The 56,775-nt window shown below is 72.5% G+C and carries 48 protein-coding genes; 21 read left to right on the plus strand and 27 right to left on the minus strand.

From position 1 onward, the window contains the following. Positions 1-204 precede the first annotated feature (204 nt). Together ACFYM2_RS22745 and ACFYM2_RS22750 are read right to left on the minus strand one after the other, a co-directional pair. Positions 205-1,026, minus strand: a complete 822-nt coding sequence (locus tag ACFYM2_RS22745; RefSeq protein WP_359001701.1) for a sugar phosphate isomerase/epimerase — start codon at positions 1,024-1,026, stop codon at positions 205-207. A gap of 102 nt (positions 1,027-1,128) precedes the next feature. Continuing rightward, positions 1,129-2,061 carry a Ppx/GppA phosphatase family protein gene (locus tag ACFYM2_RS22750; protein ID WP_350231955.1) on the minus strand — a complete coding sequence of 311 codons (933 nt, stop codon included), beginning with the start codon at positions 2,059-2,061 and terminating at the stop codon, positions 1,129-1,131. A 52-nt stretch (positions 2,062-2,113) separates the two neighbouring features. Here ACFYM2_RS22750 and ACFYM2_RS22755 point away from each other — a divergent pair, with 52 nt between their 5' ends. Next, positions 2,114-2,950: a hypothetical protein gene (locus tag ACFYM2_RS22755; RefSeq protein WP_388461237.1), complete on the plus strand. Its 837-nt coding sequence runs from the start codon at positions 2,114-2,116 to the stop codon at positions 2,948-2,950. 22 nt (positions 2,951-2,972) lie between these two features. On the opposite strand, the gene ACFYM2_RS22760 is transcribed toward ACFYM2_RS22755, so the two are convergent. Continuing rightward, complete coding sequence (locus tag ACFYM2_RS22760) at positions 2,973-4,652, minus strand: hypothetical protein (protein ID WP_388838631.1); 1,680 nt, start codon at positions 4,650-4,652, stop codon at positions 2,973-2,975. 299 nt (positions 4,653-4,951) lie between these two features. On the opposite strand from ACFYM2_RS22760, the gene radA reads away from it, so the two are divergent. Together radA and disA are read left to right on the plus strand one after the other, a co-directional pair. Beyond that, positions 4,952-6,349: a DNA repair protein RadA gene (gene radA, locus ACFYM2_RS22765; RefSeq protein ID WP_350231953.1), complete on the plus strand. Its 1,398-nt coding sequence runs from the start codon at positions 4,952-4,954 to the stop codon at positions 6,347-6,349. Positions 6,350-6,450: 101 nt separating this feature from the next. Further along, a complete protein-coding gene (gene disA / locus ACFYM2_RS22770; protein ID WP_350231952.1) occupies positions 6,451-7,575 on the plus strand; it encodes a DNA integrity scanning diadenylate cyclase DisA in 1,125 nt (374 codons plus the stop codon). Between the two features lie 700 nt (positions 7,576-8,275). Here disA and ACFYM2_RS22775 read toward each other — a convergent pair. Then, on the minus strand, positions 8,276-9,109 hold the full coding sequence (locus ACFYM2_RS22775; RefSeq protein ID WP_359001689.1) for a hypothetical protein: 834 nt from the start codon (positions 9,107-9,109) through the stop codon (positions 8,276-8,278). 231 nt (positions 9,110-9,340) lie between these two features. Here ACFYM2_RS22775 and ACFYM2_RS22780 point away from each other — a divergent pair, with 231 nt between their 5' ends. The 7 genes from ACFYM2_RS22780 to ACFYM2_RS22810 all read left to right on the plus strand — a co-directional run bounded on the left by ACFYM2_RS22780 (position 9,341) and on the right by ACFYM2_RS22810 (position 15,999). Next, entirely contained in the window at positions 9,341-9,967 is a 627-nt protein-coding gene (locus ACFYM2_RS22780; protein ID WP_359001686.1) for a phosphatase PAP2 family protein, read from the plus strand. 52 nt (positions 9,968-10,019) lie between these two features. After that, entirely contained in the window at positions 10,020-10,943 is a 924-nt protein-coding gene (locus ACFYM2_RS22785; RefSeq protein WP_388838635.1) for an A/G-specific adenine glycosylase, read from the plus strand. A gap of 305 nt (positions 10,944-11,248) precedes the next feature. Then, positions 11,249-11,806, plus strand: coding sequence for a SigE family RNA polymerase sigma factor (locus tag ACFYM2_RS22790; RefSeq protein ID WP_350231948.1), 558 nt, complete (start codon positions 11,249-11,251; stop codon positions 11,804-11,806). Then, complete coding sequence (locus ACFYM2_RS22795) at positions 11,794-12,456, plus strand: hypothetical protein (RefSeq protein ID WP_359001680.1); 663 nt, start codon at positions 11,794-11,796, stop codon at positions 12,454-12,456. Before ACFYM2_RS22790 ends, ACFYM2_RS22795 begins: the two co-directional genes overlap by 13 nt. A gap of 114 nt (positions 12,457-12,570) precedes the next feature. Next, positions 12,571-13,275, plus strand: a complete 705-nt coding sequence (cseB, locus tag ACFYM2_RS22800; RefSeq protein WP_359001677.1) for a two-component system response regulator CseB — start codon at positions 12,571-12,573, stop codon at positions 13,273-13,275. A gap of 114 nt (positions 13,276-13,389) precedes the next feature. Next, positions 13,390-14,715 carry a two-component system sensor histidine kinase CseC gene (cseC, locus tag ACFYM2_RS22805; protein ID WP_359001674.1) on the plus strand — a complete coding sequence of 442 codons (1,326 nt, stop codon included), beginning with the start codon at positions 13,390-13,392 and terminating at the stop codon, positions 14,713-14,715. A 102-nt stretch (positions 14,716-14,817) separates the two neighbouring features. Beyond that, complete coding sequence (locus ACFYM2_RS22810) at positions 14,818-15,999, plus strand: low temperature requirement protein A (protein ID WP_388838638.1); 1,182 nt, start codon at positions 14,818-14,820, stop codon at positions 15,997-15,999. Positions 16,000-16,097: 98 nt separating this feature from the next. On the opposite strand, the gene ACFYM2_RS22815 is transcribed toward ACFYM2_RS22810, so the two are convergent. Next, positions 16,098-17,690, minus strand: a complete 1,593-nt coding sequence (locus tag ACFYM2_RS22815; RefSeq protein WP_388838640.1) for an MDR family MFS transporter — start codon at positions 17,688-17,690, stop codon at positions 16,098-16,100. A gap of 173 nt (positions 17,691-17,863) precedes the next feature. Here ACFYM2_RS22815 and ACFYM2_RS22820 point away from each other — a divergent pair, with 173 nt between their 5' ends. Then, the gene (locus ACFYM2_RS22820; RefSeq protein WP_359001665.1) at positions 17,864-18,436 is read left to right on the plus strand and encodes a helix-turn-helix domain-containing protein; all 573 of its coding nucleotides are present in this window, start codon (positions 17,864-17,866) and stop codon (positions 18,434-18,436) included. Positions 18,437-18,443: 7 nt separating this feature from the next. Here the strand turns inward: ACFYM2_RS22820 and ACFYM2_RS22825 are convergent, their stop codons facing one another. Continuing rightward, complete coding sequence (locus tag ACFYM2_RS22825; protein ID WP_388838643.1) at positions 18,444-19,091, minus strand: M23 family metallopeptidase; 648 nt, start codon at positions 19,089-19,091, stop codon at positions 18,444-18,446. Positions 19,092-19,416: 325 nt separating this feature from the next. Between ACFYM2_RS22825 and ACFYM2_RS22830 the strand changes: the two genes are divergently transcribed. The 3 genes from ACFYM2_RS22830 to ACFYM2_RS22840 all read left to right on the plus strand — a co-directional run bounded on the left by ACFYM2_RS22830 (position 19,417) and on the right by ACFYM2_RS22840 (position 26,363). Then, entirely contained in the window at positions 19,417-22,695 is a 3,279-nt protein-coding gene (locus ACFYM2_RS22830) for an NACHT domain-containing protein (RefSeq protein WP_388838646.1), read from the plus strand. 99 nt (positions 22,696-22,794) lie between these two features. After that, positions 22,795-23,142, plus strand: a complete 348-nt coding sequence (locus tag ACFYM2_RS22835; protein ID WP_388838649.1) for a trypco2 family protein — start codon at positions 22,795-22,797, stop codon at positions 23,140-23,142. Further along, positions 23,139-26,363 carry an NACHT domain-containing protein gene (locus tag ACFYM2_RS22840; protein WP_388838652.1) on the plus strand — a complete coding sequence of 1,075 codons (3,225 nt, stop codon included), beginning with the start codon at positions 23,139-23,141 and terminating at the stop codon, positions 26,361-26,363. Before ACFYM2_RS22835 ends, ACFYM2_RS22840 begins: the two co-directional genes overlap by 4 nt. Positions 26,364-26,454: 91 nt before the next feature. Here ACFYM2_RS22840 and ACFYM2_RS22845 read toward each other — a convergent pair whose 3' ends face one another. After that, positions 26,455-28,980 carry an ATP-dependent Clp protease ATP-binding subunit gene (locus ACFYM2_RS22845; RefSeq protein WP_120722094.1) on the minus strand — a complete coding sequence of 842 codons (2,526 nt, stop codon included), beginning with the start codon at positions 28,978-28,980 and terminating at the stop codon, positions 26,455-26,457. Positions 28,981-29,410: 430 nt separating this feature from the next. Here ACFYM2_RS22845 and ACFYM2_RS22850 point away from each other — a divergent pair, with 430 nt between their 5' ends. Continuing rightward, entirely contained in the window at positions 29,411-30,046 is a 636-nt protein-coding gene (locus tag ACFYM2_RS22850; RefSeq protein WP_359001650.1) for an SCO3374 family protein, read from the plus strand. On the opposite strand, the gene ACFYM2_RS22855 is transcribed toward ACFYM2_RS22850, so the two are convergent. From ACFYM2_RS22855 to ACFYM2_RS22900, 10 genes are all read right to left on the minus strand, one after another. Further along, positions 30,025-30,366 carry an Lsr2 family protein gene (locus ACFYM2_RS22855; RefSeq protein WP_350231934.1) on the minus strand — a complete coding sequence of 114 codons (342 nt, stop codon included), beginning with the start codon at positions 30,364-30,366 and terminating at the stop codon, positions 30,025-30,027. The genes ACFYM2_RS22850 and ACFYM2_RS22855 overlap by 22 nt on opposite strands. A gap of 153 nt (positions 30,367-30,519) precedes the next feature. Next, on the minus strand, positions 30,520-31,050 hold the full coding sequence (locus ACFYM2_RS22860) for an amino-acid N-acetyltransferase (RefSeq protein ID WP_350231933.1): 531 nt from the start codon (positions 31,048-31,050) through the stop codon (positions 30,520-30,522). Between the two features lie 9 nt (positions 31,051-31,059). Beyond that, entirely contained in the window at positions 31,060-31,500 is a 441-nt protein-coding gene (locus ACFYM2_RS22865) for a BlaI/MecI/CopY family transcriptional regulator (RefSeq protein WP_388461255.1), read from the minus strand. 127 nt (positions 31,501-31,627) lie between these two features. Next, the gene (locus ACFYM2_RS22870; protein ID WP_267058684.1) at positions 31,628-31,801 is read right to left on the minus strand and encodes a hypothetical protein; all 174 of its coding nucleotides are present in this window, start codon (positions 31,799-31,801) and stop codon (positions 31,628-31,630) included. Between the two features lie 13 nt (positions 31,802-31,814). Next, positions 31,815-32,402: a hypothetical protein gene (locus tag ACFYM2_RS22875; RefSeq protein ID WP_359001722.1), complete on the minus strand. Its 588-nt coding sequence runs from the start codon at positions 32,400-32,402 to the stop codon at positions 31,815-31,817. Between the two features lie 363 nt (positions 32,403-32,765). After that, positions 32,766-33,572, minus strand: a complete 807-nt coding sequence (locus tag ACFYM2_RS22880) for a type III pantothenate kinase (RefSeq protein WP_350231931.1) — start codon at positions 33,570-33,572, stop codon at positions 32,766-32,768. Next, positions 33,572-34,594 carry a carboxylating nicotinate-nucleotide diphosphorylase gene (gene nadC, locus ACFYM2_RS22885; RefSeq protein WP_388461257.1) on the minus strand — a complete coding sequence of 341 codons (1,023 nt, stop codon included), beginning with the start codon at positions 34,592-34,594 and terminating at the stop codon, positions 33,572-33,574. The genes ACFYM2_RS22880 and nadC overlap by 1 nt, the downstream gene beginning before the upstream one ends. Beyond that, a complete protein-coding gene (locus tag ACFYM2_RS22890) occupies positions 34,591-36,336 on the minus strand; it encodes an L-aspartate oxidase (RefSeq protein WP_388838655.1) in 1,746 nt (581 codons plus the stop codon). The genes nadC and ACFYM2_RS22890 overlap by 4 nt, the downstream gene beginning before the upstream one ends. Then, positions 36,333-37,364 carry a pantoate--beta-alanine ligase gene (gene panC, locus ACFYM2_RS22895; RefSeq protein ID WP_388838658.1) on the minus strand — a complete coding sequence of 344 codons (1,032 nt, stop codon included), beginning with the start codon at positions 37,362-37,364 and terminating at the stop codon, positions 36,333-36,335. The genes ACFYM2_RS22890 and panC overlap by 4 nt, the downstream gene beginning before the upstream one ends. Further along, positions 37,361-38,284 carry a Rossmann-like and DUF2520 domain-containing protein gene (locus ACFYM2_RS22900; RefSeq protein WP_388838661.1) on the minus strand — a complete coding sequence of 308 codons (924 nt, stop codon included), beginning with the start codon at positions 38,282-38,284 and terminating at the stop codon, positions 37,361-37,363. Before ACFYM2_RS22900 ends, panC begins: the two co-directional genes overlap by 4 nt. A 131-nt stretch (positions 38,285-38,415) precedes the next feature. On the opposite strand from ACFYM2_RS22900, the gene ACFYM2_RS22905 reads away from it, so the two are divergent. After that, on the plus strand, positions 38,416-39,618 hold the full coding sequence (locus ACFYM2_RS22905; protein WP_388838664.1) for a threonine aldolase family protein: 1,203 nt from the start codon (positions 38,416-38,418) through the stop codon (positions 39,616-39,618). A gap of 91 nt (positions 39,619-39,709) precedes the next feature. On the opposite strand, the gene ACFYM2_RS22910 is transcribed toward ACFYM2_RS22905, so the two are convergent. Continuing rightward, the gene (locus ACFYM2_RS22910; protein ID WP_359001630.1) at positions 39,710-39,943 is read right to left on the minus strand and encodes a hypothetical protein; all 234 of its coding nucleotides are present in this window, start codon (positions 39,941-39,943) and stop codon (positions 39,710-39,712) included. A 145-nt stretch (positions 39,944-40,088) separates the two neighbouring features. Between ACFYM2_RS22910 and ACFYM2_RS22915 the strand changes: the two genes are divergently transcribed. Next, entirely contained in the window at positions 40,089-41,198 is a 1,110-nt protein-coding gene (locus tag ACFYM2_RS22915; RefSeq protein ID WP_388838880.1) for a DUF5937 family protein, read from the plus strand. Positions 41,199-41,230: 32 nt separating this feature from the next. Here the strand turns inward: ACFYM2_RS22915 and ACFYM2_RS22920 are convergent, their stop codons facing one another. The 3 genes from ACFYM2_RS22920 to ACFYM2_RS22930 form a co-directional block, all read right to left on the minus strand. Next, positions 41,231-42,205, minus strand: coding sequence for a zinc-binding alcohol dehydrogenase family protein (locus ACFYM2_RS22920; RefSeq protein WP_388838667.1), 975 nt, complete (start codon positions 42,203-42,205; stop codon positions 41,231-41,233). Positions 42,206-42,334: 129 nt separating this feature from the next. Continuing rightward, positions 42,335-43,006, minus strand: coding sequence for a response regulator transcription factor (locus tag ACFYM2_RS22925; protein WP_350231923.1), 672 nt, complete (start codon positions 43,004-43,006; stop codon positions 42,335-42,337). Positions 43,007-43,149: 143 nt separating this feature from the next. Beyond that, positions 43,150-44,358: a histidine kinase gene (locus ACFYM2_RS22930; protein WP_388838670.1), complete on the minus strand. Its 1,209-nt coding sequence runs from the start codon at positions 44,356-44,358 to the stop codon at positions 43,150-43,152. Between the two features lie 95 nt (positions 44,359-44,453). Here ACFYM2_RS22930 and ACFYM2_RS22935 point away from each other — a divergent pair, with 95 nt between their 5' ends. Continuing rightward, complete coding sequence (locus ACFYM2_RS22935; protein WP_388838673.1) at positions 44,454-45,449, plus strand: SAM-dependent methyltransferase; 996 nt, start codon at positions 44,454-44,456, stop codon at positions 45,447-45,449. A gap of 35 nt (positions 45,450-45,484) precedes the next feature. Next, positions 45,485-46,627: an NADH-quinone oxidoreductase subunit D gene (locus ACFYM2_RS22940; protein WP_359001615.1), complete on the plus strand. Its 1,143-nt coding sequence runs from the start codon at positions 45,485-45,487 to the stop codon at positions 46,625-46,627. 103 nt (positions 46,628-46,730) lie between these two features. Here ACFYM2_RS22940 and ACFYM2_RS22945 read toward each other — a convergent pair whose 3' ends face one another. The 5 genes from ACFYM2_RS22945 to ACFYM2_RS22965 form a co-directional block, all read right to left on the minus strand. Continuing rightward, entirely contained in the window at positions 46,731-47,786 is a 1,056-nt protein-coding gene (locus tag ACFYM2_RS22945) for a PhlD (protein WP_388461269.1), read from the minus strand. Between the two features lie 691 nt (positions 47,787-48,477). Continuing rightward, the gene (locus ACFYM2_RS22950; RefSeq protein WP_388838676.1) at positions 48,478-49,596 is read right to left on the minus strand and encodes a hypothetical protein; all 1,119 of its coding nucleotides are present in this window, start codon (positions 49,594-49,596) and stop codon (positions 48,478-48,480) included. 86 nt (positions 49,597-49,682) lie between these two features. After that, a complete protein-coding gene (locus ACFYM2_RS22955) occupies positions 49,683-50,678 on the minus strand; it encodes an ABC transporter substrate-binding protein (protein ID WP_365234767.1) in 996 nt (331 codons plus the stop codon). 123 nt (positions 50,679-50,801) lie between these two features. Next, the gene (locus ACFYM2_RS22960) at positions 50,802-51,470 is read right to left on the minus strand and encodes an ABC transporter permease (RefSeq protein WP_350231916.1); all 669 of its coding nucleotides are present in this window, start codon (positions 51,468-51,470) and stop codon (positions 50,802-50,804) included. Beyond that, positions 51,470-52,150, minus strand: coding sequence for an ABC transporter permease (locus ACFYM2_RS22965; protein ID WP_350231915.1), 681 nt, complete (start codon positions 52,148-52,150; stop codon positions 51,470-51,472). The genes ACFYM2_RS22960 and ACFYM2_RS22965 overlap by 1 nt, the downstream gene beginning before the upstream one ends. Positions 52,151-52,367: 217 nt before the next feature. Between ACFYM2_RS22965 and ACFYM2_RS22970 the strand changes: the two genes are divergently transcribed. Further along, positions 52,368-53,522 carry a betaine/proline/choline family ABC transporter ATP-binding protein gene (locus ACFYM2_RS22970; protein WP_359001601.1) on the plus strand — a complete coding sequence of 385 codons (1,155 nt, stop codon included), beginning with the start codon at positions 52,368-52,370 and terminating at the stop codon, positions 53,520-53,522. On the opposite strand, the gene ACFYM2_RS22975 is transcribed toward ACFYM2_RS22970, so the two are convergent. Next, positions 53,509-54,621: an alpha/beta hydrolase gene (locus ACFYM2_RS22975; RefSeq protein WP_388838679.1), complete on the minus strand. Its 1,113-nt coding sequence runs from the start codon at positions 54,619-54,621 to the stop codon at positions 53,509-53,511. The two genes, ACFYM2_RS22970 and ACFYM2_RS22975, sit on opposite strands and share 14 nt — an antisense overlap. 149 nt (positions 54,622-54,770) lie before the next feature. On the opposite strand from ACFYM2_RS22975, the gene ACFYM2_RS22980 reads away from it, so the two are divergent. Beyond that, positions 54,771-56,612, plus strand: a complete 1,842-nt coding sequence (locus ACFYM2_RS22980; RefSeq protein ID WP_359001595.1) for a phosphatidylglycerol lysyltransferase domain-containing protein — start codon at positions 54,771-54,773, stop codon at positions 56,610-56,612. Positions 56,613-56,775 lie beyond the last annotated feature (163 nt).

Here is a 56,775-nt window from a genome sequence, read left to right on the forward strand (position 1 = left end):
GGCAGCGGATTGGTTGTCCCCTGTCTGCGGGCCGGCTGGTGGCTGGGCGCGCAGTTCCCCGCGCCCCTTGACCACTTGGCCCGGGGCCGGGTGGCGCTGTGAAGGCAGCGGATTGGTTGTCCCCTGTCTGCGGGCCGGCTGGTGGCTGGGCGCGCAGTTCCCCGCGCCCCTTGACCACTTGGCCCGGGGCCGGGTGGCGTGGGTTCAGGCTCTGTGGGCCGGGGCTGAGGCCAGGTGTAGGCGGGTGAAGGCCAGGGCCTCCGACAGGTCGGCCTCTCGTTCGGCGGCGGACATGGCGCGGCGCGTGTTGACCTCGATGACGACGTGTCCGTCGAAGCCGGTCAGGGCCAGCCGCTCCAGCAGTTCCGCGCAGGGCTGGGTGCCGCGGCCCGGCACCAGGTGCTCGTCCTTGGCCGAGCCGCGCCCGTCCGCGAGGTGGACGTGGGCGAGCCGGTCGCCCATGCGGTCGACCATGGCCATCGCGTCCGTACGGGAGGTCGCGGCGTGCGACAGGTCGATGGTGAAGTGCCGGTAGTCGTCCTTCGTCACGTCCCAGTCGGGTGCGTACGCGAGCATTTCGCGGTCCCGGTAGCGCCACGGGTACATGTTCTCAACGGCGAATCTGACGTCCGTCTCGTCATGCATACGCCAGATCCCGTTGACGAAGTCGCGGGAGTACTGACGCTGCCAGCGGAAGGGCGGGTGGACCACCACCGCCGACGCGCCCAGCTTCTCCGCCGCCGCCCTCGCCCGCTGGAGCTTCACCCACGGGTCGGTGGACCAGACCCGCTGGGTGATCAGCAGACACGGCGCGTGGACGGCCAGGATCGGCACCTGGTGATAGTCGGAGAGCCGCCGCAGGGCTTCGATGTCCTGGCTGACGGGGTCGGTCCAGACCATGACCTCGACGCCGTCGTAGCCCAGGCGTGCGGCGATCTCGAAGGCCGTCGCTGTCGACTCCGGATAGACCGACGCCGTGGACAGGGCGACCTTCGCATCCGGGATGCGCACCACTGGTTCTGCCACGCAGACAGCGTACGGGCCCCCGCCGCCGGGAGGGGAGGCGGTCCTGCGAGACCGACGAACGTCACACTCGCCACTGACTCCGGGTCCGGCCCGCCCCCGTGCTCACCCCGCCGGCAGGTGGTCCAGGTGCCGCAGGATCACGCCCTCGCGCAGCGCCCAGGGGCAGACCTCCAGTTCGTCGACCGCGAACAGGTCCATCGCGCCCTCCGCCACCAGCGCGCCCGCGAGCAGCTGCGGCGCCCGGCCCACCGAGACTCCGGGGAGCCTGGCGCGCTGCTCGCTGGTCATGGCGGCGAGCTTGGGCACCCACTCCTCAAGGGACGCGCGGCTCAGGGTGCGCTGCACATAGGCGCCCTCGCTGGAGCGCGCGGCCCCCGCGATCCGCGCGAGCTGCTTGAACGTCTTGGACGTCGCGACGACGTGGTCGGGGCGGCCCGAGCGCGCGAACTCCCCCACCGTTCCGGCGATTTGCGCCCGTACGTGCCGGCGAAGGGCCCGCACGTCGGCGGGGTCGGGCGGGTCGCCGGGCAGCCAGCCGCCGGTCAGTCGCCCCGCGCCGAGCGGCAGCGAGACCGCCGCGTCGGGCTCCTCGTCGATGCCGTACGCCACTTCGAGCGAGCCCCCGCCGATGTCGAGCAGCAGCAGCTTCCCGGCCGACCAGCCGTACCAGCGGCGCGCCGCGAGGAAGGTGAGCCGCGCCTCCTCCTCGCCGGACAGCACGCCCAGATCGACGCCGGTCTCCTCGCGGACGCGGGCGGTGACGAGGTCGGCGTTGCTGGCCTCGCGCACGGCGGAGGTCGCGAAGGGGAGCAGTTCCTGGACGCCCTTGTCCTCGGCGGCGAGCAGGGCCTCGCCGATCGTGGCGACGAGCCGGTCGATGCCCTCGGGTCCGATGGCGCCGCCCTCGTCGAGGAGTTCGGCCAGGCGCAGCTCGGCCTTGTGCGAGTGCGCGGGCAGCGGCGCGGCACCGGCGTGCGCGTCCACCACCAGCAGATGAACCGTGTTCGACCCCACATCGAGGACTCCGAGTCTCATGGACCGAACGCTACTGCGCCTGCGCGGACGCCCTCGGACATACGCTTGAGGGGTGCCAGAGACGAAAAAGGCGAAGCCGGGCAAAGCCAAAGCCCCGAAGAACCCCGCGAAGCTGTCGCGGGGCGAGCAGACGAGGGCCCAGGACGAGCAGGGACTGGACTTCCCGCGCGCCTGGGTCGAGTTCCCCGACCCCGCCGACGACGAGCAGGTCTTCCGCTGCGACCTGACGTGGCTCACCTCACGGTGGACCTGCGTCTTCGGCAGCGGCTGCCAGGGCATCGAGGCGGGCCGGGCCGACGACGGATGCTGCACGCTCGGCGCCCACTTCTCCGACGAGGACGACGAGAAGCGCGTGGCCGGGCATGTGGCGCGGCTCACTCCCGAGCTGTGGCAGTTCCACGACGTCGGCACCGAGACGGGCTGGATCCAGACCGACGAGGACGGCGACCGCCAGACCCGCCGCTGGCAGGGCTCGTGCATCTTCCAGAACCGGCCGGGGTTCGCGGGCGGCATGGGCTGCTCGCTGCACATCCTCGCCCTCAAGGAGGGCAAGGAGCCCCTTGAGACCAAGCCGGACGTCTGCTGGCAGCTGCCGGTGCGCAGGACGTACGACTGGATCGAGCGGCCCGACGACACCAAGGTGCTCCAGGTCTCCATCGGCGAGTACGACCGTCGCGGCTGGGGTCCCGGCGGTCACGACCTGCACTGGTGGTGCACGTCGGCGACGTCGGCCCATGGCGCGGGCGAGCCGGTGTACGTCACGTACCGGCCGGAGCTGACCGAGCTGATGGGCCCTGCGGCGTACGCCGTCCTGGTCGAGCAGTGCGAGGCGCGGCTCGCCTCGCAGCTTCCGCTGGTCGCGCCGCACCCGGCTGATCCCAAGCGGTAACTCCCGTTCGGGACGGGCCCGTTCAGCTGCTGGGGGTGGCTGACGGCGGGGTCTGGGTGGGGGTGGCCGAGGCTGTCGGGGTGGGGCTCTGGCTCGGTGGTGTCGCGGTCGGCGTGGGGGTCGGGCTGCCCGGTGTGCCGGTGGGGTGGGTGGGGGGCGCGCTGGATCCGGGCGGGCCGGGGTGGCCGGTGCTGCCCGGGTCGCCGGGGCCGCCCGGGTCGGGCGAGGACGGTGTCACGACGGGCGTGCCGTCGCCGCTGATGCGGATCGTCGCGCCCGTGGGGGCCACCTCGACCCGCGCCGACCAGGCGTGGTGCGGTTCGCTGCCGCGATCGACGCGGATGTAGACGGTGACGGTTGCGCCCGGGGCCAGCCTGCCCGCGCTCTGGCTGAACACCAGCCAGCCGGCCCGGGCGCGCAGCGACCAGTCGACCGGCGCGCCGCCCGTGGAGGTCAGGGTCAGGACGGTGGTGTCGCCCGCCGAACTCGCCGCGACCGCGAGCCTGGCCGGGCCCTCGGGGGCGGTGGTGGGGCTGATGACCTCGACCGAGACGTCGGGGGTGCGGCTGCCGGCGGTGAAGCGGGTGTCGGGCGCGTTGCGCGCGTTGCCCGCGTTCTCGTAGCGGTCGGCGGGGCGGCCGGTGAGCCCGGCGGGGTTGTCGGCCTCGCTGGCGGTGACCTTCGCGCCGCCCTCCGGTTCGCCGGTCGAGGGGGCGCCCCGGTAGGCGGCCCAGAGCGCGAAGACGGGGGCCGCGACGACGGTCGCTACGACGGTGGTGGTCACCGCCCGTGCCCGCAGCCGGTCGCGCCGGGCGGCCCGGTCCTTGGGGTCCATCGGGAACCCGGCGCGGTCGAAGCGCGGGGCGCCGCCGCGCGCCCGTGGCACGTGCAGCATCGCCGCCTGTGCGGCGGCCCTCGGCGCCTCGGCCAGCGGCAGCGCGGCCGGCGTGACCGTCGAGCCGGGCCAGGGCCCGTCGGCGCCCGCGCGTTCGGCGGCGCGGCGGCAGCGGGGGCAGTCGTCGACGTGGCGCACCAGTTCGCGGCGGAGCGCGGCCGACAGCAACACCTCGTGGTCTCCGGTGAGTTGGGCGACGGCGGGGCAGCCGCCCATCTCGACGACGGCGAGGGCGGCCCGGGTCCGCTCGACCTCGCAGGCGCCCGCCGCGAGCAGTTCGCGCGCGGCCGGGTAGTTCATGCCGAGCACCGAGGCGACCTCGCGGGCGCCGAGCTGGTGGCGGACCGCGAGTTCGAGCGCTTCGCGCTGCTCGGGGGTGGTGCCGGCCGCCTCGGGCCAGGCGAGCAGGGCCAGTTCACCGCGGCGGCGCTCCCGCTCCTGCTCGGGGACCTCCACGGCCGGCGTCTCATCGGCGGTGCGGCCGGTGTGGGCGCCCTGCCGGTTGCGCCTGCGCTCGGCGAGCTTGCGCAGACAGGCCCAGCGGGCGAGCGCGTACAGCCACGCCCGGCGTTCGGCCTCGCCCGCCGGGCAGCGCGCGTACTGGCGCTCGGAGACGGCCAGCAGGTCACCGAGGGCGGCGGTCGCCTCGTCGTGGTCGCACAGGACGGAGAGGCAGTACGTGAACAGACCGTCGAGGTAGGCCTCGTACCGCGCGGGCGGGCGCTGGGCCAACGTACGGGGCGCACGGCGCTGCGCCCGGTGTGCGCCGGTGTTGTGCGCTGGTTGATCCAGTCTGCTGCTCGTCACGCGTGCGACCGTAGGGGCAGCATGAGGGGTTCTTCGTACCGGTTGAGTACTTTTAATCCTTACGGGTGAACGTATCCCTCAAAAGGGGACAGGAATCGGGAATTCCGCAGCATTTGATGGCAGATCCCTCACGCAGGGCGCACACGGGCGCAGGCGGGCGGGGTGACGCTCCCCCGGCCCGTGCGACGGCCCCGTGCGACGGCCCTGGGCGGCCGCCCCGGCGGCGTCGGTGGCGCTGGCGGCGCTGGCGGCTTGGCTGCGTTGGCTGCCTTGTCAGTGGGGCCCTATACGGTGACGCCATGGCTGCCCGTACGAAATCCGCGAAGGACCGGCCGTCCTACCGCTGCACCGAATGCGGCTGGACCACCGCCAAGTGGCTCGGCCGTTGCCCCGAGTGCCAGGCGTGGGGGACGGTCGAGGAGTACGGCGCGCCCGCGGTGCGCACCACGGCGGCCGGCCGGGTCTCCACGGCCGCGCTCCCCATCGGCCAGGTGGACGGCCGCCAGGCGACCGCCCGCAGCACCGGTGTGGACGAGCTCGACCGGGTGCTCGGCGGCGGTCTCGTGCCCGGCGCGGTCGTGCTGCTCGCGGGCGAGCCCGGCGTCGGCAAGTCCACGCTGCTCCTTGACGTGGCGGCCAAGGCGGCGAGCGAGGACCACCGCACGCTCTACATCACGGGCGAGGAGTCGGCGAGCCAGGTCAGGATGCGCGCCGACCGCATCAAGGCCATCGACGACCACCTCTATCTGGCCGCCGAGACCGACCTGTCCGCCGTGCTCGGCCACCTCGACGCGGTCAAGCCCTCCCTGCTCGTGCTCGACTCCGTGCAGACCGTCGCCTCACCCGAGATCGACGGCGCGCCCGGCGGCATGGCGCAGGTCCGCGAGGTCGCGGGCGCGCTGATCCGCGCCTCCAAGGAGCGCGGCATGTCCACGCTCCTGGTCGGCCATGTCACCAAGGACGGCGCGATCGCGGGCCCCCGCCTCCTTGAGCACCTGGTGGACGTGGTGCTGTCCTTCGAGGGCGACCGGCACGCGCGCCTGCGTCTGGTCCGGGGCGTCAAGAACCGCTACGGCGCGACGGACGAGGTCGGCTGCTTCGAGCTGCACGACGAGGGCATCATCGGACTCGCCGACCCCAGCGGTCTGTTCCTGACCCGGCGCGACGTGGCGGTGCCGGGCACCTGTCTGACCGTCACCCTGGAGGGCCGGCGCCCGCTGGTCGCCGAGGTGCAGGCGCTCACGGTCGACTCGCAGATCCCCTCACCGCGCCGCACCACCTCGGGTCTTGAGACCTCCCGCGTCTCGATGATGCTGGCCGTGCTCGAACAGCGCGGCCGCATCACCGCGCTCGGCAAGCGCGACATCTACAGCGCGACGGTGGGCGGGGTGAAGCTCTCCGAGCCCGCCGCCGACCTCGCGATCGCGCTGGCGCTGGCGTCGGCCGCGAGCGACACCCCGCTGCCGAAGAATCTGGTCGCGATCGGCGAGGTGGGCCTCGCGGGCGAGGTCAGAAGGGTCACCGGCGTCCAGCGCAGACTGGCCGAGGCGCACCGGCTCGGCTTCACGCACGCCCTGGTGCCGAGCGACCCGGGCAGGGTCCCCGCCGGTATGAAGGTCACGGAAGTCGCCGACATGGGGGACGCGCTGCGGGTGCTCCCCCGTGGGCGTCGTGCACAGGCCCCACGGGAGGAGTAGCCGCGCCGGTAGACTTTGCCCTGGTCTCGCCCGTCCGTACGAGCAGTACGCCAGCAGTACGCGAGCAGTACGCGCCGTATGAGCAACACCGGAGGAGTGCAGTGGCAGCCAACGACCGGGCATCATCACCCGGAAAGTCCGGCGCGGGCTCCGGTAACGAAGGACTGATGCGCGCCGCGCTCAGTGCCGTCGCGCCCGGCACCGCGCTCCGCGACGGCCTGGAGCGCATCCTGCGCGGCAACACCGGCGGTCTCATCGTGCTCGGCCTCGACAAGACCGTCGACTCGATGTGCACGGGCGGCTTCGTCCTGGACGTCGAGTTCGCGGCGACGCGGCTGCGCGAGCTGTGCAAGCTCGACGGCGCGCTGGTCCTCGACAAGGACATCACCAAGATCCACCGGGCCGGCGTGCAGCTCGTGCCGGACGCGGACATCCCCACCGATGAGACCGGCACCCGGCACCGCACGGCGGACCGGGTCTCCAAGCAGTGCAATTACCCCGTGGTGTCGGTCAGCCAGTCCATGCGGCTGATCGCGCTGTACGTGAACGGGGAGCGCCGGGTCCTGGAGGAGTCGGCGGCGATCCTGTCCCGCGCGAACCAGGCGCTGGCGACCCTGGAGCGGTACAAGCTCCGCCTTGACGAGGTGGCCGGCACGCTCTCCGCGCTGGAGATCGAGGACCTGGTGACGGTCCGGGACGTGACGGCGGTGGCCCAGCGTCTGGAGATGGTGCGGCGCATCGCGACCGAGATCGCGGAGTACGTGGTGGAGCTCGGCACGGACGGGCGGCTGCTCTCGCTCCAGCTGGACGAGCTGATCGCCGGGGTCGAGCCCGAGCGGGAGCTGGTCGTACGGGACTACGTGCCCGAGCCCACGCCCAAGCGGTCGCGGACGGTGGACGAGGCGCTGCGCGAGCTCAACGACCTCACGCACGCGGAACTGCTCGAACTGCCCATAGTGGCACGGGCGTTGGGCTACAGCGGCTCGCCCGAGACGCTGGACTCGGCGGTGTCCCCGCGGGGGTACCGGCTGCTGGCGAAGGTGCCGCGGCTGCCGGGGGCGATCATCGAGCGGCTGGTCGAGCACTTCGGGGGGTTGCAGAAGCTGCTTGCCGCGTCCGTGGACGATCTTCAGACCGTCGACGGGGTCGGGGAGGCGCGGGCCCGGAGCGTCCGGGAAGGCCTGTCCCGCCTGGCCGAGTCCTCCATCCTGGAGCGCTACGTATAGCTCCGCCGGGGTAGCCAATTAACTCCACCCGGGCCAACCCCCAGCCCCGCCAGGGGCGCGGGGAACTGCGCGCCCAGCCACGCACGGCCCGCAGGCGCCCTGGGGCTCCGCCCCAGACCCCGATCGCGCTGAACGCGCTCGTCCTCAATCGCCGGACGGGCTGAGGTTGCCGGTGCGGGCCAGCACAAGCCCCGCCAAGGGGCGCGGGGAACTGCGCGACCAGCCACCCACGGCCCGCAGCCGAGGTCCCTGGGGCTCCGCCCCAGACCCCGTTCGGCCTGAACGGCCTCGTCCTCAATCGCCGGACGGGCTGAGGTTGCCCGTACGGGCCAGCGCCGAACAGTCAGGGGCACCGGGAACTGCGCGACCAGCCCAGCACGACCCGCAGCCGGGGTTCCCGGGGTTCATCCCGGATGGGCTGGGGTTGCCGGTGCGGGCCAGCGCCGAACAGTCAGGGGCGCGGGGAACTGCGCGACCAGCCACCCACGGCCCGCGCGTGAAAGCTGACCCCATTCGCGCCTGAAGGGCCCCGGGGCTAGGGGGTGTCTGGTGGATCAGGGTCGGTCAGGGCGCGGCGTCTGGTGCGGTGCATCGCAAGGCGCCGGAGCGTCTCGATAGCGGAGCTATCGGGGCGATTCGGCAACGCCGCGAGGTGCCGTGCCAGACGCCGCGCCCCCGGCCATGGTCCACCAGACACCCCCTAGTCCTTGGACAGGGCGAAGGAGGCTCGGGCTACGGGGAGGCCGGGGACGTGGGCCTCGACCAGGTACGTGCCGGGCCCCACCACCCCCCCGGAGGGCGTCGCACAGCCCGGCACGGACGTGGACCGGTCCCACTCCACCGTATGCGTGATGGCCGCGGCACCCGGAACCTGGAAGAACGCCCCGGAGTCACCCGCCGCACAGTCCTGCGTGGACCACACCCGGTCGTTGCCGGCGGACGTCACCGTCACCACCGCCTCCTTGGGCCCGAGATCCGCCTTGCACGCCGACGACGCGTTGTTCTTGAGCACGACCTCGATGCGCGGCTTCTCCCCCGGCTCGTAGGACGTCTTGGTGCTGCGCAGGGTCAAGGTCAGCGCCCCCGGCGCACAGGTCGGCACACTCGACCCGGCCGGCACCCGGACCCCCGCACCGCCGCCGCCACCGGAACCGCCCGAACTCCCGCCGCCCGTACCGGAGTCGGACCCCGCCGCGCCGCCCGAACCCGTACCCGCACCGCCGTCGGCGGAGTTGCCGCCACCGGAACCGCCCGAGCCGCCCGAGCCCCCGGAACCGCCCGAACCGCCCGACTGGTCGCGGCCACCCGGCGCGGTGCTGATGGCGGGGCCCGAACCGGAGGGGCCCGGGGTGATCGAATGCGTGGGATCGGGACCCTTGTTGGTGCCGCTCCCCTTGTTCCCGCTGCCGCCCCCGGAGGTGACGGCCCACAGCACAAGGACGGCGAGCAACGCGATCAAGGACAGCGCGACTGCCCTCCGTCGCCAGTAGATGGAGGAGGGAAGCGGCCCGACCGGATTGCGCAGTGATCCCACGCACCGAACCTTACGAGAGATCGGCGCCAACTCCGGCCCCACCCGCCGCCACTGTGGGCAAGTTTTGCGGATCATCATCCCGGAGGAGGGTTTCCGCAACCCGGGGGTGGCGGGCTCGCGCTTCCCGGGCGGCGGCAGCGGCCGTCCGCGCGGCACCTTCCGGCCGCCCACCGGTCATCGAGTGGTCGGCTCGCGGTCGCCCCTCCGTCATCATTCATACTGTCCGTCACCATGGATAGTGAGCTCTACCGCAACATCACCGACTTCGCCCACGACATGCCGTCCTGGGTCCAAAGCTTCGTCGAGGTCTGGACGGAGCTCGGCCTGCTGCTGTTCGGCGTGCTGTTCGTCTGCGCCTGGTGGCGGGCGCGGCGCCGGGACACCACGTCGTTCGCCCTGGCCCTGCTGGCGCCGCTCGCGACGGCGGCCGCCTACCTGTGCAGCGAGGTGATGAAGTCACTGATCGACGAGGAGCGGCCCTGCCGGGCCGTGGCGGGCGCGGCGACCTCACTGATCGCCTGCCCCGCCCACGGCGACTGGTCCTTCCCCTCCAACCACGCCACCATCGCCGGCGCCGCCGCCGTCGCCCTGGCGCTCGCCTGGTCGCGGATCTGGCTGCTCACCGTGCCGATGGCGCTCGCGATGGCGTTCTCACGGGTCTTCGTCGGGGTGCACTACCCGCACGACGTGGCGGCCGGTCTCGTGCTCGGCTCCCTCATCGCGCTGCTCGTCGTGAAGGCGGGCACGCGCCCGGCGCGGTCGCTGGCCGAGTCGATGCGTACGAGTGACATCGCGGCGGCCGCCTGGTTCACGGGCCCCGGCGCACGCCCGCATGCCCGGCAGCACGCACGCCGCTGAGGAACGCCGCGCGCCCCCTTTACCGGCCGGTCGTGCCAGGATCGGATCTGCGATGAACATTCTGCCGACGACGCCCCCCGTGTCCACGAACGAGACGACCGAACCCGCCGTCCTCCACGAATCCGTCATCGGATGGTTCGGCGAGCACGCCCGCGACCTGCCCTGGCGACGCCCCGAAGCGGGCGCCTGGGGCGTGATGGTCAGCGAGTTCATGCTCCAGCAGACCCCCGTCAGCCGGGTCCTGCCGGTGTACGAGCAGTGGCTGGCGCGCTGGCCGCGCCCGGCCGACCTGGCCGCCGAGGCTCCCGGCGAGGCGGTGCGCGCCTGGGGCCGGCTCGGCTACCCGCGCCGCGCGCTGCGCCTGCACGGCGCCGCCCTCGCCATAACGGAACGCCACGGCGGCGACGTACCGGCCGACCACGGCCAGCTCCTCGCGCTGCCCGGCATCGGCGAGTACACGGCGGCCGCGGTCGCCTCCTTCGCGTACGGCCAGCGCCACCCCGTCCTTGACACCAATGTGCGCCGGGTCTTCGCGCGCGCGGTGACCGGCGCGCAGTACCCGCCGACCGCGACCACCGCGGCCGAGCGCCGCCTGGCCCGGGCGCTGCTGCCCGAGGACGACGTCACCGCGGCGCGCTGGGCGGCCGCGTCCATGGAGCTGGGCGCGCTGGTGTGCACGGCCAAGAACGAGACGTGCGGGCGCTGTCCGATCGCCGATCGGTGCGCCTGGCGGCTGGCCGGCAAACCCGCGCACCAGGGCCCTGCGCGGCGCGGCCAGACGTACGCGGGCACCGACCGCCAGGTGCGCGGCCGCCTCCTCGCGGTCCTGCGGGACGCCACCGCCCCTGTGCCGCAGGCGGCGCTGGACGCGGTGTGGCCCGAGCCGGTCCAGCGGGCCCGCGCGCTGGACGGCCTGGTCTCCGACGGTCTCGTGGAGCCCCTTGAGGGCGGCTTCTACCGCTTGCCGCAGTCCTGAACTTCCGCCCGCCGGCCGCCTTCGCCCTCTGACACCGTTGTCCGACACCGTTGTCGACGCCCGCGTCGGAGGGCGTCCGGCCGCCGTTGACAGCGTTGTCTCAATGGTCCCCCAACGTCCGGAAAACTCGCGTTACCCCTGGAAAACGGCGGTAAACCTCCGCTGTTACACAACCGATGGCTCTCCGTGCGTCGGCCGACGGCTGCTCCGCACAGGCCCGTGACAAGTGCTCCGTAGCTTCATTCCCGTAAGCGACCAGCAGGACGAGCGGGACCAGCTCACGGGGACGACGGAGGCGGTTGGGTATGGCGCAGGGCGAGGTGCTTGAGTTCGAGGAGTACGTACGCACCCGGCAGGACGCGCTGCTGCGCAGTGCCCGGCGGCTGGTTCCCGACCCGGTGGACGCGCAGGACCTCCTCCAGACCGCGCTGGCCCGCACCTACGGCCGCTGGGACGGCATCGCGGACAAGACCCTGGCCGACGCCTATCTGCGGCGCGTCATGATCAACACGCGGACCGAGTGGTGGCGGGCCCGCAAGCTCGAAGAGGTCCCGACCGAGCAGCTGCCCGACGCCCGCGTCGAGGACGGTTCCGAGCAGCGCGCCGACCGCGCCCTGCTCATGGACGTCCTGAAGGTCCTCGCTCCCAAGCAGCGCAGCGTCGTCGTGCTGCGACACTGGGAGCAGATGAGCACCGAGGAGACGGCCGCGGCGCTCGGCATGTCGGCCGGTACGGTCAAGAGCACGCTGCACCGGGCCCTGGCCCGGCTCCGCCAGGAGCTGGAGAGCCGCGAGCTCGACTTCCGCGCCCTTGAGCACGGCGGCGCGGGCGAGGTAAAGGGGCGGGAGCGGTGCGCGGCCTGAACAGGCACAGGGGGAGCGCTCTTTCGGCGGGGACCACGGCACTGGCCGGGATCTCCGCCCTCGGGCTGTTCATGAGCGGCTGCTCCACGGGCGGCACCGGCACCCGCGACGAGGGCGAGGCCGCCCAGCCCGACAAGGCCGCCCATGCCACGCCGTCACCGACCGCGTCCTCGCCCGCCCCGTTCAACAAGGTCGACCCGGTGCGGCTCCTGAAGGCCGACCCGAAGGTCAGCGCCCGGGTGAAGGCCCAGCTCAAGCCCTGCACCAAGGACGAGTACCCCATCGACGTGACCTACGGGCACCTGACGGGACCGACCGGGCAGGACGTCATCGTCAACGTCATGAACTGCGCCGACGCGGTGGGCCTCGGCGCCTATGTGTACCGGGCGTCCGGCGCCGCCTACGACAACGTCTTCACCGCCGAGGAGACCCCCGTGTACGCCGAGATCGACCGGGGCGACCTGGTGGTGACCCGGCAGATGTACGCGCCGGGCGACAAGCCGGCGTTCGCGTCGAGCGAGGTCGTCACCACGTATCACTGGTCGGGCGGCGCGAGCGGTAAGTTCGCCCAGCAGAGCCAGGTGGAGAACGACTACAGCAAGGCGGTCGACGGGAACGGGACCAGCGCGCCCGTGCCCGCCTCCCCCTGACCGGGCGGGCGCCGGCCGGTGAGCGGCGCGGCCGGCATACCGCAGACTGGGTAGGGCGCCCGGGCTTGGCCCGGGTGCCGCACGAGACCGCCGGAGATCGGGGAGAGCAGCGCGATGGCCGAGACCCATGTCCTGTTCGTCGAGGACGACGACGTCATCCGTGAGGCCACCCAGCTCGCCCTTGAGCGGGACGGCTTCACCGTGACCGCCATGCCCGACGGGCTCCTCGGCCTTGAGGCCTTCCGCGCCGACCGGCCGGACATCGCGCTGCTCGACGTGATGCTGCCCGGACTTGACGGCGTCAGCCTGTGCCGCCGGATCCGTGACGAGTCGACCGTGCCGGTCATCATGCTCTCCGCGCGCGCCGACTCCATCGACGTGGTGCTCGGCCTGGAGGCCGGCGCGGACGACTACGTCACCAAACCCTTCGACGGCGCGGTCCTGGTCGCCCGGATCCGGGCCGTGCTGCGCCGCTTCGGGCACGCGGGCGGGCCCGGCGCCGCCGCCGAGACCTCGGACACCGAGCCCGACGGCGGGGTGCTCGCGTTCGGCGACATCGAGATCGACACCGAGGGCATGGAGGTCCGCAAGCGCGGCGAGACCGTCGCCCTGACGCCGACCGAGATGCGGCTGCTGCTGGAGTTCTCCTCGGCGCCCGGCACGGTCCTGTCCCGCGACAAGCTCCTTGAGCGGGTGTGGGACTACGGCTGGGGCGGCGACACCCGGGTCGTGGACGTGCACGTACAGCGGCTGCGGACCAAGATCGGGCAGGACCGGATCGAGACCGTCCGTGGCTTCGGCTACAAGTTGAAGGCATGAGGGACAGATGAGGCGCCCCGCCCCGCGCACCGGCGTTCGCGCGCAGTGTCCCCCGGGGGACGACCCCCGGATCCCCGGCCGCCGCCACGCCGAAGCCGAACAGGACCACGTCGTATGAGGCGCCCCGCCCTGCGCACCGGCGTCCGCTGGAAGATCAGCATCGCCATCACCGCGGTCGGCGCGCTCACCGTGATGGCGCTGAGCCTCGTCGTGCACAACGCCGCCCGTGTCTCGATGCTCGACAACGCCCGCGACGTGCAGATGGAACGGCTCAACTTCGCGCAGAACTACTACGAGACCAGCAACAAGCGGGTCCGCTTCGGCACCAAGCTGAACGATCCCGGGCTCCCGCCCGCCCTGAAGACCAAGGCCCTCCAGGGGCGCAAGGTCTCCTCGGTGCAGGAGCGCGGCAGCGGCCCGCCCGACATCTGGGCGGCCGTGCCGGTGGGCAACGGCGACGTCCTGTCGCTGCACTCCACGTTCACCGACCGCAGCTCCAATGTGATGGCCGACCTCGACCGCGCCCTCGTCATCGGTTCGGTCGCGGTCGTCTTCGGCGGCTGCGCGCTCGGCATCCTGATCGGCGGCCAGATCTCCCGCCGCCTGCGCAAGGCGGCCGACGCCGCGGGCAAGGTCGCCGAGGGCAACACCGAGGTGCGGGTGCGGGACGCCATCGGCGGTTTCGTACGCGACGAGACCGACGAACTCGCCCGCGCCGTGGACGCGCTGACCGACGCCCTCCAGGAGCGCATCGAGGCCGAGCGCCGGGTCACCGCGGACATCGCGCACGAGCTGCGCACCCCCGTCACCGGTCTGCTGACCGCCGCCGAGCTGTTGCCGCCGGGGCGCCCCACCGAGCTGGTGCGCAACCGGGCGCAGGCCATGCGCACCCTGGTCGAGGACGTCCTTGAGGTCGCCCGGCTCGACAGCGCTTCCGAGCGGGCGGAGTTGCAGGACATCGCGCTGGGTGAGTTCGTCAGCAGGCGCGTCGCGGCGTTCGATCCCGAGGTGCGGGTCACTGTCGTGCACGAGTCGTGGGTCAGCACCGACCCGCGCCGCCTCGAACGCATCCTGGGCAACCTCCTGGGCAACGCGGCCAAGCACGGCGGGGGTCCGGTCGAGGTCACCGTCGAGGGCAGGGTCGTACGCGTCCGCGATCACGGGCCCGGGTTTCCCGAGGCGCTGCTGCGGGACGGGCCGAGCCGGTTCCGCACCGGGTCGAGCGACCGGTCGGGCAACGGGCACGGCCTGGGTCTGACGATCGCGGCGGGCCAGGCGAAGGTGCTCGGCGCCCGGCTGACCTTCCGCAACGTGGCCCCCGACGGTGCCGCCGGGGGCGCGGGCGGGGCGATCGCGGTGCTCTGGCTCCCCGAACACGCGCCGACCAACACGGGCTCCTTCCCCATCCAGCCCCCGACCAAGGGCGCACGCCGGACGTAGGCGGCGCCCCGGGTGACGGCGGGCGCCGGGCCGATGCGTCGCCGCCGCCTCGACGGATGGGCGGGCAGACACCAACGGCCGCGCCCGGTAACACTGTTGACCATGCATGAGGTCTCTCACCCAGCCCGCCACCCCTCGCCGTCACCCCTCTCCCCGCCCCCGGGGCCGGGCCCCGATGAGGCCGAGCGGCGGGCCACCTGGTTCGAGCTGTTCTGCGACCTGGTCTTCGTCGCGGCCGTCGGCCAGACGACCCACCGCGTCGGCGCCGGCTCCGGGCTCGGACCGGTCGCCGCGGCGGCGGCCCTGTTCGTGCCGCTGTGGTGGACGTGGGTGATGTACGCGGTACGGGCCAACCGGGCGGACCGTGACGTCACCTCGCACCGGCTGCTCACCATGGCCGGACTCGTCGCGGTGTGCGGCCTCGCGGTGTTCGCGGGCGGCGTCGGCACGTCCGACGGCGCGGACACCGGCTTCGCCCTGTCCTACCTCGGCGCGCGGCTCGGCGTCCTTGCCCTGTACGCACTGGAGTCCCGGCGAGATCACCGCCTCGTCCCGCTGCTGCGGGCCTTCGCGGCCGGGTCGGCGCTGTCGGCCCTGTTCTGGGCGGGCGGCGCGCTGCTGGCCCCGGCGGGGGCGCTCCGGTACGGGATCTGGGCCGGCGGGATGGCCCTGGACCTGGCGGTCCCGCTGCTGACGCGCCGGCAGGTGGCGCGCGCGCCGCACCACACCGACCACCTGCGCGAACACTTCGGGCTCTTCACCATCATCGTGCTCGGCGAGTCGGTGCTCGGCTTCACCAACGGGCTCGTCCAGGCCCGCACGTCGGGACCCGCGCTCGCGACCGGAGCTGCGGCGTTCGCGCTGTGCGCCGGTCTGTGGTGGTCCTACTTCACCGCCAGCGGTACGCGCCCGGGCGCGCACGCTCAACTGGCCGAGGATCCACGGCTGTTGAACATATACGTCCTGGGCCACCTGCCCGTACAGCTCGGGCTCGCCGTGGCGGGCGGCGCGGTGGGCACGGTGGTGCTCGGCGCGGGCCACCGGCTCACCACGGGGTCGGCGCTGTGCGTGCTGGGCGGGGTCGCGCTGTTCCTGCTGGCGACGGCGCTGGTGCGGGCCGCGTTCACGGGCGTACGCGACCTCGTGGTGCGGTCACGTCTGGTGACGGCGGTGCTCGTCGCCGCGCTGCTGCCGTTCGCGGGCCACGTCCCGCCCTGGACGGTCCTGGCCGCCCCGGCCCTCCTGCTGGCCCTCGCCGCCACCGCGGAAACCCGGCCGTCCTAGGCGGGCCGGCGCGGGGGAAAAGCCGCGCCCCCGCCCCGCCCGCGGCACGCGGAAGGGGCCGGGGCGCGGCCACGTCACCGCGGGCGCGGCCGGCCGACTCAGAGAGCCGGCTCCGCGAGAGGTGCGTCGCCCGGGCCCTTGTCCGGGGCCGGCGCGGCGCCCCGCAGCGGCACCTCCTTGACGAAGAGCGCCATCACGAACAGCGCCACCGCGACGACCGAACCGACCAGGAACGTGCCGTGCGTGCCGGAGGAGACGGCGTACTGGTACGCCTCGCGGACCGGCGCCGGCAGCTTCAGCAGACTCGCGTGGTCCAGCTGCGCGGAGGCCAGGTTCCCGGCGCCCGAGGACGCCGCCGCACCGAGCCGGTGCTTCATCTCGTCCCCCACCCGGTTGGTGAAGATCGCGCCCATGATCGAGACGCCGAAGGACGAGCCGAGCGTACGGAAGAGGGTCGTGGAGGACGAGGCGACGCCCATGTCCTTCATCTCGACGCTGTTCTGCGCGACCAGCATCGTGATCTGCATCAGGAAGCCCATGCCGGCGCCGAGCACCGCCATGTAGACACCGGACATGAGCCGGGTCGTGGTGGTGTCCATCGTGGAGAGGAGGAACAGGCCGATCACGACGAGCGCGCCGCCCATGATCGGGAAGATCTTGTACTTGCCGCTGCTGGTGGTGACCCGGCCCGCGATCAGCGAGACGGCCATCATCGAGAGCAGCATCGGCAGCAGCAGCAGACCGGAGTTGGTGGCGGAGGCACCCTGCACGGACTGCTGGTACAGCGGCAGGAAGAGCATCGCGCCGAACATCACGAAGCCGGTGAGGAAGCCGATCGAGGACATCAGCGAGAAGTTGCGGTTGCGGAAGATGTGCAGCGGCACGATCGGCTCGGCGGCGTGCTTCTCGACGAAGAGGAAGCCGATGATCGCGGCCACGCCGAGCGCGATGAGCACCATGATGACCGCGGAGTCCCAGGCGTACTGCTGGCCGCCCCAGGTGGTGACCAGGACGATCGAGGTGATGCCGACGGTCAGCAGGAGGGTGCCGAGGTAGTCGATCCGGCCGCGGGAGCGCTTCTTGGGCAGGTGCAGCACGGCGGTGACCATGGCGAGCGCGACCGCGCCCAGCGGGATGTTGATGTAGAAGGTCCAGCGCCAGCCGAGGTGGTCGGTGATGGCGCCGCCGACCAGCGGACCGCCGATCATGGCGAGCGCCATGACGCCGGCCATCATGCCCTGGTACTTGCCGCGCTCGCGGGGCGGTATGAGGTCACCGATGATCGCCATGACGCCGACCATGAGGCCGCCCGCGCCCAGGCCCTGGATCGCGCGGAAGCCGATGAGCTGGGTCATGTCCTGGGACATGCCGCTGAGCGCGGAGCCGGCCAGGAAGATCACTATGGAGGTGAGGAACGCGCCCTTGCGCCCGTACATGTCGCCGAGCTTGCCCCAGATCGGGGTGGAGGCGGCGGTGGCCAGGGTGTAGGCGGTCACCACCCAGGACAGGTGCTCCAGGCCGCCGAGTTCGCCCACGATCGTCGGCATCGCCGTGTTCACGATCATGTTGTCCAGCATCGCGAGCAGCATCGCGATCATGAGCGCGAGCAGTACGACCCGTACGCTGCGCGGCTGTGGTCCTTCGGGCGCCTCCGCCTCCGCCACCCGCTCCTGAGATATCCCCGTCGCCATCGTCCCCAACTCCCTGAAGCCTGCTGTCCACCGCGCGGGGCACTTACTTGCCGCCCGGTTAGTTCCCACTACACTGGGGAAGGTAGACCCTAACTAGCCGGGCGTCAAGCAAGTTAATGGTGGCCCGGCACGGCCACCGGGGGACGGCGGCCGGATGCATTCGGGAGAGCGGCATGGCCAGAGGAAACACCCGCCAGCGGATCCAGGACGTTGCCCTGGAGCTCTTCGGCGAGCAGGGGTACGAGAAGACCTCGCTGCGCGAGATCGCCGAGCGCCTGGATGTGACGAAGGCCGCGCTCTACTACCACTTCAAGACCAAGGAAGACATCATCATCAGCCTCTTCCAGGACCTCACAAGGCCCATGGACGAGTTGATCGAGTGGGGCAGGGAACAGCCGCACACCCTTGAGGTCAAGCAGGAGATCCTTCGGCGCTACAGCAAGGCCCTGTTCGGGGCGGAGCCGCTGTTCCGGTTCATGCAGGAGAACCAGGCGACCATGCGCGAGCTGAGCATCGGCGAGACGTTCAAGGAGCGGATGCACGCGATGGTTGACCTGCTCAAGGACGAGGACGCCTCGATGTCCGACCGCATCCGCTGCTTCACGGCGCTGGTCTCGATGCACGCCGGGATGTTCGTCCTCAAGGACGTGGAGGGCGACCCCGAGGAGAAGCGCGCCAGCATCCTTGAAGTCGCCAACGACCTGGTCGTGCAGGCCCACCACGATTCCGGCGGCGGCCGCCCGTAGCGCCGCGTCAGACGGTGACGCCGACCCCGCGCAGGAACGCGACCGGGTTGACGGCCGAGCCGTAATGCGGCGTCCTGCGGATCTCGAAGTGCAGGTGGGGGCCGCTGGAGTTGCCGGTGCTGCCGGACAGCGCGATCCGCTCGCCGGTGCCCACGCGCTGGCCGACGCGCACACCGATCCGGGACAGATGGGCGTACTGCGAGTACGTGTTGTCGGCGTGCCGGATCACGATGGCGTTGCCGTACGCGGGGCCGTCACCGGCGCCGACCGGGCCCGCCTTGACGACGGTCCCGGTGTGCGCGGCCACGACGGGGGTGCCGGTGGGCACCGCGAAGTCCTGCCCGGAGTGCTTGTGCGACCACATCGAGCCGCCGAGCCCGAAGGCGGCGCTCAGCGTGTACTGCCGCACCGGGTGCACCCAGGAGGCGGCCTTGGCCGCGGCCGCCCGCTGCGCCGTGGCGGCGGCCCTCGCCTGCGCCTCGGCCTGGCCCGCGACCGCGTTGGCGGGCGCGGCAGCCTTGGCCTGGCCGGCGTTGGCGACGCCACCGCCGAGCAGCGAGACGGCGCCCACCCCGGTCGCGACGGCGGTGACGAGCGCGGCACGCAGCGGGGACACGGACGGACGGGCGGCAAGGGACGCGGTGCGCCGAAGCATGCGGGATCTCTTCCGGTACGGGGACGGGGGCGCCGCAAGGACGCGGCGTGAGCGGGGTCCTGACGGCCTGCGCGGACCCGGCGCACGGAACGGCACACGAGTCGGCCCCACCTTGGTAACCCGAACCCCCATCTCCGCTCAAAACACCCATCTACTACCGAAAGCCGTATCGATCAGGCCGGGAATACCCCCCGCCCCCGCCGAACACCCCCTATCCCCGCTAGTAGGCCGCCCGGGCCCTGTGCGCCTTGTCACCGCCCCCGGGCCACCCGGCCCACGCCGTTCGGGACCAACGGCCCGCCCGTTCTGGCTAGGCTGACGCACCGTGGATCCCGCGCAGATAGGCCTCAAACTCGCGGTGGGCGTCGTCGGCCCCCTGGTGAAGAAGCTCTTCGTGTCCGAGGGCCCGGGCGCGGGCCTGACCGACCACCCCGTACGCCTCTCCTCCCGTATCTCCTTCCGGGGCGAGAAGCGCACCCTGAGCGAGTCCGACCTGCGGAAACTCGCGGCAGCCCTGGTGCGCGAGGGCTTACGGAGCGGCGAGCGGGCCGTGCCGCCCGACGAGGAGCAGGCCGTCATCGACGCGCTCAGCGCCACGCTGTACGCCCTCGGCGAGCTGGACCTCACCGACGTGGACGCCGTCGCGCTCGGCCACGAAGGACTCGCCCGCGCGCTGCGCCGCGCGAGCCGGGCACCCGAGCGCCACCTGTCCGCCGACGCCACGTACTTCTACGAGCGCCTGCTGGCCGCCACCTGCCTGCACATCCTGCACTTCTTCACCCAACGCGCCACCTTCGTCCCGGCCGCCCTCGTCCACCAGAGCCGCGACCACGCCCAACTCGGCGCCAAAATGGACGAGTTGATCGCGCGCAGCCCGCGCCCCGACGGACACGACGCCGCTTTCGAGCGCCGCTATCTCGCCCAGATCGCCCGCAAGCACGGCACATTGACGATCTACGGCATCGACCTCACCAACTCCCCCGGCAGCTGGCCCCTCGACGCGGCCTATCTGAGCCTGGAGGCGACCGCCGCAGGCCCCCGGGCCGAGCTCACCGAGCAGCTGCGCGCCTCCGCCGCCCGCTACGAGCAGCATCCGGGCCTGCTCGCGGCCCGCATCGACCGCTTCCCCGAGGGGACACCCGGGCCGGCCTCGCCCTGCCTGCCGATCCCCGCCGACCAGGCCCTGGCCGGCCGCGAGCGGGTCCTGCTGCGCGGCGAGGCGGGCTCCGGCAAGACCACCCTGGTGCAGTGGCTCGCCGTCAGCGCGGCCCGCATGGGCGCCGAGGACCACGGCGACCGGATGACGTATCTGCGCGACCGCATCCCCTTCGTGCTGCCCCTGCGCACCCTGACCCGGCACGGCGAGCGCCTGCCCGCGCCGAAGGAGTTCCTCGCGGCGGTCGGCTCCCCGCTCGCGGGTGAGCAGCCGCCGGGCTGGGAGTCCCGCGTCCTTGCGGCGGGGCGCGCCCTGGTCCTGGTGGACGGCATCGACGAGATCCCCGACGCCGAGCGCTCCCGCACCCGCTCCTGGCTCGGCGACCTCATCGCCGCCTTCCCCGGCAACCGCTGGCTCGTCACCTCGCGCCCCTCGGCCGTGCGCGAGGACTGGCTGGGCGACGAGGACTTCGCGGAGCTGACCCTGTCCACCATGAGCCCGTCGGACGTGGCCGCCTTCATCCGCCGCTGGCACGGGGCCGCCCGCTCCCGCGCCGAGGACGAGACGAGCCTCGCCGCGTACGAGGCCCAGCTCCTCGACTCCGTACGCGCCAAACCCGACCTCGGCCGGCTCGCCACCAACCCGCTGATGTGCGGCCTGATCTGCGCCCTGCACCGCGACCGCCGAGGCTTCCTGCCGTACGGCCGCAAGGATCTGTACGACGCCGCCCTCACCATGCTCCTGACCCGCCGCGACCGCGAGCGCAGCATGAGCGGCCTGCCCGAGCTGCGCGAGGAGCCCCAGCTCCAGCTGCTCCAGCGCATCGCCTACTGGCTGATCCGCAACGGCCGTACGGAGATGGACCGTTCGCGCGCCGAGCAGATCATCGACGACCTGCTGCCCGCCGTCCCGGAGATCGCCCGCATCGGTGACGCGGCAGCCGTCTACACCCACTTCCTGCACCGCAGCGGACTGCTCCGCGAGCCCGGCCCCGGCGCCGTCGAATTCGTGCACCGCACCTTCCAGGACTTCCTCGGCGCGCGGGCCGCCGTAGAGGAGGGGGCGTGGGGCGAGCTGGTGCGGCACGCCGCCGACGACCAGTGGGAGGACGTCATCCGGATGGCCGTCGCGCACGCCCGGCCGCGTGAACGGCGGGAGATCTTCGGCGAGTTGCTGTCCTTCGGTGACGACCACGCCTCGGCGGCCGTCCGCATGCGGGTGCACATGCTGGCCGCGACATGCCTTGAGCACGCGGCGGAGCTCGACCCCGCGCTGCGGTCGCGGGTCGAGCGGCGCACGGCCGGCTTCATCCCCCCGGCGAGCCCCGCCGCCGCCCGCGTCCTGGCCAAGGCGGGCCCGCTGATCCTGGACCTGCTGCCGGGCCCGGAGGGGCTGGACCCCGCGAGCGCCACATATGTGGTGATCGCCGCGTCGCACACCGGGTCCGAGCGCGCGATCCCGTTCATGGCGCGGTTCGCCCGGTGCCAGGACCGCGGCGTGCGCGCCCAACTCTCGTGGTCCTGGGGCCAGTTCGACACCCAGCAGTACGCGGACGAGGTCATCGCCCGCCTCGACCCCGCCGGCCTGTACTTCTGTGTGACCTCCGAGGAGCAGCTGGCGGCCCTGCGCGAGCTGGGCACCCGGCCGCTCCTCGATGCCCGCAACGGCCTGTCGCCGGACGCGCTGCGCGCCTACACGGAGCGGGCGCGGCTGACCGGGCTGCGCCTCCAGGAGAACCCGGAGCTGCGGAGCCTGGCGTTCCTGGCCGATCAGGACGCGCTCACCGATCTGACACTGAGCGGCTGCGGACGCCTCAGGGACCTCACCCAGCTGACCCGGCTGCCGCTGCGGACCCTGGCCCTGGAGGCGGGAGCGGATCTCGACCCGTTCGCCCTCGCGGGCCTCGACCAGCTCGAAAGCCTGGCCCTGGACGAGCACGGCTGGGGGTGGCGGCTCTCCGACCTGCCGAGGGGAGCGCCGTTGCGGACGCTGAACCTGCGGAAGGCCGGGCGGCCCGCCGACGGTCTGCGCGGCCTGACGCGTTTCGCCTCGCTCACCACCCTGCGCCTGGGGCCGCGCAACAGCCCGCGCGACGCGTCCGACTGGACCGTGCTGGCGTGGCTGCCCGACCTGCGCACCCTGGCCGTGACCGGGCAGTCCACGGACACAGCGCCGCCATCGGCCCGGCTCGACCGGATCCGGACCCTCCTCCTGGAAGCGCCCTCCCAGACGGCCCTCGACCGGATTCCCACGCTCTTCCCCCACGTCCAGGACCTGCTCGTCTCCGGCGGCCGCCGGGTCGCGGCCGCACTGGACGTGAGCGCGCTCGCCGCCTGCCCGGACCTGAGGACGGTGGACCTCCCGCCGGTCGCGCTGTCCGGGACGGAAGCGCTCGCCCCGGGCATCCGCCTGACCGGCAGGGGACGTCCCCTCCGCCACGATCGGTGACACCCAGGCCCCCTTGCCCGCGCGACACCATCCGTTCCCACCCCTGTTCCAACTCCCTTGCCCAGCAGCAGAATTGAGGCCTAGGCGAGGGGGCGCACCATGACCGAAGAGGAAGCCGCGTTCGAAGGGTTCGACGGGATCGAGCTGGCCGACGCCATCGAGTCCGTACGGGATCAGCTCACCGACGCCGCCGCGCGGGCGAGCGGGCGGGCGCTGGTCTTCGAACTCGGCGACATCCACATGGAGTTCACGCTCGAACTCCGCAAGGAGATCAAGGGCGGCGCCAAGGTGCGGGCCTGGGTGGTGGACGCCGGGGCGGACGCCGGGCGGACCAGCGCGCGCACCCACAAGGTGTCCTTCACGCTCACACCGCACGCCGCCGGCGACGGCTCGGCGTGGCGGGTCGGCAACGACCGGCCCGGCCGGTTCGAGGCCGGCCCGCGATGAGCCCAGGACCGCCCACGACCGCCGACCGGGTCGTGGCCGTCCTGTCCGAGGACCGCCAGGGCAGCGGCGTCATCGTCTCGCCCTGGCTGGTGCTGACCTGCGCGCACAACCTGGCCGGCGCCGCGCCCGTCCGGCTCGCCCACCCCGCCATCGGAGAGGTGAGCGCCCAAGCCCTGTGGCGGGACGAGGAGTTGGACGCCGCGCTGCTCTACAGCGACGAGGAGCTGCTGCCGGGAACGCTGCGGCTCGGCGCCGTCGACACCGCGCAGTCACTGCCGGGCTGCGAGATCATCGGCTTCCCCGACATCCAGCGCTACGGCGCCGACCACCACCTCGACTACGACCAGTTCGTCGGCGCCGTCCTGCCGGTCGCGGGGTGCCGGCGCGGCGACCTGGTCTGCGAACTGCACCGGCCACCGGCCGCCGAGCGCGCCGACGGACGCTCGCCGCTCGCGGGCCTCTCGGGTGCGCCGCTGTTCGCGGGGGCCACCCTGCTCGGCCTGGTCAAGGAGATCCCGCGCGGCCGGGCGCACCGCCGCGTGGTGTGCGTGCCGCTGCGCGCCGTCTTCGAGGCGGAGGGCCTGCGCGCCGCGTTCGCCACCCTGGCCGCCGTGCCGGTCCTGGAGCCGGTCACCGGCGTACCCCTGGAGGACCAGCTCTACGAGCGGGAGTACGCGGAGGCCATCGGCGCCTCGTACCGCAAGACGAAGATCTTCGGCCTGGACGAGCTGAACAAGCGGGACTCCGAGTGGGACCTGGACACCGCCTACCTCAGTCTGGAGGCGAGACCCAAGGCCAGTGAGCCGCCCCAGGCAGGCCGGGCCCTGATGGACAGCGCGCCCCAGCGCATCGACGCGCTGCTCGCCTCGCGCCCGCGCGTCCTCATCCGCGGCGAGGCGGGCGCGGGCAAGACCACCCTGGTGTGGTGGCTCGCGGCCCACGCGGCGGCGGGCCGGCTCGGCCCCGGGCTCGCCGACCTCAACGCGCTCGTCCCGTTCGTGGTGCCGCTGCGCAGCCTGCGCGCCCAGGGGGCCACCTTCCCGCTGCCCTCCCAACTCCCCAGCGCCGCACGCCTGGTGGTGGACGCGGCGCCCGAGGGCTGGGCCGGGCGCGTACTGCGGACCGGGCAGGCGCTGCTCCTGGTGGACGGCCTGGACGAGGTGCCGCAGGAGGACCGCGAGGAGGCCCACCGCTGGCTCGCCGCGCTCCTTGACCGCTATCCGCGCACCCGCTGCGTGGTGACGGTACGCCCCATGGCGGTCGAGCCCGACTGGCTGAAGTACGCCGGCTTCGAGGAGCTGCGGCTGCTCCCGATGAACGACGAGGACATCACCGCGTTCATCGCCGCCTGGCACCGCGCGGCCCGCCTCGACAGCGGCCCGCACGAGGACCTGGACGAGCTGGAACGCGAACTGTCCGAGCAGTTCAGGCAGAACAGCACCCTGCGCGGTCTGGCCCGCACCCCGCTGCTGTGCGCCGTCATCTGCGCCCTGCACCGGCTGCGCCAGGGCTTCCTGCCCGACACCCGCTGGAAACTGTACGAGGCGGCCCTGCGGATGCTGCTCGGCAACCGGGACCAGCAGCGCAAGGTGGAGGCACCCGAAGGCCTGGAGATCAGCGCGGAGGAATGCACCGAACTGCTCCAGCGGATCGCGGTGTGGCTGGTGCGCGAGGGCCAGTCGGAGTTCACCCGCGACCAGGCGCTGCGCCAGCTGGAGCGGGCGCTGTCCGGCATGGAGAACGTACGCGCCCAGGGCGCCCCCGAAGACGTGCTGCGGCATCTGCTCAACCGCAGCGGACTGCTCCAGGAACGCGCCGACAACGTCTTCCAGTTCACCCACCGCACCTTCCAGGACTTCCTCGCCGCCAAGGAGTTCGTCGAGGACGGCCACCTCGGCGAGCTCCTGCGGCACGCGGCGGAGGAACAGCAGTGGCAGGACGTGATCCTGCTCGCCGCCGGGCACTGCGGCCGCCGCGACCGGGCCGTCCTGGTCAACGGGCTCCTGGACGCGGGGGCCCACAGGCGCGGCCACCAGGACCGGGCGAAGATCCAGGTGCTCGCGGCCCGCTGCGCCCAGCACGCCGCCTACCTCGACGAGACCACCGCGCGCCGCGTCGGCGAGCACATCGAGGCGCTGCTCCCGCCGCGCGACCTGGAGACCGTCACCCTGCTCGCGCGCCTCGGTCCCTCCGTCCTGACCCACCTGCCGGCGCCGGACCGGGCGGCCCCCGAGGCGCTGGCCCATGTGGTGGGGCTCATCAACCGGGTCGGCGGCGCGGAGGGCGTCGAGCACGCCCGGGCCTGGGCGGCCGCGCACCCGGGCGCGGCCGACCTGTTCGCCGCCGAGTGGTCGCGCTACCCCGCCGAGCGGTACGCCCGTGACGTCCTGGCCACCCTCGACCTGAACGCGGCCCGGCTGCATCTGGAGACCCGCCGGCAACTGGCCCAGCTCCCGCACGTCCCCGGCGCCCACCGGCTGTGGATCACCCTGCCGCCCGACCTCACGGCGGCGGAACTGGGCGGCGCCCTGCGCGGGCGCACCGTGACGGCGCTGCGCCTGAACGGCACCGAGCGCCTGGACGGCCTCTGCTTCCTGCGCGACAGCGCGGACTGCCTCGCGGACCTGGAAGTACTGCGCGGCTCGGGCCTGCGCGACCTGTCCCAGCTCGCCCGGCTGCCGAGACTGTCCTCGCTCGGACTGCTCGACATGGCGGCCCAGGAGGTCGACCTCTCCCCGCTCGGCGCCGCGCCCGCCCTGCGCACCCTGCTGTTCGGCAGCAGCACCGATCTGTACCTGTCCCAGCTGCCCGTCCTGCCCGGCGTCACCACCTTGCACCTGGAGGCCGACCAGGTCGCCGGGTTCGACGCGCTGAGCCGCTGGCCCGCCCTGACCCACCTGGAACTCGCCCCGTCCTCGTCGGCCACCACCCGGCGGCTGCTCACGTATGTGCGCGGGCGCCCCGGCATCACCAGGCTCGGGGTGGCACTGAGCTCGGTGGCCGCCCTGGCCGGCGTCGCGCCGCTGCCCGGCGTACGCCATCTCGACCTGTGGCTCGCCAACTCCGACGGCGACCTCGGCGCGGTCCTCACGGTGTTCCCCGCGCTGACGACGGTCGACCTCGCGGTCGGCACCGTACAGGCCGGCTCCTGGAACCCGGCCGCCCTGCTGCGCCGCCCGGGCCTGACGATCACCGTCAACGGCGGCCCACTCGCCCCGTAGACGCGGAGGGCCCACGGAAAAAGGGGCCGGCCCGGCTCGTACGGTGTGTACGGGCCGGGCCGGCCCCTTCAGGCGAGGCCTCCGGGGAGGACTACGCCTCCTTGCTCAGGTTCGGACCGCCGCCGGCGGCCGCGTCCTCGATCGGGGGGACGTCGGGCAGCGCCGACTTCTCCTCGCCGCGGAAGGTGAACTTCTTCTCCTCACCCTCGCCCTCGGTGCCGATGACCACGATGTGACCGGGGCGCAGCTCACCGAAGAGGATCTTCTCGGAGAGGATGTCCTCGATCTCCCGCTGGATCGTCCGGCGCAGCGGCCGGGCGCCCATGATCGGGTCGTAGCCCTTCTTGGCGAGCAGCGACTTGGCCTCGGCATTGAGCTCGATGCCCATGTCGCGGTCCTTCAGGCGCTCGTCCACCTTGTCGATCATGAGGTCGACGATCTGGATGATGTCTTCCTCGGTCAGCTGGTGGAAGACCACGGTGTCGTCGACACGGTTCAGGAACTCGGGGCGGAAGTGCTGCTTCAGCTCCTCGTTGACCTTGGCCTTCATCCGGTCGTACCCGGTCTTGACGTCACCCTGCGCCGCGAAGCCCAGGTTGAAGCCCTTGGAGATGTCCCGGGTCCCGAGGTTGGTCGTCATGATGATGACCGTGTTCTTGAAGTCCACGACCCGGCCCTGGGAGTCGGTCAGGCGACCGTCTTCCAGAATCTGGAGCAGGGAATTGAAGATATCGGGGTGGGCCTTCTCGACCTCGTCGAACAGGACGACGGAGAACGGCTTGCGGCGCACCTTCTCGGTGAGCTGGCCACCCTCTTCGTAACCCACGTAACCGGGGGGCGAACCGAAGAGGCGGGAAACCGTGTGCTTCTCGCTGAACTCCGACATGTCGAGGGAGATCAGCGCGTCCTCGTCGCCGAAGAGGAATTCCGCCAGCGTCTTGGAGAGCTCGGTCTTACCGACACCGGACGGGCCGGCGAAGATGAACGAGCCACCGGGGCGCTTGGGGTCCTTCAGACCGGCACGCGTACGACGGATGGCCTGCGAGAGCGCCTTGATGGCGTCCTTCTGGCCGATGACGCGCTTGTGGAGCTCGTCCTCCATGCGCAGCAGCCGCGAGGACTCCTCCTCGGTGAGCTTGAAGACAGGGATGCCCGTGGCCGTGGCCAGGACCTCGGCGATCAGCTCGCCGTCGACCTCGGCGACGACGTCCATGTCGCCGGCCTTCCACTCCTTCTCGCGCTTGGCCTTCGCGGCGAGCAGCTGCTTCTCCTTGTCGCGGAGAGAGGCCGCCTTCTCGAAGTCCTGGGAGTCGATGGCCGACTCCTTGTCGCGGCGCACGCCCGCGATCTTCTCGTCGAACTCGCGCAGGTCCGGCGGCGCGGTCATCCGGCGGATGCGCATCCGGGAGCCGGCCTCGTCGATCAGGTCGATCGCCTTGTCCGGCAGGAAGCGGTCCGAGATGTACCGGTCGGCCAGCGTCGCGGCCTGGACCAGCGCCTCGTCCGTGATGGAGACGCGGTGGTGGGCCTCGTAGCGGTCGCGCAGCCCCTTGAGGATCTCGATGGTGTGCGGCAGCGACGGCTCGGCGACCTGGATGGGCTGGAAGCGGCGCTCGAGGGCCGCGTCCTTCTCCAGGTGCTTGCGGTACTCGTCCAGCGTGGTGGCGCCGATGGTCTGGAGCTCACCTCGGGCCAGCATCGGCTTGAGGATGCTCGCCGCGTCGATCGCGCCCTCGGCGGCGCCCGCACCCACCAGGGTGTGGAGCTCGTCGATGAACAGGATGATGTCGCCGCGGGTGCGGATCTCCTTGAGGACCTTCTTCAGGCGCTCCTCGAAGTCACCGCGGTAGCGGGAGCCGGCGACCAGGGCGCCGAGGTCCAGCGTGTAGAGGTGCTTGTCCTTCAGCGTCTCGGGCACTTCGCCCTTGACGATCGCCTGGGCCAGACCCTCGACGACGGCGGTCTTGCCGACGCCGGGCTCGCCGATGAGCACCGGGTTGTTCTTGGTGCGGCGCGACAGCACCTGCATGACGCGCTCGATCTCCTTCTCGCGCCCGATGACCGGGTCGAGCTTGGATTCGCGAGCGGCCTGCGTCAGGTTGCGGCCGAACTGGTCGAGCACCAGGGACGTGGAGGGGGTGCCCTCCGCGGGGCCGCCGGCGGTGGCGGCTTCCTTGCCCTGGTAGCCGGAGAGCAGCTGGATGACCTGCTGCCGCACCCGGTTGAGATCGGCGCCCAGCTTCACGAGGACCTGGGCGGCGACGCCCTCGCCCTCGCGGATCAGGCCGAGCAGGATGTGCTCGGTGCCGATGTAGTTGTGGCCGAGCTGGAGGGCCTCGCGGAGCGAAAGCTCCAGGACCTTCTTGGCGCGAGGGGTGAAGGGAATGTGCCCGGACGGGGCCTGCTGGCCCTGACCGATGATCTCCTCCACCTGCTGGCGGACCGCCTCGAGCGAAATCCCGAGGCTCTCCAGGGCCTTAGCGGCGACACCCTCACCCTCGTGGATCAGTCCCAGGAGGATGTGCTCGGTGCCGATGTAGTTGTGGTTGAGCATCCGGGCTTCTTCCTGAGCCAGGACGACAACCCGCCGCGCGCGGTCGGTGAACCTCTCGAACATCGTTAATCGCTCCTCAGAGCGGTCGGGCAGTAAGGGGGCGGTCCCCTCCTTGTCCTTCCGCATGCTAGTCCCGCAGGGCGGGACAGCTCATTCCAACTGCCGACACCCGTTCCATGCCTCCCGGCCCGAACAGCCGACAACTGCTCCAACCCGATGGTGCGAGACGATGTTCCCGCAGGCCAGACAGATACCCTTGTCTCCACTACGCCGATGGCGAACGTGAAAGCGTCTGGCGAGCGTGTCGCCCCTCCCCACTAGGAATGTCTTACCCGTCCGGACCGACAGTCCATGCGGCGGACCCCGGTTCCCTAAGCTACGGGCGAACAGCCTTGCGGCCCCGCGAGCCCCCGGGCGCCCCGAATCCGGCGACGCAGCGCATCCGGACGGGAACCAAGCGTAACTCGGCGCCGTTTCTCCAGTTGCTCCGGGCATGGCCCTCACCGTGCCGGCACCCCGCGCCCCCCTGGATGGTCCGCTCGCGCAGTGGTACGAGCGCGAGCTGGGCTGGGCCGTCGCGGCCGGTCCCCCCGTCCAGCTGCTGACCGGGCTCCGCTTCGACGTCCTCGAACTGCCGGCCACCGCGGGGTTCGCGGTCCTCGATCGGTACGAGAACACCGGTCCCGTCGCCCTCGCGGGACGGCGGATGCGGCTGCTGGTGGCGGCCGGGAGCGCCGAAGAGCTGCCGGGGCTGCTCGACTGGCTGGAGTGGGGCGGCGTCGGCCTCGATCTGACGGCGATCGGCGCCGGCGGCCGCATTCCCGCCCCCGTGCGGCCCGGCCGCTCCGGCTCGCGGGGGGCCGCCGTGTGGCTGCGGCCCCCCGAGCCGGGGTGCGAGGTGGAGGCGCGGCTCCCGTCCTTCACCGGGGTCGCCCAGTGCGGTGGCGCCGGCGGGAAGGGCATGTGCGGCGGCCCGGGAACCGCCCCGGCGGGCGGCCTGGCCACGGGCCTGAGCCTCGTGCGCCTCGTGGCCGCGGCGGCGACGGAATGCCACCGGGCCCGGTTGATTCACGCGCGGTCCCCCGGTGGTGCGGGGAACGCGGGAACTCAGCCGTTCTGCTTCTCGTAGGCCTCACGGATTTCCGCCGGGACGCGGCCGCGGTCGTTCACGTTGTAACCCTGCTCCTTGGCCCACTTGCGGATCTCGGCGGTGTTCTGGTTGCCGGAACCGAGCAGCGCGCCACGCGTCTTGCCGCGGCCGCCCGCAGCGCGGCCACCGGTGCGCCGGCCGCTCTTCACGTAGGGCTCAAGAAGACCCCGGAGCTTGTCCGCGTTGGCGGTGGTGAGGTCGATCTCGAAGCTCTTCCCGTCAAGAGCGAACGTCACGGTCTCGTCAGCCTCGCCACCGTCGAGGTCATCGACAAGAAGGACCTGAACCTTCTGTGCCACCGGATTTCCTTTCATCGAAAATGCAGTACGCGGAAAGGAAACCGCTTTTGCCGGGAAAACACAAACCCCCAGGAGAGGTTCAGGATCCCCGCTCCACGGGAAACATACGCGATTCGGACATAGGGATCCGACAGCTTCCCGCCGCTTCCCCGATCACAGGTGCAGAAGCATCCGGGTGTTGCCCAAGGTGTTCGGCTTCACTCGTTCGAGACCCAGGAACTCCGCGACGCCCTCGTCATAGGAGCGCAGCAGCTCGCTGTAGACATCTGTGTCCACGGTATCGACGGGAGTCTCCCCGATCTCCGTGAACCCGTGCTTCGCGAAGAAGGCGACTTCGAACGTCAGGCAGAAAACCCGCCGCACTCCGAGCCAACGCGCGGTCTGGAGCAGCTTGCCGAGCACCAGATGTCCGATGCCGGAGCCCTGGAACTCGGGATCCACCGCGAGAGTACGCACTTCGGCGAGGTCTTCCCACATCACGTGCAGCGCCCCGCAGCCCACCACCCGGGCGTCGGAGTCCCGTTCGGCCACCCAGAACTCCTGGATGGACTCGTAAAGCGTGACGGTCGCTTTGTCGAGCAGGATCCCGTCGCCGACGTACGCGTCGAGAAGGCTTCGCACGGCTCGCACATCGCCGGTCCTGGCCCGGCGGACGGTGACCGCATTCGCGGCGGGATAAGACATGTCCGGACGCTATCGTCCCGCGCTGTCGCCGGACACATCGCCCTCTTCGGATCCCTGTTCGGGTTCTGGTTCGCGGGGGTGTTCGGGTTCCGGCTCCTGCACCATGCGTACGGCATCGCGGAGTGCTTCGCGCTCCTCGGGGGACATCATGCCGAAGAAGGCGACGAGCGCGGCCGCCCGGTTGTCGCTGCGGGACCAGGCTTCGTTCATCAGGGCGGCGGCGTACGCGGCCCGTGTGGAGACCGCCGTATATCGATAGGCCCGCCCGTCGACTTCCCTGCGGACCCAGCCCTTCTGATGGAGATTGTCCATTACGGTCATGACCGTGGTGTAGGCGATCGACCGTTCCCGCTGGAGGTCTTCGAGGACTTCCCGGACGGTCACCGGACGGTTCCACTGCCAGACGCGGGTCATGACGGCGTCTTCCAGCTCTCCCAATTGACGGGGCACATCTGCACCATAGTGGGAGATGTCGCGAATGGCTGGTTATTTGCAGTCCGGACGCAGCAAAAAGGGCGCACGAAGGGAAATACCCCGTGCGCCCCCGGTCTCTCCTCGGCCCGCCCGACCGGTGGGGTCAGGAGGCGGCGGGCTTCTGCTGGGCGGCCTCGGCGCGCGCGAGCGCGCTGTCCACGGCCGCGTCCTCCTTGCCCTTGTTGGGACCGCCCTGGCTCTTCACGATCGTCACGACGAGCGCGGTGAAGAAGATGGCCATCACCACGGGGGGCAGAAGCGCGGAAACGTAGTCCATGGGGACAGAGTAGCTAGCCCGCCCGCCGTTCCTCCGGTGGGGGCACGGGACGGCGGCGTGGCGGGAACGCCTCGGAGGGCTTGGGCACGGGGCGGCCGGGCAGGGGCGTCGCGGGCGCGGGGCGGGCCGGGGCGCTCGGCCGTGGCTCGGCGTCCCCGCGCTTGTCGTCGTCCGCGTGGTCGCCCACCAGGGTGAGGAGCCGGGTGCGCGGGGCGGGCGCGGTGGCGGCCCGGCCGGCCAGGCGGGCCCGTACGGAACGTTCCGCCAGCACCCGGCAGCGCTCGAGGAGGGCCGCGCAGACCGGGTTGGCGCGCAGGGCGCGCAGGGCGGCCAGGTCGTCCGGCCCGGGGTCGTAGCCGGTCGCCAGGGCGTCCTGCAACAGCTCCGTGTAGCCGGGCAGCGAGCCGGGGAGCGCGTCACGGTAGCGGGCGAGATCGGCCAGCAGGAAGGCCCGCAGCCGCTCGGCCTCGCGGACGGCCTCGTCCACGGAACCGGCCAGGCGCAGGCAGTCCTGGATGTCCTCGTCCTGAGCGGTGGCGGGGTGCAGGGCGATGGCAAGAGCGCGACGGAGCACACGCAGCTCGTCCGCGCCGAACGCCATGCCGCCTCGGGATCCGTATGGCGTGGGCATGCGGTGACGATACGTGCTACAGGGACAAAATCGGCTTAATGGTGTGATATCGGGCGCGTCTCTCCGTGGCCGACCACGGGGGTGGCTGCGCGGCCGGTGCGGGCGGTCGGTGCGGGTGGCCCGACGCGCGGGGCCGGGGGGGCGATGCGGGGCCCGGCGCGCGCGGGGTCCGATGCGCGCGGCCGGATGCGGGGAGGCCCGACGCGCGGGGCCCGACGCTGGGCCCCATACGCGGGGCCCAGCGCGGGCGGCGGCCGCCGGCCCTGGGGGGGCCAAACGGGGGGGCGCCCCCGGTCCCCGGGCGGGCGGGCCACCCGCGCCGCCCCCGCCGGGTCAGGAGCGCGGCACGTTGCGTTCGTACACGAGGCGTAGGCCGATCAGGGTCAGCCAGGGCTCGTGTTCGTCGATCTCTTCGGCCTCGCCCAGCACCGTCGGGGCCAGGCCGCCGGTCGCGATGACCGTCACGTCGTCCGGGTCGCCGTCGGGGCCGACCAGTTCGCGCTTCATGCGCCGTACGACGCCGTCCACCTGGCCCGCGAACCCGTACACGATGCCGGACTGCATGGCCTCGACGGTGTTCTTGCCGATCACCGAGCGGGGCCGGGCCACCTCGATCTTGTGGAGCTGGGCGCCGCGCAGGCCGAGCGCGTCGACCGAGATCTCGATGCCGGGGGCGATCACGCCGCCCGTGTACTCGCCGCGCGCGGTCACCGCGTCGAACGTCGTACCCGTGCCGAAGTCGACGACGATCGCGGGGCCGCCGTACAGCTCGACGGCCGCGACCGAGTTGACGATGCGGTCGGCGCCGACCTCCTTGGGGTGGTCGGTCAGGACCGGCACGCCCGTCTTGATGCCCGGCTCCACCAGGATCGCCGGGACGTCGCCGTAGTAGCGCCGGGTCACCTCGCGCAGCTCGTGCAGGACGGAGGGGACGGTCGCGCAGATCGCGATGCCCTCGATGCCGTCGCCGAGCTCCGCGCCGAGCATGGGGTGGGTGCCCATCAGGCCGTTCAGGAGGACGGCCAGTTCGTCGGCGGTGCGGCGCGGGTCGGTGGAGACGCGCCAGTGCTCGACGACCTCCTCGCCGTCGAAGAGGCCGAGGACGGTGTGGGTGTTGCCGACGTCGATGGTGAGCAGCATCAGGCCGAGCCCTCTTCGGCCTCGCGCAGGTCCAGGCCGATGTCCAGGATCGGCGAGGAGTGCGTGAGGGCGCCCACCGCCAGATAGTCCACGCCCGTCGCCGCGTACTCCCGGGCGTTGGCCAGGGTGAGGCGACCCGAGGACTCCAGCATCGCGCGGCCCGCGACCAGCTCGACCGCCTCGGCGGTCCCCTCGGGCGTGAAGTTGTCGAGCAGGATCAAGTCGGCCCCGGCGTCCAGGACTTCGGTGACCTGCGCCAGGGTGTCGACCTCGACCTCGATGGCGAGGCCGGGGAAGCGGTCGCGTACGGCCTTGAACGCCTCGGCCACGCCGCCGGCCGCGACCACGTGGTTGTCCTTGACCAGCGCCGCGTCCGACAGGGACATGCGGTGGTTGACGCCGCCGCCGCAGCGCACCGCGTACTTCTCCAGGGCGCGCAGACCCGGCGTGGTCTTGCGGGTGTCGCGGACCTTGGCGCCGGTGCCCTCAAGGGCGTCGGCCCAGGCGCGGGTGGCGGTGGCGATGCCGGACAGGCGGCACAGCAGGTTGAGCGCGCTGCGCTCGCCGGTCAGCAGGTCGCGGGTGCGGGTGGTGACGCTGAGCAGCTTCTGGCCGGCCTCGACGCGGTCGCCGTCGGCGACGTGCCGCTCGACCTCGAACTCCTCGGTGCACACGATCGACAGGATCGCCTCGGCGACGCGCAGACCCGCCACCGTGCCGGCCTCGCGCGCGGTGAAGTCGCCGGTGGCGACGGCGTCCTGCGGGACGGTGGCGGCGGACGTCACGTCGACGCCGCCGTCCAGGTCCTCCTCGATGGCGAGGTGGGCGATGTCCTCGACCTGGACGGGGTCGAGGCCCGACTCGGCGAGCAGCGCGGCGAGCGCGGGATCGAGGCCGCACTCGTACACCTCGTCACCGCCGCAGCCGCAGTCGTCGCCGCAGCCGCCGCCCTGGGCGGGCGCACCGATCTGGATCAGGGGGACGTCCACCGGCTGGGGACGAAATTCCTCGGGCGTGCTCACGGTGACGGCTCCAGGGGGGTGGCGAGGGTCGGGGGGAAGGTGGCGGCCGGAGTGGAACGGATGTCCAGGGACCGCTCGGGGGTGAGGCGGACGACGAGGTGGCGCTGCCAGGCCGCGTCGTCGCGGTCGGGCCGGTCCTCGCGCCAGTGGCAGCCGCGGGTCTCGGTGCGGGCGGCGGCCGCGGCGACCAGGACGCGCGCGACGAGCAGCAGATTGGTGGTCTCCCACGCCTCGACGCCCGGCACGGCGGCCTTGTGCTCGTCGGCGCCGATCGCTTCGAGGCGGGCGGCCGCCTTGGCGAGGCTGTCGGCGGAGCGCAGCACTCCGGCGCCCCTGGTCATGGTCCGCTGGATCTGGATGCGGGCGGCCGGGTCGAGCAGCGGCACCGGCTCGGCGTGCGGGCCGGGGTCAACCGCCGTTTCCGGTACGGGAGTTGACGCCGCCCACGCGGATCCCGCGACGCCGTTCGCCACGATGTCCGCCGCGATGTTCTCCGCGAAGACCAGGCCTTCGAGCAGGGAGTTGGAGGCGAGCCGGTTGGCGCCGTGCACACCGGTGCAGGCGACCTCGCCGCACGCGTACAGGCCGGGCACGGTGGTGCGGCCGCGCAGGTCGGTGCGGATGCCGCCGGAGGCGTAGTGCGCGGCGGGGGCGACCGGAATGGGCTCGGTCACCGGGTCGATGCCGTGCGCGCGGCAGGCGGCCAGGATGGTGGGGAAGCGGTGCTCCCACATCTCGGCGCCGAAGTGGCGGGCGTCCAGATACATGTGCTCGGCGTCCTGGGCCCGCATCTGGCGGGTGATGGCCTTGGCGACGATGTCGCGCGGGGCGAGCTCGGCCAACTCGTGCTGCCCGAGCATGAAGCGGGTGCCCGCCGCGTCCACGAGGTGGGCGCCCTCGCCGCGTACGGCCTCGGAGACCAGCGGCTGCTGGCCCTCGGCGTCGGCGCCGAGGAAGAGGACGGTGGGGTGGAACTGGACGAATTCGAGGTCGGAGATCTCGGCGCCGGCCCGCAGCGCGAGGGCCACGCCGTCGCCGGTGGACACCGACGGGTTGCTGGTGGCCGCGAACACCTGGCCCATGCCACCGGTGGCGAGCACCACCGCCGGCGCGCGCACCGCGCCGACGCCGTCGTGCTGGCCCTCGCCCATGACGTGCAGGGTGATGCCGGCGGTGCGTCCTTCGGCGTCCTTGAGGAGGTCGAGCACCAGCGCGTTCTCGATGGTGCGCACCGCCCGGGTGCGGACCGCCTCGACGAGCGCGCGGGAGACCTCCGCGCCCGTCGCGTCGCCGCCCGCGTGCACGATGCGGCGGCGGTGGTGGCCGCCCTCGCGGGTCAGCGAGATCGCGCCGGACTCGTCGGTGTCGAAGTGGGCGCCGGTGTCGATCAACCGCCGTACCGCACCGGGGCCTTCGGTGACCAGCAGGCGCACCGCGTCCACGTCGCACAGGCCGACCCCGGCCACCAGGGTGTCGTCCAGGTGCTGCTCGGGGGTGTCGCCCTCGCCGAGCGCGGCCGCTATGCCGCCCTGCGCCCAGCGCGTGGAGCCGTCGTCCAGGCGGGCCTTGGTGACGACGACCGTGGCCAGGCCCGCGGCGGTGCAGCGCAGGGCCGCGGTCAGGCCGGCGACGCCGGAGCCGACGACCACGACGTCCGCGTCGATGGACCAGCCCGCGGCGGGCGCGTCGAGCCGTATACCTGGGGCGGGCGCCTCGGTGCCCGTCGTGCCGGTGGTGGTCATGCCAGTGCTCCGAACGTGAGCGGGATGTTGTCGATGAGGCGCGTGGTGCCGACGCGCGCGGCGACCGCGAGGACCGCCTCACCGGCGAACCCCTCGGGTGCCTCGCGGAAGGTCGCCGGGTCGACCAGCGCCAAGTAGTCGGCCACGACCGGGGGTTCGGCCTTGGCCGCGTCGTCGAGCACGCCCTGGGCGACGGCCCTGATCGCGGCGGGGGACGGCGCGGCGGCGGCCACCGCGTGCGCGTCGGCGGCGGCGCGGGCCTCGCCCATCGCGGCCAGCGCGCCGGCCCTGCCGAAGCCGGTGGTGCCGGTGCCGCCGGCGGCCGCCCGCGCCAGCAGGGCGTGCTCGGCGGCGAGCCGGTCGCGGGCCGCGAACAGGGCGCGCGAGAGCGCGAGGGCGGCGGTGCGCTCGGCGGGCGCGAGGTAGCGGTTGCGGCTGGACAGGGCGAGCCCGTCCTCCTCCCGCACCGTCGGTACGCCGACGATCTCCACCGGGAAGTTCAGATCGCGCACCATCCGCCGGATCAGGGCCAGTTGCTGGGCGTCCTTCTGGCCGTACAGGGCGACGTCGGGCGCGGTCAGGTGGAGCAGCTTGGCGACGACGGTGAGCATGCCGTCGAAGTGGCCGGGGCGCGCGGCGCCCTCAAGGAGCTCGCCCATGGGGCCCGCCGTGACGCGCACCTGGGGCTCGCCGCCGGGGTAGACCTCCTCGACACTGGGTGCGAACACCGCGTCGGCGCCCTCGCGTTCGGCGATCGCGCGGTCGGCGTCCAGGGTGCGCGGGTAGCGGTCCAGGTCCTCGCCCGCGCCGAACTGGAGCGGGTTGACGAACACGGTGACCACGACCTGGCCCCCGGGGCCCGCCAGCCGGCGCGCGGTGCGGATCAAGGTGGCGTGGCCCTCGTGCAGCGCGCCCATGGTCATGACCACGGCGCGGCGCCCGGTCCGGCGAAGTGCCGCGAGCTCGGCGCCCGTACGTACCAGGGCGGTGGCCCCGGACTCGGCCTCCTGGGCGGTCCGCGCGTTCATCGGGCATCTCCTTCGGCGAGCACCCCGAGCAGGTCCTGGGCGAGTTCGGGCTTGAGCAGTCCGTGCGCGAGCGCGCGGTCGGCGGTCGTACGGGCCATAGCGAGGTATCCGGCGACCGTGCCCGGCGCGTGCTTGCGCAACTCCGCCACGTGGGCGGCGACCGTACCGGCGTCGCCGCGCGCGACCGGGCCGGTCAGCGCCGCGTCACCCGAGCGCAGCGCGTTGTCCAGGGCCGCGCCGAGCAGCGGTCCGAGCATCCGGTCGGGGGCGCCGACACCGGCCTTGCCCAGCAGCTCCATCGACTGGGCGACCAGCGTGACCAGGTGGTTCGCACCGAGCGCGAGGGCCGCGTGGTAGAGCGGGCGGGCCTCCTCCTCGATCCACTCGGGCTCGCCGCCCATCTCGATGACCAGCGCCTCAGCCGCAAGGCGCAGCTCCTCGGGTGCGGTCACGCCGAAGGAGCAGCCCGCGAGGCGCTGGACGTCCACGGCGGTCCCGGTGAACGTCATCGCCGGGTGCAGGGCGAGCGGCAGCGCGCCGGCCCGGCGCGCGGGGTCGAGGACGGCCGTGCCGAAGCGGCCCGAGGTGTGCACCAGGAGCTGCCCCGGCCGGACCGCGCCGGTCTCCGCGAGGCCCTGGACCAGGCCAGGCAGAGCGTCGTCGGGGACGGTGAGCAGGACGAGGTCGGCGCGCTCCATGACCTCGGCGGGCGGGAGCAGCGGCACGTCGGGCAGCAGGGCGGCGGCCCTGCGCACCGAGGCGTCGGAGACGCCCGAGACGGCGACCGGGCGGTGGCCCGCGAGCTGGAGGGCGGCGGCGAGCGCGGGACCGACCCGGCCCGCGCCGACGACGCCCACGGCGAGGCGGGCGGGGCGGTTGGCCGGGCTGTTCTCGTGGCGGTGCTCTGGTGGTGCGTTCACGTGGTGGGGCCTTCCGTTCCAGTCCGCGAGGGGTACCGGACGCCAAACCAAAATCAATCGGCCCCGTCATGCTACGCCCAGGCCCCGGAAACCCCCTTGGTTGTCCACAGGCTGTGGGCGATCATCGCGCCATGACAGAAACCGAAGACGCCCCCCTGGCCGACCCGGCCCCCGCCGCCCCGGACGATCAGTCCGAGCAGACCCCGGAAGCGGCTCGCAGGCACCGTATCGCCGTCCACCGCGGCGCCCGGCGCAGGCTGACGGACTCAGCCGTCGACCAGAGCGTCGGGGAGCGTCTTACGGCCCTGGTGGCGGACGCGGGCGAGGTCTACGACCTGGACGAGCCCTGCGACATCTACGGCGACGGTCCCGTGGCCGCGCTGGAGCGCCGCGCCGCCAAGGAACTCGGCTTCCCGGCCGCCGCCTTCTTCCCCAGCGGCACGATGGCCCAGCAGGTCGCGCTGCGCTGCTGGGCGGCCCGTACCGGCGACCCCACGGTCGCCCTGCACCCCATGGCCCACCCCGAAGTCCACGAGCGTGACGCGTTCAGCCAGGTCAGCGGGTTGCGTACGGTGCATCCCACCGATGCGCCGAGGCTGCCGGACGCGGCGGAGATACGCGGCTTCGACGAGCCCTTCGGCACCCTGATGCTGGAGCTCCCGCTGCGCGACGCCGGGTTTGTGCTCCCCACCTGGGAGGAGCTGGTGGCCGTGGTCGACGCGGCCCGCGAGCGGGACGCGGTGGTGCACTTCGACGGCGCCAGGATCTGGGAGACGGCCACCCACTTCGGGCGCCCGCTCAGCGAGATCGCGAGCCTGGCGGACAGCGTCTACGTGTCGTTCTACAAGTCGCTCGGCGGCCTCTCCGGCGCGGTCCTCGCGGGCCCGGAGTCGCTGATCGCCGAGGCGCGCACCTGGCGCCACCGCTACGGCGGCCAGATCTTCCAGCAGTTCCCCGCCGCCTTCGCGGCCCTGTCCGGCCTGCGCCGGGTGCTGCCCGAACTGCCCTCGTACGTGGCGCACGCCAAGGTCGTGGCCAGGGCGCTCGCGGAGGGCTTCACCGAGGCGGGCGTCGCGTGGTTCCGGGTCAACCCCGAGGAGCCGCACACCCATGAGTTCCAGGTGTGGCTGCCCTACGACGCCGAGGTGCTGAGCGCGGCCGCGCTGCGGCAGACCGAGGAGAGCGGGGTGTGCCTGTTCCGGCGCTGGTTCGCGGCGCCGGCCGGCCCGCCCGGGCTCTCCTTCACGGAGGTCACGGTCAACGCGCCGGGCCTGGAGTGGACCGCCGAGGACGTGCGCGCGGCCGTGGCGGACTTCGTACGCCGGATCGTGTGAGCGGTGGGGCGGGCCGGTCGCGCGGGCGGCCGGTGACCGCGCCCGCCGCATCCGCGCCCGCCGCACCCGCACTCGCACCCGCCGCGCCCGCTCAACGGCAGGCGGGCGGGCGGTGTCCCCCAGGGCGTGGCGGGGCGAACAGCTGGGCCAGGGCCGCCCGTAGCCGCCCGGTGGCGAGCCGGCCCGCGAGGACCGCCTCGAAGCGGCGGTAGTCCCGCAACTCCTTGAGGACCGCCACGTCGTGGGTGCCGGGGAGCGGCGGGGCGGGCTCGCCGAGCCGGGCCGCGCGGTAGGCGTCGATCATGTGCTGCTGCGTCGCGTCCATGCCTCAACGGTGCGCCCGCCCGGGCCTCCTGTCGCGCCGATTGACGGGCGGCGTCAAACGGGGCGCGGTGGGGCCGTTGGATTGACCGGGAGCGTCAATCGACGAAGGCGCTGTCAGTGGTCCGGTGCACCATGGGCGCATGAGCGTGACCATCGACATCACGGGCCTGGCGCCCGAACGCATCGGCTTCGCGGTCTCCCCGCTGGCCGAGCTGGGCCTGGCCCTGCACGCGCTCTCCGAGCCCGGCCACCACCCCGGTCTGCACGGCTGGGCCACCGCGACCGCGGCCGCGCTGCCGCCCGACCTCGCCGACCGGCTGCACGAGGCGGAGTTCCTGTGGCGGCACACCTTCTCCGACGTGTTCATGCCCTTCGCGGGCATACCCGGCCAGGGCGGCACGCCCGGCTCGACGCTCGCCGAGGACCTGGACCTGCTCGACCGGCTGTCCGACGAGCGGTTCACCTCCGCCGCCCTGGAGATCACCTGCAACCTGTACAGCGTGAAGACGCCCTCGCCGCTGTGCGACCCGGCGATGCGGACGCGCGCCCTTGAGCTCGCGGCCAACCGGGGCCCTCGGCAGGTGGACTTCACGCGCAGGCTGCTGGACGATCCCGGTTCCGTACGGGCCTGGCTTCGGCGCCTCCTGGAGGACTGCGACCAGGCGTTCTTCGCGGACACCTGGCAGCGGATCCGGGTCCAACTGGCCGCCGACGCACGGCACAAGGCGGAGCTGCTGCGCCGCAAGGGGCTCGACGAGGCCGTGCGCGCGGTGTCGGCGGCCCTCAGCCTCGATGCGAGCGGCACCCGCATCGACGTGGACAAGCTGTCCGAGGGCCACACCACCGCCACCGACCCCGAGCCCGGCCCCGGGCTCACCTTCGTACCCACCTCGTTCGGCTGGCCCCATCTGATGGTGCTGCACGCGCCGGGCTGGCGGCCGGTGATCCACTACCCGGTGCACGGGCCCGAACTGCCGTCGCCCGCCTCGGTCGACCTGCTCAAGCTGCGCATGGAAGCCCTCGCGCACCCGATGCGGATGCGCCTGTGCCGCAACCTGGCGCGCTCCCCCAACACGACGGGAGAGCTCGCCGAACAGCACGGGATCACCGCGCCCGAGGTCTCCCGCCATCTGGCCGTCCTGAAGCGGGCCGGCCTGCTCACCACCCGGCGCCGGGGCCGCTATGTGCTGCACCAGCTGGACCTGACGGTGGTGGCCCGCCTCGGCAGCGACTTCCTGGAGGGGGTGCTGCGCTAGCGCCCCGGCCGGGGCTACAGCCGGGTGGCGTCTCAGCCGGCCTTCAGCAGGAGCTTCCCCGTCGATGTCCGGCTCTCCATCAACCGGTGGGCGGCGGCGGCCTCTTCGAGGGCGAACTCGGCGGTGACCGGGAGCTCCACCTCCCCGCCGATGGCGAGGGACAGCGCGCGGTCCGCGATCGCGCGCAGGGCGGCGGGGTCGTCGGCCGCCAGGCCCAGGATGGAGAAGCCGGACACCGAACGGGCGCGTGGATACAGCTCGTTCTGGCCCACCTGCCAGGCCGCGTCGCCGCTCGCGTTGCCGTACGAGACGAGGCGGCCGAACAGGGCGAGCGCTTCGAGGCCCTGGCGCAGGGTCTCGCCGCCGACGGGGTCGAGCACCAGGTCCACACCCCGGCCGCCGGTGGCGCGCAGGACGTCCGCCGCGAAGGTGTCGGTCAGGAAGGCGTCGTCATAGCCGTGCGCGCGGGCGTACTCGGCCTTGGCCTCGCTGGAGACCACCCCGTAGACCGCGCCGGCCCCGGCGAGCCGGGCGAGCTGCCCGGCGCCGGTGCCGACGCCTCCCGCGGCGCCCTGCACCAGGACGCTCTCGCCCGGTTGCAGCCGGCCCACCTCGTGGATCAGGGCGTGCGCGGTGGGCAGCACGGTGGGCAGGGTCGCGGCGGTGCGAAGGCTCATCCCTGCGGGCAGCGGGAAGACGGTGGCGGCGGGCGCGACGGCCACGTCGGCGTAGGCGCCGCCCTCGGTCATCGCGGCGACCTCTTGGCCGACCGCGATCCCCGCCACCCCGTCGCCGACGGCCCGCACGCGCCCGGAGAGTTCGAGCCCGGGCACGAAGGGCAGCGAGCCCACCCGGTACCCCGCCGAACGCGCCTTGAGATCCGCGAAGTTGACGCCGACGTACGCGACCTCGACGCTCACCTCGCCCGGCCCCGGCTCCGGCACCTTCGCCTCCACGAGCCGCAGCACCTCGGGACCGCCGAACTCGTCGAACCTGATCGCACGCATGACGCCACTTCCCCCTGGCTCGGTCGCGCCGGCCCGGTCACATGGGCCGGGCCACGCCGCATGGTTCCGTACGCGACGATAGTACGACGCTCGTCGTACTATGCCAACTGGCGGCAGTGTAAGGGTGGTTCAGGCGGAGCCGCCCGCCCGGACAAGCCCGGTCTCGTACGCCAGGACCACCACCTGGACGCGGTCGCGCAGCCCCAGCTTGGTCAGGATGCGGCCCACATGCGTCTTGACCGTGGCCTCCGACAGGACCAGGCGCGCGGCGATCTCCCCGTTGGACAGCCCCTGGGCGACCAGGAGCATGACCTCGCGCTCGCGGTCGGTGAGCCTGCCCAGCTGCTTGTGCTCCGGCTCCTTGCCGCTCGCGGGGAGCATCGGGGCGAACCGGTCGAGCAGCCGCCGGGTGGTGGACGGCGCGACCACCGCGTCGCCGCTGTGCACCGAGCGGATGGCGGCGAGCAGTTCGGCGGGCGGCACATCCTTCAGCATGAACCCGCTGGCGCCCGCCTTCAGGCCGGAGAAGGCGTACTCGTCGAGGTCGAAGGTGGTCAGGATCAGCACCTTCGGCGGGTTCGGCTGCTCGCAGATGCGCCGGGTCGCCTCCACCCCGTCCAGCCTCGGCATGCGCACATCCATCAGGACCACGTCCACGGCGGACGCGCGCAGGATGTCGATCGCCTCCGCGCCGTCGCCCGCCTCCGCGACGACCTCCATGTCCGGCTGGGCGGCGAGCACCATCCGGAACCCGGTGCGCAGCAGCACCTGGTCGTCGACGAGCATCACGCGGATCGTCATCGTTCCCTCTCCATCACGCCGTACCGAACCATCACGTACGTCATTGCCGTACGAGCCGTACAGAAAATCGCGGGCGTCGGGGCCCGCCGGGCGCGCGGGCGCGGCCGGGGTGCTCGTGGCCCGGGCGGCTCGTGGCCGGGCCATCAGCCGGCCGGTTTCAGCGGCAGCAGGGCGCTGATGCGGAAGCCGCCGCCGGGGCGCGGGCCCGCGTCGAGGGTGCCGCCCACCATGCCGATCCGCTCCCGCATGCCGATCAGGCCGTGGCCCTGGCCGTCCGCGCCGCCGTCCTCGTACATCTCGTGGGCCGCTCCCCTGCCGTCGTCCTCGACCAGGAGGCCGAGCCCGTCGTCGAAGTAGACCAGCCGCACGCTCGCCCCCGCGTCGGGGCCGCCGTGCTTGCGGGTGTTGGTCAGGGCCTCCTGCACGATGCGGTACGCCGTGAGCTCGACGCCGCTGGGCAGGGCGCGCGGGGTGCCCTCGACCTTGAAGTCGACGGTGAGGCCGGCTCCCCTGACCGTCTCGACCAGGTCCTCGATCTGGCGCACGTCCGGCTGCGGCACGTACTCCCCCGCCTCCTCGTGCTCGCCCGTCCGCAGCACACCGAGCAGCCGGCGCATCTCGGCGAGCGCCTGGCGCCCGGTCATCGAGATCGTCTCCAGCGCCGTCCTCGCCTGGTCGGGCGAGGTGTCCATCACGTACGCCGCGCCGTCGGCCTGCACCACCATCACCGACACGTTGTGCGCCACCACGTCGTGCAGCTCGCGGGCGATCCGGGCCCGCTCGGCGGCGACCGCGACCTTGGCCTGCGCCTCCCGCTCCCGCTCCAGGCGCGAGGCCCGCTCCTCCAGCTGCGCGAAGTACGCCTTGCGCGTGCGCATCGAGTCGCCGAGCACCCACGCCAGGACGAAGGGGACGGTCATGATGATGACGAAGAACACCTTCTCCGGCCCGCTGTTCGCGCCCCCCGTCTGCATCCAGCGCACATGGGCGAGCGGCGCCGCGCACAGCGTCGCCACCAGCGCGACCCGCGAGGCCCAGCGCCGGCCGGCCGACGCCACCGTATAGACGATGACCAGCATCGCGAAGTCCTGGACCTGGGGCGGCACGTTCAGCGCGAGCTGGCCCACACCCAGGGCGATCACCAGGAGGAGCATGCGCTCGGGGACCCTGCGGCGCAGCGCCACGGCGGTGGCCATACCGGCCGCGAGGGCGGTCTGGACGCCTGCGGCCGCCTGCCGGGAATGGTCCCCCGCCACCACGATTTGCAGGCAGCAGAACCCGAACAGGATGACGGCCCAGAAGGTGTCGACCCCGGTCGGGTGTCTGCGGATGAAATCGTAGAGGCGTTGCACGTAACCCAGCGTAGGGAAGCCGGGTAGGTACAGGGGTCAACCGCCGGGGCGATCCTGGCTCCGTCGGCGTACTCCGCAAGGTGGAGACTGGCCCCGTGACGGATGAGACGTGTCAGCACTCCCCCGAAGGCTCCGGCTCCGGGGTCCTCAGGTCGGGGCTCGTCGGATGGCGGGAGGCGACCGAGCGGGCGCTCTACGGCGAGGGCGGGTTCTATCTGCGGCCCGAGGGCCCCGCCGGGCACTTCCGCACCTCGGTGCACGCCTCGCCGCTCTTCGCCGGCGCCGTCGCCCGCCTCCTCACGGAGGTCGCGGCCCGGCTCGGCCCTGGCCCCGTCGACCTGGTCGACGTCGGCGCCGGGCGCGGGGAGCTGCTGACCGGGGTGCTGGCCGCGCTGCCGGAAGGTTTCCCCGTGCGCGCGTACGCCGTCGAACGGGCGGCGCGTCCGGCCGGGCTCGACGAGCGCGTCGAGTGGCGCGCCGCCGTGCCCACGCGCGTACGGGGCCTGCTGTTCGCCAACGAGTGGCTGGACAACGTGGCGGTTGACGTGGCGGAGGCCGACGAGGACGGGGTGGCCAGGCTCGTCCTCGTACGCCCCGACGGCACGGAGGTGCTGGGTGAGCCGGTGTCGGGCGCGGACGCGGCGTGGCTCGCGCGCTGGTGGCCGCTGAGCGAGCCGGGTGCGCGCGCCGAGATCGGATGGCCTCGGGACCGGGCGTGGGCGGGCGCGGTCGGCGCGCTGGAGGCGGGGCTCGCGGTGGCGGTCGACTACGCGCATACGCGGCGGACCAGGCCGCCGTTCGGGACGCTGAGCGGGTTCCGGGGCGGGCGGGAGGTCGCGCCCGTGCCGGACGGGTCGTGCGACATCACCGCGCATGTCGCGCTGGACGCCTGCGCGCTGCCGGGGGCGGAGCTGGTGACGCAGCGGGAGGCCCTGGCCGGCCTCGGCGTCTCGGGCGGGCGGCCCCCGCTGTCCCTCGCGACGTCGGACCCGGCGGCGTACGTGCGGGCGCTGGCCCGGTCGGGTGAGGCGGCCGAGCTGACCTCGCAAGGCGGGCTAGGCGACTTCCTGTGGCTGCGCCAACGCGTCTGAGCACCCGCCCGGCGGGGTCGGGGATACTGGGGCCCATGACGGAGACCACGGTCGGCATCGGCGGCGGGGCGGAAAGCACCGACATGGTGCTCAACATCGGCCCCCAGCACCCCTCCACCCACGGAGTGCTGCGCCTGAAGCTCGTCCTCGACGGCGAGCGGATCCAGCGGGCCGAGCCGGTCATCGGCTACATGCACCGCGGCGCGGAGAAGCTGTTCGAGGCGCGCGACTACCGCCAGATCGTGATGCTGGCCAACCGCCACGACTGGCTCTCCGCGTTCTCCAACGAGCTCGGCGTCGTCATGGCGGTGGAGCGGATGCTCGGCATGGAGGTCCCCGAGCGCGCCGTGTGGACCCGCACGCTGCTCGCCGAGCTGAACCGGGTCCTCAACCACCTGATGTTCCTCGGCTCCTACCCGCTGGAGCTCGGCGGCATCACCCCCATCTTCCACGCGTTCCGCGAACGCGAGGAGTTGCAGACGGTGATGGAGGAGGTCTCCGGCGGCCGCATGCACTACATGTTCAACCGGGTCGGCGGCCTCAAGGAGGACCTGCCGCTCGGCTGGCTCGGCCGGGTGCGCCACGCGGTCGCCTCGGTGCGCTCCCGCATGGACGTGTACGACCGCCTCGTCCTCGGCAACGAGATCTTCCGGGGACGCACGCGCGGGGTGGGCACGTTGTCGGCGGAGGCCGTGCACGCGTACGGCGTGAGCGGGCCCATCGCCCGCGCCTCCGGCGTCGACTTCGACCTGCGCCGCGACGAGCCCTACCTCGCCTATGGGGAGCTCCAGGACACCCTGAAGGTCGTCACCCGCACCGAGGGCGACTGCCTCGCGCGCTTCGAGTGCCTGCTGGAGCAGACGCACAACGCGCTCGACCTGGCGGACGCGTGCCTGGACACGCTGGCCGAACTCCCGCCCGGGCCCATCAACCAGCGGCTCCCCAAGGTGCTCAAGGCGCCCGAGGGCCAGACGTACGCCTGGACCGAGAACCCGCTCGGCATCAACGGCTACTACCTCGTCAGCAAGGGCGAGAAGACCCCGTACCGGCTGAAGCTGCGTTCGGCCTCGTACAACAACATCCAGGCCCTGGCGGTGTTGCTGCCGGGGACGCTGGTGGCCGACATGGTGGCCATCCTCGGGTCGCTGTTCTTCGTCGTGGGCGACATCGACAAGTGACATCGACAAGTGACCGCGAAGTGAGCGAAGTGGCCCGCGCGTAGCCGTAGCCGTACCCGTAGTCGAAGTCGCCCGCCGGCCGGGCCTGTTCGCCGCCGACGGTTCACGAGGACCAGTGGCCGCGTGCCGCCGCCAGGACGAAACCCGGGCCGAATCCGATGAGCAGGCCCCGCGCGCCGTCGGCCGGCGGGTCCTCGAACGTACGGGACAGGACGTCCAGGACCGCCGAGCCGCCGAGGTTGCCGTTGCCGGCCAGGCTGTCCCAGGCGTGCCGCAGCGCCTTCTCGTCGAGGCCGAGGCCGGCGGCCGCGTCGTCGAGGATGCGCGGGCCGCCGGGGTGGACCACCGCGAAGTCCAGCGGGTCCTCCTGCGGGCGGAGCCAGGCGCGCAGGGCCGGGAGGCTGTCGTTGAAGGAGTCGGTGGCCGCCCGGGTGGAGTCGAAGTGCAGCCCTGCGCCGTTCAGCCGCCCCCGGTAGCGCTCCGCGCTGTCGGGCAGCAGGTACTCGAAGGTGTCCGCCACGACGAAGCCCGGCCCGTCCCACGCGGGGCGCCCCGAGACGACGGCGGCGGCCGCGCCGTCCCCGAACAGCACCTTGTAGACCATGGATTCGAGGCTGCTGTCCTCGTGGTTGTACGTGGCGGCCGACAGGCATTCCGCGGTGACGACCAGGACGTTGGCGCCGGGGTTGGCGGCGATGTCCTGGCTGGCGCGGACCACGCCCTGGGCGGCGCCCACGCAGCCCGCCGTGCCCAGGGGGTGGCGGCGCACATCGGGCCGCAGGCCGAGCACGCCGATCAGATGGACGTCCAGCGAGGGCACGGTCCACGATGTGGTGTGGCTCGTGACGAGGGCGTCCACGTCCTGGGGCCGCAGTCCCGCCCTCGCGAGGGCCCCCCGCGCCGCGTCGGCCGCGAGAGCCAACGCGTCTGCGTACGCTGCCCGGTTGCGCTCCTCCAGCGGTGCGTTTCCGGCCACCGTCGGCGCGTTCAGGGGGCGGGTGAAGTAGCGGGTGCGCACCGTGGTGGCCCCGGCGATCCGCAACATCGCCTCCAGGCGCGGCAGACCGGCGTGGGCCTGCCGGATGTCGGCGAAGATCTCGTCGGTGGTCACAGCATGCCCCGGCAGGACGACACAGGGAGGGGCTATGTGAGCGGGCACGGACGATCTCCCTCGAGAATCGAAAAGGGCGGATCATCAACGTACGTCAGCTGGCCTGAATTGATCCCGGAAAAGTCAAAAGTGGGTCAACTAAAGTGACGATATGTCAGGTGCTCGTCAACTGCGGTGCGGTGGGGCGCACAGGAGGGTCCCCGACGCTTGGGGGGAGCGCCACCCGTAGCGGGGGCGGTCACCAGGGGCGGCCACGGAGCGCGGAACGGCGGCCGTGGCCATGCTCTGCATCCGTGCTCCCTGGTAAGTCGGCGGAGGCTTGAACACCATGGTGCCGCGGGCCCGCTCGGGGGGAGGGAGCCCGCCCGGATGCCGGCTGCCCCGCGCATCCGGACTCTGCGTCCGGTACCGGCCCCCGCCAACGGCGGCCCCGGCACCGGACGCAGACCCCTGCCCACGGCGTCGCGCGGCCCGGCGCGGGGGCGCCCGGCGCGGGGGCGCCCGGCGCGGGGGCGCCCGGCGCGGGGGCGCCCGGCGCGGGGGCGCCCGGCGCGGGGGCGCCGAGAACGGGTGGGGCTGAGAACGGGTGCTGGTGCCGCGCACCCGTGCGGCGCGGAGGCCGCGTGCCGTGCCGCGTACCCGTGCGGAGCCGAGGCCGCGTGCCGTCCGGCGAACCCATGCGGTGCCGAGCGACGTGCCGTGCCGCGAACCCGTGCCGTGCAGAGGCCGCGAACGGGTGTTACGAGATCGCGGTGCGCAGCCGCACCACGTCAAGCTGCTCCGTCTCGTCGTGCGCGGTCAGGTCGATGACCTCGCCCACGACCTTCTCGGGCCCCTGCCGCGTCCGGCTCGCCAGCACCTCGGCGCCCACCACGTCGGCAAGGTCCTCGTCCTGCACGGCCTCGATCGCGGCGGCCACCGCCTGCCGGGCGTCCGGGACGTGCCGGGCGTCCGCGACGGCCTCGCCCGCATCCGCCGGCTGGGCCTCCCCGGACCGCTGGGGGTCCTGCGCGCCGCCCGTGCCGAAGAAGTCGAAGCTGCCCTCGGGGCGCACGGCGCGGCGGGCCGGACGGGGCACCACGGCCGACGCCACCGGCGCGGGCGCCGCGGGCAGTTCGGCCTGGCGGGGCTTGGCGGTGAGGGCGGTCGCCGGGCGGGTGTGCTGCTCCCCGCTGCCGAGGACCGCCGAGGGCTTCCCCCGGGATTCCTCCGCCTCCCGGGCGCCGGCCCCGGACCGCGCCGGGTCGTCACCGGACCGCGCCGCCCCGGCCTCCGCGCCGGCCTGCGCGCGGGCCTTCGCCTGGCGTTCGGCGCTCAGCGAGAGGCGTTCCAGGGCGCGGGCGGCCGCCAGGTAGGACTCCGGCGTGGGCGTACTGCCCGAGCGCGCGAGGGCCTTGGGCCCGCCCGCTTCGAGGGCGAGCTGACGCCGGCCCTCCAGCGCGCTGGCCCGCTCGGTCTCGGCGTTGGCGTAGCGCCGCAGCAGGGCGGCGTGCTCGCCGCGCAGCCCGGCCAGCTCCTTGCGCTTGGCGCGCAGCTTGGCGTCGAGGCGGCCGCGCAGCTCGCGCGACTCCTCCAACTCGCCCTCGAGCTCGGCGATCCGCTCCTCGGTGCGCCACTGGTCGGCCGCGCGCGAGCGGGTCAGCTCGGCGACGCGGCGGCCGGCGGCCCGGTCCCAGGAGCGCATCAGGACGGAGCCGGTGACGCAGGCCGCGGCGGCCGCGGCGGCCAGCGCCCTGAGCACCGCCGGTTGATCGAAGAGCCAGGCGCCACCGGCGCAGATGACCGAGACGCCGGCGACGGCCGACGGCTGGAGGAGCCGGTGCAGCGGAGGGGAATGACGGTGGCGTCCACGTGGCATGGCCTGAAATTTACCGTGTGTAGACGCCATATGGACCCTCGCCCACCAATCTGTTCCCCTGTAGTTACTCCGATCGCCAAATTCGGCTACTTCTTGATCAGTCCCTTCGACTGGAGATACTGCTTGGCGACATCGGCCGGCTTGGCCCGCTCGGCGTCGACCTTGCGGTTGAGGCCGACCAGATCGTCGGTCGTCAAGGCCTTGGTCAGCTTGCCGAGCGCGTCGGCTATCTCCTGGCTGCCCGCTTCCTTGGCATTGACGACCGGCAGCACGTTGTCCGCGTTCTGGAGCTTCTTGTCGTCCTGGAGCAGCACGAGGCCGTAGGTGTCCAGGGTGGCGTCGGTCGTGGTGGTCAGCACCAGCTGGTCCACGCCGTCCTTGACCGCCTGCTTGGCGCCCGGGGTGCCGACGCCCTTGGGGTCGATGCCGGTGACGTCGATGCCGTACTTGGCGGTCAGGCCCGGCGCGCAGAAGGGCCGCACCTTGCACTCGTCACCGGCGGCGACCTTCACCCCGATCTTCGAAGCGCCCAGGTCCGAAAGGGTCTTGAGGTGGTTCTTGGCGGCGAATTCCTTGGTGACCGCGAACGCGTTCTGGTCGACCGCGCCGCCGGCCGGGAGAACCTTCAGGCCTCGCGGCTCCGCGAGCTTGGTCAGTTCGCCCAGCGTGGCGGTGACATCGCTGGAGGCCAGCGGCTTGTCCTTCGCCTTGTCGCCGTTCACCTTGGCATTGAGGAATTCGGTGAGCGTGGCCGCGTATTCCGGTACGACGTCGATCTCGCCCTTCTCCAGGGCGGGTTCGTACAGTTCCCGGTTCTTCACCGTGGTGATCGAGGTCGCGTACCCCGCGTCGGACAGGACCTGGGCGTACAGCTCCGCCAGGACCGACGACTCGGTGAAGCCGCCCGCGCCGATCACCAGCGAGCCCTTCTTGCCGCCGCCCGTACTGCTGGACCCGCCGGACGTGCTCGAAGCGCTTTTGTCCTTGCTCTTCTCCAGGCTGTCGCCGCCGCACGCGGCGAGCGTGCCGGCCAGGGCGAGGGTGCCGAGCACCGCACCGGTCGTGCGCAGGATCTTGCTCATCAGGGTTCACCAATCGGAAGGCGTCGCGTGATCAGGGGTGTCGCGGAGAACTGAGGGGGCGTAAGGGGTCGGAGAGGCACGAGGAAGGGCACGAAGAGGGGGCGGGCACGGCCGGGGCCGGGGTCACGAGCGCTTGCGCAGTGGGCTGAAGAGGCGGTCGAGCGCGACCAGAGCGCCCTCCACGAGCAGCGCGAGCCCCGCCACCAGCAGGGCCCCCGCCACCACCTGCGGGGTGTCGTACACCGCGAACCCCTCCGTGACGATCCGCCCGAGCCCGCCGAGCCCCGCCATCGCGGCGATCGTCGCCGTGGCGATGATCTGTACGGCGGCGGAGCGCAGCCCGGTCATGATGAGCGGGTAGGCCAGCGGCAGCTCGACCTGGAGGAAGACCTGACGCCCCGACATCCCCATGCCGCGCGCCGCCTCCACCGCCGCCCGGTCCACCCCGCGCATGCCGACATAGGCGTTGGTCAGCAGCGGCGGCACCGCGAACAGCACCAGGGCGATCACGGTGGGCAGATAACCCGCGTTGCGCAGCGGCGTCACCATGAACAGGGCCAGCACCGCGAAGACGGGTATCGCGCGGCCCACATTGGAGATGTTGACGGCGAGCGCCCCGCCCTTGCCGATGTGCCCGAGCCAGAGCGCGAGCGGCAGGGCCACCAGGCAGGACACGGCCAGGGCGAGCGCGCTGACGTAGACGTGCTCGCCGAGGCGGTGCCAGGCGCCGTCCTGGCCCGACCAGTTGGCGCCGGTGGTCAGCCACGTCCACGCCTGGGTGAAGACTCCCATCAGACCGCCTTCGCCGTACGGATACGCGTCCACGGGGTGAGCAGCCACTGGACGCCGAGGAGCAGCAGGTCGGCGGCGACGGCGAGCACCACGCACAGCACCGAGGCGGTGAGGATCTGCGCCTTGAAGAAGGTGGGCAGGCCCTGCTCGATGAGGTTGCCCAGGCCGCCGTGGTCGACCAGGGAGCCGATCGTGGTCAGCGCGACCGTGGCGACCGTGGCGATCCTGAGCCCGGCCATCAGGGCGGGCAGCGCGAGCGGCAGCTCGACCTCGAAGAGCAGGCGTATGCGTCCGTATCCCATGCCCCGGGCCGCTTCCAGCGCGTCGGCGGGCACCGATTCGAGCCCGGCCAGGATGTTGCGCACGAGGATCGTCAGCGAATAGAGCACGAGGCCCGTGATCACCAGGCCGGCCGAGAGGCCGAACACCGGGAGCAGCAGGGCGAACATGGCGAGCGAGGGCACCGTGTAGAGCACGGTCGTGAAGCCGAGGACGGTGGCCGCGACGCCCTTGCGCCCGCGCGCGAGCAGCGCGAGCGGGAAGGCGACGAGCAGCCCGATCACCACCGAGACCGCGGTGATCCAGATGTGCTGGACCGTCGCGTCGGTCAGCTCCTGGCTGCGGGAGCTGACGTACTCCCAGCAGATCCAGTCGTTCGCCGCCAGACAGCCGGCCGCCATTCCCCCACCTCCCTCGCACCGCCCCCGGTGCCGATACCCGTGCTCTGATACCCGGCCCGGCCCCCCTGAATCCCGGCATGAATCCTGGCCGCGTCCCGGCGCTCCGAACGTACGTACCAAACCCTATCCCCGGCCACTGACAATCGCCGTGAGCTCCCGGGGTACCGCAACATGGGCTTCACACAAGCGCGCCCGCCAGCCTTCACAATGGGGACCCATGATCCGGTTCGAGCACGTCACCAAGCGGTACGCCGACGGCACCATCGCCGTGGACGATCTCTCCTTCGAGGTGGCCGAGGGTGAACTGGTCACCCTGGTCGGCCCGTCGGGGTGCGGCAAGACCACCACGATGAAGATGGTCAACCGTCTCATCGAGCCCACCGAGGGGCGGATATGGGTGGACGGCGAGGACATAGCGTCCGTCGACCCCGTCCAGCTGCGGCGCCGCATCGGCTATGTGATCCAGCAGGTCGGGCTCTTCCCGCACAAGACGGTCCTGGAGAACACCGCGACCGTCCCGCACCTGCTCGGCGTCAAGAAGGCCGTGGCCCACCGGCGCGCCGCCGAACTCCTCGACCTGGTCGGCCTCGACCCCAAGACGTACGGCTCGCGCCACCCCGAGCAACTGTCCGGCGGCCAGCGCCAACGGGTGGGCGTGGCAAGGGCGTTGGCGGCCGATCCGCCGGTCCTGCTGATGGACGAGCCGTTCGGCGCGGTCGACCCGGTGGTGCGCGAGCGGTTGCAGAACGAATTCCTCAAGCTCCAGTCGCAGGTGCGCAAGACGGTCCTGTTCGTCACGCACGACATCGAGGAGGCGGTCCGCCTCGGCGATCGCATCGCCGTCTACGGACAGGGCACCATCGAGCAGTTCGACGCCCCCGCCGCCGTGCTCGGCGCCCCCGCCACCGACTACGTGGCGGACTTCGTCGGCGCGGACCGGGGCCTCAAGCGGCTCTCGGTGACGCCCATCGAGGAGAGCGACCTGGAGCAGCCGCCCGTGGTCCACCTCGACGATCCGCTGCCCGCCGACATCGCGCGCTGGGCCGTCGTCCTGGACGGCGAGGACAACCTGCACGGCTGGATCTCGGGCGAGCAGGCCCGCCTCGGCACGGGCACGGTGCGCGAGCACGCCCGGCGGATGGAGGCCTGGCTGCCGGTCGGCGCCTCACTCAAGCAGGCGTTCGCCACGATGCTCCAGCACGACGCGGGCTGGATCGCGGTGATCGACCGCGAGGAGCGCGGCCGCTTCCTCGGCGTCCTGACCCCCGCCCGGCTGCACGAGGCGCTGCGCCGCTCCATCGACGCGGACGCGAACGCGGTGCCGCGCACCGAGGTGCGGGTCGAATCGGTGGAGTCGGTCAGCTCGCGCTGAGCCGTCCGCTGATCCACTCCAGGGTCGGCGGGATCTCGCGCCGCCAGGTGTTGAAGTTGTGCCCGCCGCTGTCGAGCGTGATGGAGGACACGCGGCCGGGCGCCTTCACCTTCTTGATGAAGGACTGCGTCGGCTTGTAGTTGTCCTCGCCCGAGAGGGAGCTGGTGACCAGGAAGGACGACTTGCCCGTCGGCAGGTGGTCCAGGCTCCACAGCAGGTTGGCCCGGTTCTTCTCCTGCTCGTTGCCGTGGAAGAGGTCACCGGTGGTCGGGTCGTCGGCCGCCTTGTAGTACGCGGACAGGCCGGCGCTGGCGGCGAACTGCTCGGGGTGGTGCATGCCGATCTTCAGGGCGCAGTAGCCGCCGGTCGAATTGCCGATGAAGCCCCAGTTCCGCGCCTTGGTGCCGACCCGGTAGTGCGCGGAGATCGCGCCCGGAACGTCCTTGGAGAAGAACGTCTCGGTCTGCGGCCCGTTCGGTATGTCCACGCACTCGGTGTCGCGCTGGCCGGCCACCGTGGGGCGCATCATGACCAGGATCATCGGCTGCGACTTCTTCTGCTTGGCCTGCGCCCAGGCCGTCTTCGGATACCGCAGGCCCTTGAGCAGGTTCTCGGCGGTGCCCGGGTAGCCCGTCAGCACGATCGAGGCGGGGAAGGTCTTGTTCTCGTACGCCTTCTGGAAATACTCGGGCGGCAGATAGACATAGGCCGGGCTCGTTATCTTCGACTTCTCACCCACCAGGGCGATCTTCTGGATCTCTCCCCCCACCTGCGGCTTTCCCGCGCCCGGAGTGTCCGGCTTCTGGTGGGAGAGCACCTGGACGTTCTTTCCGCCCGCCGAGTGGTCCACGACCTTGCCCATGCCCTGCTCCTGGCCGAACAGGTCGGCCCATGATCCGTAGAACAGGAACGAGTTGTTCGCCGCAAGACCGACCGAGGCGAAGATCGCCAGCTGGGTCGCGAGCAGCAGCCCGATCCGGCCCGTCACGGCTTTCCAGCTGCGGCGCGCCAGGCGCGGCCACAACCAGATGGTGACCGCGAACAGCACCACCGCGAGGAACACGGCGAGTGCCAGGACCTTGTTGCTCGTGAGACCCATGAGTCGATGAAACTTTCTGGCTGAGATTTTCCTGAAACCGAGGGAACCCGCCCCTCACAAGTCCCGTCCTAGAGGGCGCACATTGACCGGCGGGACGGCATGGACGCCGTCCCCGGCCAACTGAATCTCTCGCGGAGTCACGGGAAGCGATGTCTGTCAGGATAGATGGGGACAAAAACGGATCGGTTCCGACTCGTGTACGAAAGGTCCTCCGCGGGCCGCGCCCCGAGTCGGTTCCCAAGGTGGTCGGTACGGCCTGCTCTGTCGTGGGCCTCCTGGACGTGGCGGCCGGAGTCTTCGATCGCGTCCGGCACAGTCGGTTCCACACCGTCAGCGAAGTGCTGCCGGGCACCTTCGGCCCCTTCGCGGCGGCCGTGGCGCTCTGCGCCGGCATCCTGCTGCTGCTCCTCGCGCACGGTCTGAAGCGCCGCAAGCGGCGGGCCTGGCGGGCCGCCGTGGTGCTGCTGCCGATCGGGGCGCTGGCCCAGTTCTGGTACCGGCACTCCGTCGTCGGGGTACTGATCTCATTGGTACTTCTCACGCTGCTGGTCCGCCACCGGAGCGAGTTCACCGCGCTGCCCGACCCGCGCAGCCGCTGGAAGGCGGTGGCGAACTTCTTCCTGATGGGCGCGGGATCGCTGGGCCTGGGCCTGGTCATCGTGAGCGTGCACCCCAACCGCACGGTCGGCAACCCGAGCATCGTGGACCGCATCCAGCACGTGATGTTCGGCCTCTTCGGCTTCGAGGGCCCGGTCGAGTACCAGGGCAAGACCAGCTGGACCGTCGGCTACTCGCTCGGCGCGCTCGGCCTGCTCACCGCGGTCACCACGATCTACCTGGCCTTCCGGCCCGAGCACCCCGCCGCCCGCCTCACCGAGGACGACGAGCACAAGCTGCGCGACCTGCTCGCCAAGCACGGCGCACGGGACTCGCTCGGCCACTTCGCGCTCCGCCGCGACAAGGCCGTCGTCTTCTCGCCCAGCGGCAAGGCGGCCGTCACCTACCGCGTCGTCTCCGGCGTGATGCTCGCGTCGGGCGACCCGATCGGCGACGTCGAGGCCTGGCCCGGCGCGATCGAGCGCTTCATGGACGAGGCCAAGGCGCACTCCTGGACGCCGGCGGTCGTCGGCTGCTCCGAGACCGGCGGCGAGGTCTGGACCCGCGAGACCGGACTCGACGCCCTGGAGCTGGGTGACGAGGCGGTGGTGGACGTCGCGGATTTCTCCCTGGCCGGACGCGCCATGCGGAACGTACGCCAGATGGTCAAGCGCATCGAGCGCAATGGCTACGAAACCCGCGTGCGGCGCGTTCGTGACCTGTCCGAGGGGGAGCTGGAACGTATCCGCCGGGCCGCCGAGGACTGGCGCGGCACCGACACCGAGCGCGGCTTCTCGATGGCGCTCGGCCGCATCGGCGACCCCAACGACGGCGACTGCGTGATCGCGACGGCCCACAAGGCCGACGAGGAGGGCGAGACCCCGTCCCCCTACGGCGATCTGAAGGCCATCCTTCACTTCGTCCCGTGGGGCAAGGACGGCATGTCCCTGGAGATGATGCGCCGCGACCGCTCGGCCGACCCCGGCATGAACGAGCTCCTGATCGTGGCGTCGCTCCAGGCGTGCGAGAAGATCGGCGTCAAGCAGGTCTCCTTGAACTTCGCGATGTTCCGCTCGGCGCTGGCGCGCGGCGAGAAGATCGGGGCGGGGCCCGTGCTCCGGATGTGGCGCGGGCTGCTGGTCTTCCTGTCCCGCTGGTTCCAGATCGAGTCGCTGTACAAGTTCAACGCGAAGTTCCAGCCTCGGTGGGAGCCGCGCTTCATGGTGTACCGGGCCCATGCCGACCTCCCTCGCATCGGGTTCGCCGTGATGCAGGCGGAGGGCTTCGTGAACCTGGGCCTTCCGGGGCCCCTGGCCCGCCTCACGCGCGCGGCGCGGCGGGAACGGGCCTGCGCGCACGTCCCGCCCAAGGAACAAACCCCCCACGCGGCCTGACCCAGCGACCCCGGCCCCGGCAAACGCCGAGGCCGGGGTTTCCCGTCTCCCGGACCCGCACGTGGCGCCCCTGAGCATCCGACACCGGCCGGGGCGCCAACCGCAGCCAGCGTTACGCGCAGTTCCCCGCGCCCCTGGGCTACTCGGCCCTGGCCCGCATCGG

This window comes from Streptomyces sp. NPDC006711 (assembly GCF_042869775.1).
In the GTDB taxonomy this organism is placed as follows: Bacteria; Actinomycetota; Actinomycetes; order Streptomycetales; family Streptomycetaceae; genus Streptomyces.

Coding starts and splice junctions, on each gene's coding strand:
- ACFYM2_RS22750 (WP_350231955.1), bottom strand. CDS start 2,061: ATGAGACTCGGAGTCCTCGATGTGGGGTCGAACACGGTTCATCTGCTG.
- radA (WP_350231953.1), top strand. CDS start 4,952: ATGGCTGCCCGTACGAAATCCGCGAAGGACCGGCCGTCCTACCGCTGC.
- ACFYM2_RS22780 (WP_359001686.1), top strand. CDS start 9,341: ATGGATAGTGAGCTCTACCGCAACATCACCGACTTCGCCCACGACATG.
- ACFYM2_RS22785 (WP_388838635.1), top strand. CDS start 10,020: ATGAACATTCTGCCGACGACGCCCCCCGTGTCCACGAACGAGACGACC.
- ACFYM2_RS22790 (WP_350231948.1), top strand. CDS start 11,249: ATGGCGCAGGGCGAGGTGCTTGAGTTCGAGGAGTACGTACGCACCCGG.
- cseB (WP_359001677.1), top strand. CDS start 12,571: ATGGCCGAGACCCATGTCCTGTTCGTCGAGGACGACGACGTCATCCGT.
- cseC (WP_359001674.1), top strand. CDS start 13,390: ATGAGGCGCCCCGCCCTGCGCACCGGCGTCCGCTGGAAGATCAGCATC.
- ACFYM2_RS22810 (WP_388838638.1), top strand. CDS start 14,818: ATGCATGAGGTCTCTCACCCAGCCCGCCACCCCTCGCCGTCACCCCTC.
- ACFYM2_RS22815 (WP_388838640.1), bottom strand. CDS start 17,690: ATGGCGACGGGGATATCTCAGGAGCGGGTGGCGGAGGCGGAGGCGCCC.
- ACFYM2_RS22820 (WP_359001665.1), top strand. CDS start 17,864: ATGGCCAGAGGAAACACCCGCCAGCGGATCCAGGACGTTGCCCTGGAG.
- ACFYM2_RS22825 (WP_388838643.1), bottom strand. CDS start 19,091: ATGCTTCGGCGCACCGCGTCCCTTGCCGCCCGTCCGTCCGTGTCCCCG.
- ACFYM2_RS22835 (WP_388838649.1), top strand. CDS start 22,795: ATGACCGAAGAGGAAGCCGCGTTCGAAGGGTTCGACGGGATCGAGCTG.
- ACFYM2_RS22840 (WP_388838652.1), top strand. CDS start 23,139: ATGAGCCCAGGACCGCCCACGACCGCCGACCGGGTCGTGGCCGTCCTG.
- ACFYM2_RS22845 (WP_120722094.1), bottom strand. CDS start 28,980: ATGTTCGAGAGGTTCACCGACCGCGCGCGGCGGGTTGTCGTCCTGGCT.
- ACFYM2_RS22850 (WP_359001650.1), top strand. CDS start 29,411: ATGGCCCTCACCGTGCCGGCACCCCGCGCCCCCCTGGATGGTCCGCTC.
- ACFYM2_RS22860 (WP_350231933.1), bottom strand. CDS start 31,050: ATGTCTTATCCCGCCGCGAATGCGGTCACCGTCCGCCGGGCCAGGACC.
- ACFYM2_RS22870 (WP_267058684.1), bottom strand. CDS start 31,801: ATGGACTACGTTTCCGCGCTTCTGCCCCCCGTGGTGATGGCCATCTTC.
- ACFYM2_RS22875 (WP_359001722.1), bottom strand. CDS start 32,402: ATGGCGTTCGGCGCGGACGAGCTGCGTGTGCTCCGTCGCGCTCTTGCC.
- ACFYM2_RS22880 (WP_350231931.1), bottom strand. CDS start 33,572: ATGCTGCTCACCATCGACGTCGGCAACACCCACACCGTCCTCGGCCTC.
- ACFYM2_RS22890 (WP_388838655.1), bottom strand. CDS start 36,336: ATGACCACCACCGGCACGACGGGCACCGAGGCGCCCGCCCCAGGTATA.
- panC (WP_388838658.1), bottom strand. CDS start 37,364: ATGAACGCGCGGACCGCCCAGGAGGCCGAGTCCGGGGCCACCGCCCTG.
- ACFYM2_RS22905 (WP_388838664.1), top strand. CDS start 38,416: ATGACAGAAACCGAAGACGCCCCCCTGGCCGACCCGGCCCCCGCCGCC.
- ACFYM2_RS22910 (WP_359001630.1), bottom strand. CDS start 39,943: ATGGACGCGACGCAGCAGCACATGATCGACGCCTACCGCGCGGCCCGG.
- ACFYM2_RS22920 (WP_388838667.1), bottom strand. CDS start 42,205: ATGCGTGCGATCAGGTTCGACGAGTTCGGCGGTCCCGAGGTGCTGCGG.
- ACFYM2_RS22925 (WP_350231923.1), bottom strand. CDS start 43,006: ATGACGATCCGCGTGATGCTCGTCGACGACCAGGTGCTGCTGCGCACC.
- ACFYM2_RS22940 (WP_359001615.1), top strand. CDS start 45,485: ATGACGGAGACCACGGTCGGCATCGGCGGCGGGGCGGAAAGCACCGAC.
- ACFYM2_RS22950 (WP_388838676.1), bottom strand. CDS start 49,596: ATGCCACGTGGACGCCACCGTCATTCCCCTCCGCTGCACCGGCTCCTC.
- ACFYM2_RS22955 (WP_365234767.1), bottom strand. CDS start 50,678: ATGAGCAAGATCCTGCGCACGACCGGTGCGGTGCTCGGCACCCTCGCC.
- ACFYM2_RS22960 (WP_350231916.1), bottom strand. CDS start 51,470: ATGGGAGTCTTCACCCAGGCGTGGACGTGGCTGACCACCGGCGCCAAC.
- ACFYM2_RS22965 (WP_350231915.1), bottom strand. CDS start 52,150: ATGGCGGCCGGCTGTCTGGCGGCGAACGACTGGATCTGCTGGGAGTAC.
- ACFYM2_RS22970 (WP_359001601.1), top strand. CDS start 52,368: ATGATCCGGTTCGAGCACGTCACCAAGCGGTACGCCGACGGCACCATC.
- ACFYM2_RS22975 (WP_388838679.1), bottom strand. CDS start 54,621: ATGGGTCTCACGAGCAACAAGGTCCTGGCACTCGCCGTGTTCCTCGCG.
- ACFYM2_RS22980 (WP_359001595.1), top strand. CDS start 54,771: ATGTCTGTCAGGATAGATGGGGACAAAAACGGATCGGTTCCGACTCGT.